Raw genomic sequence first — 57,671 nt, 5'->3', positions numbered from 1 at the left:
GGCTTGAAAGTGACCTGCGTCACCACCGAAAACTGTCGTTGCCGGGCGGGCGTGGTGAGACACACGCCGGTAATCACCTGATGCGTACGGCCGCTCAGCATGCGGAGCATGCGGCGGGCATCGTCGGCGTCGCGGGGCTTACCCAGCACCTCGCTGCCCACCACGACCACGGTATCGGCCGTGAGCAGTATCTCGTTGTCGTCCAGCGTGTAGGGCGCCGCTTTCTTTTGGGCAATGTATTGGGCTATCTCTGTCACGTCCAGCGTGTCGGGATAGCTCTCGTCTATGCCCTTGATGATGCGCACTTCAAAGTCTACGTCCAGTCCTGTCAGCAGTTCCTTGCGGCGCGGCGAGTTGCTGGCCAGAATAATTTTCTTCATGGTTTTTTGAGGGAGTTAAGGAGGTAAGGAGGTAGGGAGTTAAGACAAATGGTAAATGATACGAAGAAATGGAGCTTGGGAAGCAGGGAGAGATGGCGTTGGAAAAAGAGAGAACATGCCGTGGCATACAAGGAATGGGAAGTGTTGAAGTAAGGAGAACATTCGTTTCCTACGGTGCATCCGTCTTAACTCCATCACTCCTTTAACTCCTTTAACTCCTTCTTTCCATGAACTCCATCACTCCTTAACTCCCTAACTCCCTTAAAAAATCACCACCCGAAGGCCTTGGCGTCGCTCAGCCACTTGCCTTGAGCACGGAGCACCTGCTCGAGCACGTCGCGCGCACAGCCGTAGCCGCCACGCCGCTGGGACACATAGGTGGAGACCTCTTTCACGTCGGGGCACGCGTCGGCCGGACAGCAGGCACAGCCCACACGGCGCATAATCTCGTAGTCGGGGATGTCGTCGCCCATGTAGATCACCTCCTCGTCGCGCAGTTCGTACTTGGCCAGGAAGGCCTCATACGACTGTATCTTCACCGCGCACTTCATGTAGATGTCGTCCACACCCAGATAAGCATAGCGGCTACGGATGGCTTCAGAGCTACCCCCCGTCATGATGACGATGCGCAGGCCCATCTTGACCGCCAGCTGAATGGCGTAGCCGTCCTTGATGTTGATGGTGCGCACGGGCATGCCACCGTCGTCCATGCCGATGGTCTCGGCCGAGAGCACGCCGTCCACGTCGAAGATGACGGCCCGTATCCGTGTCAGATCGTAATCAATCATCCGACCGCACGATGACGTTCTCCCACTTCAACCGGTCCTCACTTTGCGGTCTACGCTCGTCGGCGGGATGGCCGACGGCGAGCACGCACAGCACTTCCAGCTGCCCGGGCAGGTTCAGAATACCGCGAATCACCTCGCTGGCCGAGTGCCCGTCGGCCAGTCCGCGGCCGCGCATCTGCACCCAGCAGCTGCCCAGCCCCAGCTCTTCGGCCTGATACTGCATGGAAATGGCGGCGATGCTGCCGTCTTCCACCCAGCAGTCGTTGGCCTCGGGGTCGCCCATGACCACGATGGCCAGCGGGGCGCCTTTCATGAATTGCCCCCCCGTCTGCTTGGCATCCGAGAGCTTTTCGATGTCGGTGGGATTGTCTACCACGGCAAACTGCCAGTTGCGCTGCCCCTTGGAGGTGGGCGACATGAGCGCTGCACGCAGAATCAATTGCAGGTCGTCGGCGCTCACCGGCTCGGTAGTGAACTGGCGGTGGCTGCGCCGCTGCTGCACCAAAGTCTTGAAATCTGTCATATATTTGCGATTAGTGTATTTGTTGCGAGTCCTTGCAAAGTTACGAAAAAGAAAGCAGACGAAAGGGTTGCAGGTTACGGTTTTTTTGCTAACTTTGCCGTATGGAAACTTATCGGGTGAGACTTTATTCCACGGGAGAGGTTTTGCCGGAGATGACTTGCAGCAACTTCTTCCACAGTTCAGAGCTCTTCCACATGATTGAGAAGACCTCCGGGCAGCGCCCCTACATGGCCGTGGCCACCGATGCAGCCGGGCGCGTGATGGGCCATCTGCTGGCCATCATCCGCCGCCGGTGCACTTGGTTTCCACCTTTTCTCTATACCCAGGGACGCATTTACAGCGAAGGCGAATATGCCGACGACGAGACCAGCGAGGAAGTGTTCGGGCAAATGCTTGCCGTGCTGACCCGCAAGCTGCGCCGCCGGCTGTGCCTTTACATCGAGTTCAGCGACCTCTCGCGCAAGATGTTCGGCTACCGCTACCTGCGGCAGAACGGCTATTTCCCCGTGAGTTGGCAGGAGGTGCACAACTCGCTCCACTCCAAACCGCCCGAAGAACGGCTCACCGACAAGATGCGCGGGCGCATCGCGCGCGTCCGCCAGCAGGGTGTAGAGACGCGCGAGGCCCGTTCGGCCGAGGAGGTGCACGCTTTCCATCGGCTGCTGCGCAACTACTATCGGCTCAAGCTGCGCCGCATCATCCCGCCCGAGAGCCAGGTACAGGCACTCTACGAAAGCCGCCATTCGCGCATCTTTGTCACCACTTTTAAGGGCAAAATCATTGGCGGCTGCGTGTGTGTCTACTCGGCGGGCAACGCCTATCTATGGTATCTGGCCTCGCGCCGAAAGTCTTATCCCCACCTGCACCCCAACCTCATGACGGTGTGGCAGGCCATTGTCTGGGCCTGGAAACACAACTACGCCCACATCTTTTTCCTCGATGTGGGACTGCCATTCCCGCAGAATCCCTTCCGCCAGTTCATCCTGAGCTTCGGCGGCAAGCCCGTGGCCAAATACCGTTGGTTCCGCTTTTCCATCGAGGCTTTCAACCGCATGGCCTCCTGGTTCTACCGGGAGTAGCCGCCGCCACGGCGTGGCGTGCCACCTTGCAGGGGCCCAGGCTCCGTCCACAATAAAGCGGCGCGCACGGCGTTATTCCCAAGATGAAACAAAGATTCCTGGTTCTAGCCACGCTTTTGGCCTGCACAATATCGGTGGCGGCGCAGACATTCACGCTGCGCGGCCGTGTCTCCGACGACAACAATAACCCCATAGAACTGGCCAGCGTCTCCTGCCTGTCGCAGGGCAAGGCCACGGTGACCTCGCTCAAAGGCGAATTCCAGCTGTCACTCCACTCGGCCGACTCGGTGGTGGTGAGGTTCTCCATGCTGGGCTACCGCACGAAGACGCGTGTGCTGCACCGTCCCAAGGGTACGCAGACCCTACAAATCGTGCTCTACGAGGAGTCCAACGCATTGGGCGAAGTGAATGTGACAGGACAGAAAATACAGTCGGGACAGACGCAGGAACTCTCTACCGACGCCCTGAAAGCCATACCCTCGACCACGGGCAACGCCGTGGAGGAACTCATCCAGAGCCAGGCCGGCGTGTCCACCCACTCGGAACTGTCGTCGCAGTACAACGTGCGCGGTGGCTCATTCGACGAGAACTCCGTCTATATAAATAATGTGGAGGTGTTCCGTCCTTTCCTCGTGCGCAGCGGGCAACAGGAAGGTCTCTCGGTCATCAACCCCGACATGGTGGATCGCATTGGGTTCTCCACCGGCGGATTCGAGGCCAAATATGGCGACAAGATGTCGTCGGCACTCGACATTACCTATCGCCGCCCGCGCCGATTCGAGGCCAATGCCACTGCCTCGCTGCTGGGCGCAAGCGCCTATGTGGGCTTTGCAAACAAGAAGCTGGCCTGGGCTAACGGCGTGAGATACAAGACCACGCGGTATCTGCTTGGCTCGCTGGAAACCAATGGAGAGTACAGACCCAACTTCCTTGACTATCAGACCTATCTGAACTTCCGCCCCAACAAACGCTGGAGCGTGGACTTCATCGGCAATATCTCGGACAATCACTACAACTTCTACCCCAAGGACCGGGAGACAAAATTCGGCACACTGGACAATGTGCGCGCTTTCCGCGTCTACTTCGACGGGCAGGAGAAAGACCGTTTCCGCACGTTTTTCGGCAGTCTGGGCCTGACCCGCCACTACGGCGACTCCACGTCAGTGTCGCTCATCGGCTCGGCCTACTCCACCAGCGAGCAAGAACGCTACGACATTCAGGGCCAGTACTGGCTCACGCAAACCGAGACCTCGGAGAATCTGGGCGTGGGCACCTACTTTGAACACGCGCGCAACTATCTCAAGGCACACGTGGAAAGCATCAAATTGCTGGCAAAGCACACGGCCCGCCAGCACAACATAGAGGGTGGGCTGACCTACAAGATGGAACACATCGAAGAGCAGTCGGGCGAGTACGAGATGCGCGACTCGGCAGGATACAGTGTGCCCCACACGGGCAAGGACCTGTATATGATCTATTCTTTGCGCGCCCGCAACGAGCTCAATGCCAACCGCTTGGAAGTGTATCTACAGGACACTTGGCGCTTTCGGTCGGCTGGCGAGCACACGCTCTTCACGCTGAACTACGGCGTGCGCTTCTCGCACTGGAACTTCAATAAGGAGTCTCTGCTCTCGCCGCGCGTCTCGTTGGGCATCATTCCGGCCTTCAGTCACAACATGACACTGCGTCTGGCCACGGGCTTGTACTATCAGGCTCCGTTCTTCAAAGAGCTGCGCGACACGTCGACCGTCCGCGGCATCACCTACGCCACGCTGAACCGCAAGATCAAAAGCCAGCGATCCATTCACTTCATTGGCGGTATGGATTATAGGTTCTCCATGAACAACCGGCCGTACAGGTTCACTGCGGAGGTGTATTACAAGCTGCTGGACAACCTTGTACCCTACTCGGTGAACAACGTCAAGGTGGTGTACTATGGCAACAACGAGGCCAGCGGACATGCCGCCGGCCTCGATCTGAAGCTCTTTGGCGAGTTCGTGCCGGGCAGTGACTCGTGGGTTTCGCTCTCGCTGATGAACACACGGATGAAACTCAACGGCCGTGCCATCCCCCTGCCCACCGACCAACGCTATGCACTCAACCTGTTTTTCACGGACTTTTTTCCCGGTACCACACGCTGGAAGATGAGTCTCAAGCTGGCCATTGCCGACGGGTTGCCCTTCTCTGCTCCGCACAAAGAACTGGAAAACAACAGCTTTAGGGCACCGGCTTATCGGCGTGCCGACATCGGCATGAGCTACCGTCTGCTCGACAATCAGAGCCGTTCGCGCAAGAGTATCTTCCGCAACATCTGGCTGGGGGTGGACTGCCTGAACCTGCTTGGCATCAACAACGTGAACTCATACTACTGGATTACAGACGTGACGAGCCAGCAATATGCCGTGCCCAACTATCTCACCAGCCGGCAATTCAACGCCCGCGTGCAGTTTGAATTCTAACTGGCGGAGCGTCAGAAACTGTAGGAAAAGCCCAGGGAAATATACTCCTTGAACTGCCAATAGCCATGATGGTCGTCGCGATTGGTATCGTCGTCGAATCGGGGATAAACAAAAAGTTTGGTCGAAATATACCTGTTGAACTGGAAAGTAAACGTATTCTCCCACTCCAACTCCGAACGCTCATAGGTGGTGTAGCTGTAGAGGCGGGTCTGCCACAGCATGTTGTCTGCAAATTTCCACTTCATATCCAAGGTAAGCTGCGAGCCGAGGTCGTGCATGGTGTGCCTGCCCTCGTCAAGGCCGTAGCGTTTGGACAGCGACAGGCGCCCCACATACTTGAGGTTGTAGGCCAGCGGAGCCAAGTGGATGGTACCCGTAAGCCGATTCTTCAACCAGCTTGCCGAATAGTCCATACCGAGCGAGACATTCACGTTGGCCGGCGAGGCGAAGTCTGAAAGGACGGAACGCTGGTTGGCCTTATAGTTTCGCATGAACTGCGTGTAGGCAAGTAGCTGGAACGTATAGTACCAACGTTTCGTGGCTTGAAGACCAAGTTTGCCGGTGTAGCGCAACAGGTCGGACGAAGTCTTGAGCTTGTGCAGGGAGTCGCTGCGGGATGTCTGGAAGCCCAGTTTCATTTCCAGCTTGTTGTCCCACCGCAGTTTCTGCTTGTTGTTGTAGTTGGCTTCCAAGGTCAGCGCACCCACCATCGAGTAGTTGCTCTCGCCTCCTTTATACCAGTTTCCCGAGATATAATTCTGAAGAAACTGGAGAAAGTAGTCGCCATTGATTGTCCAGAAATTTGGCTTTAATACCACCACGTCTACCGGCTGGCTCTCGGGCTCTATGGGAGTGGCCTGTTTCACGATAACCGTGGGCCGCTCGGTCACCGTTGCAGGAGCCAGTGTGGGCCCCGCTTTCTCCAGTTGGTTCTGGGTGTTTCGCACCAAGTCGGGACGTCGGAGATACATGTTCAACAGCAGACTGTCTGTGGGCGACAGTCTGCTGTCAAGCGAGAAAGCCTTCCGGCTAATATCCTTATAGAATGTGAGTGGCAGGAAAACGGGTGCCACATCCAGATTGGTGAGTTGCCCGGTGACCTTGATTTCCTTGTGGAAAAGCGAGTCGGCAAAAGTGCGCAACGAGTCGGAATAGCTGCGAACAAACACGTCTTCACCTGTCCAAGCATGGCGCATGGGGCGGTGGGACAGCCGCAAACGGCCTTGCGCCTGCGCCTCTATGGGCAGCAACGCCAATGCCAGAATGCCGAGTGAAACGGTCAGGACACGGTGGGAGAAAAGGTATTTCATGGATTCTTGTTTCGATATTTGGTCTGTCAAAGCAGGGCAAACACGCCCTCTTTTGTCCGCAAAGTTACGCATTATTGTCCAAAATATCAGCATTGCAGGGTATTTTCTTCATGTTCGTCAGTCCGTGCCCAAAGTTTCAAAATGATTTGTTGCCCGTCTCATAAAATTGTGCTAACTTTGCAACAAAATATCAATAACTCTTTAACAACAAAAGATTGTGGCAGAAACAAAGTATATCTTCGTCACAGGTGGCGTGGTTTCTTCACTTGGAAAAGGAATCATTTCTTCGTCGATAGGCAAACTCTTACAGGCGAGGGGCTACAACATCACCATTCAAAAGTTCGACCCGTACATCAACATTGACCCGGGCACACTCAACCCTTACGAGCACGGCGAGTGCTATGTCACTGTAGACGGCATGGAGACCGACCTTGACCTGGGACACTACGAACGGTTCACGGGCATCAAGACCACCAAGGCCAATTCCATGACCACGGGGCGCATCTACAAGGCAGTCATTGACAAGGAGCGACGTGGAGACTATCTGGGCAAGACCATTCAGGTGGTGCCCCACATCACGGACGAAATCAAACGCAACATCAAACAGCTTGGGCGGAAATACCATTACGACTTTGTAATTACAGAGATAGGCGGAACCATTGGAGACATTGAGAGCGCACCGTTCCTCGAGGCCATCCGCCAGATGAAATGGGAACTGGGGCGCAATGCCGTGAACGTACACCTGACCTACATTCCCTACCTGAAAGCGGCCGGCGAGCTGAAGACCAAACCCACCCAGCACTCGGTGAAAGAGTTGCAGAGTGTGGGCATTCAGCCCGACGTGCTCATCATGCGGACGGAGAAACATCTTGATGATGCCATCCGCCGGAAAGTCGCTAATTTCTGCAACGTCGACTTCGACTGCGTGGTGCAGAGCGAGGATTTGCCCTCCATCTACGAGGTTCCGGTAAACATGCAGAACCAAGGACTTGACACTGCCATCCTGCGCAAGGTGGGCGAGCCCATCGGCGAGACTCCCGAGCTGGGGCCGTGGAAGGCTTTCCTGGAGCGCCGCAAGCGAGCTGCGGAAATCGTGAACATCGGTCTTGTTGGCAAGTACGACCTGCAGGACGCCTACAAGAGTATTCGTGAAAGCCTCTCGCATGCAGCCATCTACAACGACCATAAAATCAAGATCAACTTCATCAACTCGGAGTATATCACCGAAGAGAATGTGGGCGAAAAACTCTCCGGCCAGGACGGCATCGTGATATGTCCGGGCTTCGGCCAGCGTGGCATCGAGGGCAAAATTATTGCCGCCCACTACACCCGCACCCATGACATCCCGACATTCGGCATCTGTCTGGGCATGCAGATGATGGTTATCGAGTTTGCCCGCAACGTGCTGGGCTATGCCGATGCCAACTCGCGCGAAATCGATGAGAAGACACCACACAACGTCATCGACATCATGGAGGAGCAGAAGAATATCACCAACATGGGTGGTACCATGCGTCTGGGTGCCTACGAATGCGTGCTCAAACAGGATTCCCGCGTACTCGACATTTACAAGCAGGAGCATATTCAGGAGCGCCATCGCCACCGTTATGAATTCAACAACGACTATCAGCAAGAGTTTGAGCGCAACGGCATGATGTGCGTGGGACGCAATCCGGAGAGCGATCTTGTGGAGATTGTTGAGATACCCGGACTAAAATGGTATATCGGCACCCAGTTCCATCCGGAGTATCAGAGTACGGTGCTCAAGCCGCACCCGCTTTTTGTAGACTTTATCAAGACCGCCATCGCAAACCAAAAGAAAGACCAAGACATTAAGGCATAACCCTATTATGGACAAAAACTCAATTATCGGCTTCGTGCTCATCGGCGTGGTCCTGATCGGATTCAGCTGGTATTCCCAGCCCTCGCAAGAAGAGCAACGGGCCCAATTCGTCAAGGATTCCACGGCACAGGCCAACCGCGCAAAGGCTGAGAAAGCCGCCAAGGCTGCCGCATTCAAAAAGAAGCAGGAAACCCAACAGAAGATTCAGGAAGACACTACAGCCCTTTTCTACACGGCTCTGACCGGCCAAGCCCGGGAAATCACCCTGCACAACGACAAGGTGGAACTCACATTTTCTACCAAGGGAGCGCAGGTGAAGAAAGCCGTTGTCAAGAACTATAGGGACAACATAACCGGTGGCAAGGGAGTTGTACTCTTTCAAGGCAACGACCAAAGCCTCAGCTACACGCTTGCCGGCAAGGATTTCAACATCTCTACGGCCGACCTTTATTTCCAGCCGTCGGCCGTGAGCGACACCACGATCACCTTTACCGCACAGGCTGCAACAGGAAAAACCATCAGCCTCGTCTATCGTTTGGGACATGACTACATGCTCCATCTGGCACTCCAGGCAGACGGAATGGAGGGGCTCTTTGCACCCAACACCAATACAATGGCCATCAATTGGCAGGATAAAGTGCGGCAACAGGAAAAGGGGTTCAATTTTGAAAACCGATATGCCACGCTTACCTATCATGAGAGCGAGGGTGGCACCGACTATCTGAGCGAGACTTCTGAGAAGATAGACAAGGACATTGAGGAAAACATTGACTGGGTGGCTTTCAAGAATCAGTTCTTCTCTGCTGTGATGATTGCCAAGAAAGACCTTGGCGATCATGCCCTGCTCACCTCTATCCCCCTGCAGAAAGAGACGGGCTATCTCAAACAATATGAAGCCAAGATGAAGTCGTTCTTCGACCCGAGCGGTAAAGTTCCGTCCGAGTTCGATTTTTACTACGGTCCCAATGACTTCCGGTTGCTCCAGAAAGTAGAGAAAGAAAATGCTTTCGGCAAAGACCTGCAGATGCAGCGACTGGTCTATCTGGGCTGGCCCTTGTTCCGCTACATCAACCGCTGGTTCACCATCTACGTGTTCGACTGGCTAAGCAAATGGTTCCCCATGGGTGTGGTGCTCATCCTCATTACCTTGTTGCTCAAGGCCATCACCTACCCCATGGTGAAGAAAAGCTACATGAGTTCGGCAAAGATGCGCGTGCTCAAACCGAAACTCGATGCCGCCACCAGGCAGTACGACAAACCGGAAGACCAGATGCAGAAACAACAGGCCATGATGGCTGAATACGCCAAATATGGCGTGTCGCCCCTCTCTGGCTGCCTGCCCATGCTCATCCAAATGCCTATCTGGATCGCCATGTTCAACTTCGTGCCCAATGCCATTCAGCTGCGTGGACAAAGTTTTCTCTGGATGCACGACCTCTCCACCTATGACCCCATCTTCCAGTGGAATGCCAACATTTGGCTCATTGGGGATCACCTCTCGCTCACTTGCGTACTCTTCTGTGCCGCCCAGATTATCTACAGTTGGTTTACCATGCAGATGCAGAAAGACCAGATGGTAGGCCAGCAGGCGGAGCAGATGAAAATGATGCAGTGGATGATGTATCTCATGCCGCTGATGTTCTTCTTCATTTTCAACGACTATTCATCAGGACTTAACTTCTACTACTTCATCTCCCTTATCATGTCGGCCGGCATTATGTATGCTTTGCGCAAGACTACAAACGAGGAAAAACTGCTCGCCATTCTGGAATCGCGCTATAAGGAGAACCAGAACAACCCGAAAAAGATGAAAGGCATGATGGCCCGTATGCAGGCTTTGCAACAGATGCAGCAACAGCAGATGGAAGAGCAGAGACGCAAGCAGGACGAAATGAACCGAAAGAAGAAAGGACTCTAAAATCAAATCATAGGGATAGGAACTTATTGGCAACAGCGGCATTGTAGCTCATGGTTTGCCCATAAGTTCTTGTCATTTCCTGTCTACCCTCAACATTCAATCACAATGAAGAACCAAACAATAGCTCTGGCACTGGGGGCGCTCCTCATGGGCAGCCCACAAATCAATGCACAACCCATGATTCAAAAAAACAACATAACGCTCGCCAGTGACCTGATGACCCCGGAAGCTCTCTGGGCTATGGGCCGCATCGGTGGACAACAGGCTTCGCCCGACGGCAAGCAGGTGGTCTATCAGGTGAGTTATTATAGCGTGAAAGAGAACAAGAGCCACACCATGCTCTTCGTTCAGCCGGTTCAAACAGGCAAGAACATTGCACGCCCAATACAGCTCACCCATGATGACAAGAACGAAAGCGACCCCTCTTGGATTGAGGCCGGTCACAAAATTGCTTTCTTGCGCGAAGGGCAGCTGTGGAAGATGAACCCCGACGGAACAGGCCGCGAACAGCTCACCCACTCCAAAGTCGACATCGAGGGGTTCCGCTTTTCGCCAGACGGACAACACGTGGTACTCATCAAGAGTCTTGACTGTCATGAGTCGATACAGAAAAATCCAGACGACCTGCCCAATGCTACTGGCCGCCTTGTCACCGACCTGAACTATCGTCACTGGGATCACTATGTGGAATCGATCCCCCATCCCTTTGTGGCCAAGGTTCATGGCAACAGTGTTTCCGACGGCTTGGACATCATGTCCGATGAACCCTACGAATGTCCCATGGCACCGTTTGGCGGTATCGAGCAGATTGCATGGAGCAGCGACTCCAAGCAGATAGCCTATACCTGCCGCAAGAAAACGGGCGTGGACTATGCCATCTCGACCGATGCCGACATCTTTCTTTATGACATGGCTACCCGTCAGACACGTAACCTCTGCAAGCCGGATGGGTATGTGGAGCCTAAAATTGACCCCACCAAGAGTATGCGCAACCAAGCCGTGAATCATCAGGCAGGGGATATGAACGTGGGTTACGACACCAACCCTAAGTTCTCCCCCGACGGTCAGTATGTGGCTTGGCAGAGCATGGCCCGCAACGGATATGAGAGCGATCGCAACCGGCTCTGCGTTTACAACCTGAAGACAGGCGAAAAGAAATACGTCACCGAACAATTTGACTCCAACGTAGACGACTACTGCTGGGGCACTGACTCGAAGACTCTCTACTTTGTTGGTGTATGGCATGCCGTAGAAATGGTGTACCAAACCAACCTTGACAGCCAGGTGATGCAGCTTACCGACGGTTGGTTCGACTACGGCTCGGTGCAACTATTGGGCAATACTCGCCAGTTGCTCGTCAGTCGTCACTCTTATTTGCAGCCCGATGACCTCTATGTAATAACCCCAAATAAAAAGGAAAAAAAATCGGCCGTGGCTCAGATTACAGCGGAGAACAAGCATATTCTCGATCAATTGGCCCAACCCAAGGTGGAGCAACGCTGGATGAAGACCACCGATGGCAAGCAGGAACTGGTGTGGATTATCCTGCCGCCGCACTTCGATGCCAATAAGAAATACCCCACCCTGCTCTTCTGTGAAGGAGGCCCACAAAGCCCCGTGAGCCAATTTTGGAGCTTCCGCTGGAACATGTTTATCATGGCTGCCCACGGCTATATCGTCGTGGCCCCCAACCGTCGCGGGCTCCCTGGTTTTGGCAGTACATGGAACGAGGCCATCAGTCAGGACTGGACCGGACAGTGCATGGCCGACTATCTCTCGGCCATTGATGATGCAGCCAACAACCTACCCTATGTGGACAAGGACCGACTTGGTGCCGTAGGCGCCTCGTTCGGAGGTTTCTCCGTCTACTATCTGGCCGGGCACCACAACAAACGCTTCAAGTGTTTCATCGCCCACGACGGCGCATTCAACCTTGAATCCATGTACACCGACACAGAGGAGGCTTGGTTCTCCAACTGGGAATACGACGATGCCTATTGGAATCATGACCAGACTGCAGCAGCCAAACGCACCTATGACAACAGCCCCCATCGCTTTGTAGACCAGTGGGACACGCCCATTCTCTGCATCCATGGCGAGAAAGACTATCGCATCAACGCCAATCAGGGCTTCGGAGCTTTCAATGCCGCCCGCTTGCGTGGCATCCCGGCAGAGCTCCTCATCTATCCCGACGAGAATCATTGGGTGCTCAAACCACAGAATGGCATTCTCTGGCAACGCACATATTTCAATTGGCTTGACCGCTGGCTAAAGCAATAACTACAAAACATTAAACGATGACTCAACAAATTCAGAAAACACTTAGAGACTCGGCCGCATTCCGATGGACGGCCCTGTTGCTTCTGGCACTGGCCATGTTCTGTGCCTACATCTTCGTCGACATCCTCTCGCCCATCAAGGATTTGATGCTCACCGAACGCGGCTGGGACTCCACGGCTTTCGGTACCATGCAGGGCTCCGAGACGTTTCTCAACGTGTTTGTCTTCTTTCTCATCTTTGCAGGAATTATCCTCGACAAGATGGGAGTGCGCTTCACTGCCGTACTCTCCGGCATGGTCATGCTCCTTGGTGCCTGTATCAAGTACTACGCCGTCAGCGAAAGCTTCATTGGCAGTCCGCTCGAAGCATGGTTTACCAACCACCTCAACCATATCCCCATCTTCGAGCAGCTGGGCGTATCGCCTTTCTATGAGGGTATGCCGGCTTCGGCCAAACTGGCAGCCTGCGGCTTTATGATTTTTGGCTGTGGCACAGAGATGGGCGGCATCACCGTATCACGCGGTATCGTGAAGTGGTTTAAAGGCCGTGAGATGGCTCTGGCCATGGGATCCGAGATGGCCTTGGCTCGTCTGGGTGTAGCCACCTGCATGATTTTTTCTCCGTTCTTTGCCAAGTTCGGCGGCCACGTAGATGTTTCACGCTCTGTGGCTTTTGGCGTGGTGCTGCTCTGCATTGCCCTTATGATGCTGGTGATTTATTTCTTCATGGACAAGAAACTCGATGCGCAGACCGGTGAAGCGGAAGAGAAAGACGACCCTTTCAAAATCAGCGACTTGGGACAAATTCTCACCAGCAGTGGCTTCTGGCTTGTATCATTGCTCTGCGTGCTCTACTATTCGGCTATCTTCCCTTTCCAGAAATATGCCGTGAACATGCTTCAGTGCAACCTGACTTTTACCGAGGTTCCGGCAGATTCTTTCTGGGCCTCAACTTCGGTAACCATCATCCAGTATGGCATTATGCTGCTTGTGGCCGTGACTGCGTTCATGTTTAACTTCATGAAAAACAAGTCCGTGAAGTATGGTGTGCTCTGCCTCTCCATTGTATCGCTCGTTGCCTATTGTTATATGGGCTACATGCGCCAGTCGGCCGAGTCGGTCTTTGCCGTGTTCCCCTTGCTCGCCGTGGGCATCACTCCCATCTTGGGCAACTATGTTGACCATAAGGGAAAGGCTGCTTCCATGCTCGTGTTGGGTTCGCTCCTGCTCATTGCATGTCATCTCACCTTTGCTTTCATCCTGCCGCTGTTCAAGGAGAGCCAGGCCGGCGGAGTGGTCGTGGCCTACCTCACCATCCTTGTCCTCGGCTCTTCGTTCTCTCTTGTGCCTGCCTCCCTGTGGCCCAGCGTGCCCAAACTTGTCGATGCCAAGATTATAGGCTCGGCCTATGCCCTGATTTTCTGGATTCAGAATATCGGCCTATGGCTCTTCCCGCTGCTCATTGGCAAGGTGCTCGACCAGACCAATCCCGGCATCACTGATGCTACACAGCTCGACTACACAGCACCGCTCATCATGCTTGCAGGTCTTGGCGTGGCTGCATTGGTCATCGGCCTTATCCTCAAGGTGGTCGACAAGAAGAAAGGACTCGGACTTGAAGAGCCCAACATCAAGGCTTAACCATCACCATCGGACGTATGCCATGACGGCATGCGTCCGTTCGTTATTCCCCCTTTCCCATACCATGAACACCACAGCAGACTGCCGTCCCGCCCTGCCATCAGCATCACGAAAGACGCGATGGACGGTACTTTTCCTTGTTGCCACGGTCATGATGGCCGGTTACGTCTTCTGGGATATTGTTTCCCCTATCTCCACTTCACTCAGAATGCCCGTCAATGAGGGTGGCATGGGTTGGACCCAAGCTGAATATGGATTCTATGCCGGCAGCTATTCGTTTTTCAATGTCTTCCTTTTGATGCTCTTCCTCGGAGGAATTCTTATTGACAAATGTGGCATCTGCTTTGCCGGACTGTTGGCCACAGGGGCCATGCTGACCGGTGCTGCCATCAATTTTTATGCCATCCGATACATGGATCCACACCATATCATTCTCACCCACGTCAGTTTCTTCGGGCTTGTTCCTGCCCAAATCAAGGCGCAGGTGCTGGCCGCCTCCTTGGGCTTTGGACTCTTCGGAGTAGGGTGCGACATCACGGGCATCACCGTATCCAAGGTGATCACCAAGTGGTTCACGGGGTACGAGTTGGCCTCTGCCATGGGCATTCAAGTGGCTATGGCCCGACTGGGCACGGCATCGGCACTGAGTTTCAGTCCGCTCATTGCAGAGAAGTGGGGCATTTCGTCGCCGATATTGGTAGGCGTGGGCGTACTGCTCATCGGATTTCTGCTCTTTGCAAGTTACACCTTGATGGACCGGAACTACAACCAAAGAGCCCAAGCCACCCACACCGAAACATCCGTCGCCACTCGCCTCGCCAAAGACAGCTTCCGGTTTCGCGACCTCTTGCAAGTATTGCGCAATCCCGGTTTCTGGCTCATCGCCCTACTCTGTGTTTTCTTCTACAGTTCCATCCGTCCATTCATGAAGTTTGCCACCGACCTCATGATTAGCAAATATGGTGTGCCCGAAACGACAGCAGGCTGGATAGTGGCCGTCATCCCTTATGGCACCATTGTGCTTACACCGCTTTTTGGAACCCTCTACGATCGTCTGGGCAGGGGTGTTCAACTCATGTTCGCGGGCTGCATCGTCCTTACCCTATGCCACATCGGCCTGGCTATCCCCGCCATACACAACACTGGATTCGCACTATTCATCATGGTGCTCATCGGCATTTCATTCTCTCTGGTACCCTCAGCCCTATGGCCAAGCGTGCCCAAAATTGTTCCCATCAAGATGCTGGGCTCTGCCTACTCCATTATCTATTACATCCAAAACATTGGCCTTGCACTTGTACCTATGCTCATTGGCCGGCTGAACGACATTGACGCCAGCTACACCACCAGCCTGTCGGTTTTCGCTTGCTTTGCCGGGGGCGGAGTATTACTGTCGCTCGCCCTCTTCGCCATCGACCGAAAGAAAGGCTACGGCTTGCAGAAAGCCAACTTCAAAAATAGTTTCTCATAGGCCATTTACATAAAAAACGAACTGGGAAAGACTAAAAAGTCGTCGTTTAGAGAAAAACGGACTGGGAAAGGTTAAAAAGTTGCTGTTTTGAAAAAAACGAACTGGGAAAGGTTAAAAAGTTGCTGTTTTGAGAAAAAACGGACTGGGAAAGGCCAAAAAAGTCGTCGTTTTGAGAAAAAACGGACTGGGAAAGGCCAAAAAGTCGCTGGTTCGAGAAAAAATGAACTGGGAACGGCCGTCAATTCGTCATTTCCTGCCGCTCCATGGCCCGCAACACCGCAACCGCCTCTGAAACAGAGGAAACTGAAGTGATGTGGATGAGCCGACGCCCATGGGCATCCTTGAAGTTACAGCGTCGAGGATTGGCCATAACATAGCGGATGATGCGGCCAAAAGTCTTGCTCTGATAGAAAGGACTGTCTTGATTGGAGACAAACTGCAAGTTCATCATGCCCTGACGCAAAATCACTTTCTCGCAGCCCAGCCGCTTGCCCACCCGACGCAGACTCACCACCTGCATCAGCTCCTCACCCTCGGGCGGCACGGGGCCAAAGCGATCTACCAGCCGCTGACGGTAGGCTGCGAGGTCGTCGTCGGTCTCTATGTTGTCAAGTTCGCGATAAAGCAACATGCGCTCGCTGCTGCCCGGTACATAGGTGTCTGGATAGTACATTTCAAGATCGCTCTCCAAGGCACAGTCCTCCACAAACTCATTGCCCGACACCTCACGTCCCTGCCGGATGTCCTCGGCATAAAGCTCTCCAAACTCCTCATTCTTCAGTTCGGTCACGGCCTGGTTCAGGATTTTCTGATAGGTCTCGTAGCCCAGATCCTCCATGAATCCACTTTGTTCGGAACCCAACAGATTGCCTGCCCCGCGGATGTCGAGGTCCTGCATGGCCAGGTTGAAGCCACTGCCCAGCTCCGAAAATGTCTCCAGTGCCTCAAGCCGACGGCGTGCCTCGGGAGTAAGCACACTCTTGGGTGGAGCCAGCAGATAGCAGAAAGCCTTGCGGTTGCTCCGGCCCACACGTCCCCGCATCTGGTGCAGGTCAGACAGTCCGAAGTGGTTGGCTTGGTTAATAATAATGGTATTGGCGTTGGGAATGTCGATGCCATTCTCTACTATCGTGGTGGAAAGCAGCACGTCATAGTCGTAGTTGATGAAGCCCATGATGATCTTTTCCAGCTCTTCGGGCGGCATCTGCCCGTGCCCGATGGCCACGCGACAGTCGGGCACATACTTATGAATGAGTTCGGCTATCTCTCCAAGACCCGAGATACGGTTGCTCACAAAGAACACTTGCCCGTTGCGGCTCATCTCGAAATTGATGGCATCGGCTATCACCTCATGCCCATAGGTGGCCAGTTCGGTGTGTATGGGGTAGCGGTTGGGCGGCGGCGTGCGCATGATGCTCATGTCCCGGGCTCCCATGAGCGAGAACTGCAATGTGCGAGGAATGGGCGTGGCCGACATGGTGATGGTGTCCACATTGGTCTTGAGCTTGCGCAGCTTCTCCTTGGTAGACACGCCGAACTTGTGCTCCTCGTCGATGATGAGCAGCCCCAAGTCGTGCCACTTCACAGCCTTTCCCAACAACTTGTGGGTACCCACAATGATGTCTATCTTGCCGGCTTCCAGATCTTCCGTCACCTGCTTGGTCTGTTTGGTGCTTCGGGCCCGAGTCAGATAGTCCACGCGCACAGGAAAATCTTTCAGTCGGTCGCGGAAAGTCTGATAGTGCTGGAACGCCAGCACCGTGGTAGGTACGAGCACTGCCACCTGCTTGGAATCGTAGGCAGCCTTGAAAGCTGCGCGCACGGCTATCTCGGTTTTTCCGAATCCCACGTCGCCGCAAATGAGCCGATCCATCGGCTGCGCCCGTTCCATGTCGGCTTTCACGTCCTGTGTGGCTTTCAGCTGGTCGGGCGTATCCTCATAGAGGAAGCTCGCCTCCAGTTCATGCTGCATGAACGAGTCTGCACTGAAAGCGTATCCCCGCTCATGCCGGCGTTTGGCATAGAGCCGGATAAGGTCCCGCGCTATGTCCTTGATGCGCTTCTTGGTCTTCTCTTTCAGCCGTTCCCAAGCTCCTGTGCCCAATGTGCTGAGGCGCGGGGCCTCGCCGGCATCACTGCTCCGATACTTGGAAATCTTATAGAGCGAGTGAATGGAGACATCCACCTTGTCATTGTTCTGATAGATAATGCGGATAACCTCTTGATAAGAGTCTCCCCCGGAAGTCCCTCCCCGGCCATCCCCAACAGCTATGGGCACGCGTACCAAGCCACCAAATTTGCCGATACCGAAGTCTACATGCACAATGAAGTCACCAGGCTCCATCTCTTGCAGTTCTTTCATGGTGAGGGCCATCTTGCCGGCCCGTGCCTTGTCCGACTTGAGGTTGTACTTGTGGAACCGGTCGAAAATCTGATGATCGGTGAAGAAACATGTCCGCAGATCGTGGTCAGTAAACCCCTCGTGCACCGTCTTGTCCACGGGTGTGAAATCAATGCCCGACCGCTGCGCGTTGGCCAGCGACCGCTCCGGGTCGGCTCCCATCTCGTCGAAGATGTCCTTGAGCCGCTGTTGTTGTTTCCGGCTGTCGGCCAGAATATAGAGCTTGTAGCCTTGCAGGATAAAGTCTTCGAGCGATTGTCTCAGCAGGTTAAAGTTTTTATGGAATAACGGTTGCGGCGAAATATGGAAAGTAACGGCGGCCTCGGCCTCTCCTTTGCCAGCCATATCTGCTGCCGCAGACAGCAAAACCTGCTTGAATTTTTCTGATTCATCCACAAACAGCGATGCCGGACACAGCACGCTTTCGCGTGTCATTTCCTTGCGGATGCGTGCCTGTTCCATCTCGGTTGCCCCCTCCATACGCTCGGTAACAACCTGGCCGGAGAATCCTTCGTGGTAGATGCGGTCGATCACGTCACGCACATAGCCGAAATCCTTGGCCACCAACACAGCGTTCAGAGGCAGAAATTGCAGAAAGGGCACCCGCTCTGTGGCCAGCGCAGCCAGCTCGGGCACAATCTCAACTTCGGTCTTGCGGTCTTTGGACAGTTGGTCTTCCACGGAGAATGTGCGGATGGAATCAATCTCGTCACCGAAAAAATCTATGCGGAAAGGCAGCTCGCTAGAAAAAGAATACACGTCGATGATGCTGCCACGCACGGCAAACTGCCCGGGTTCATACACATAGTCTTTCTCCGTGAAGCCCGAATCGCGCAGCCGATGTTCCAAAGTGGTAATGTCGATTTGCTGTGCCGTCTTGAGAGAGATGCGCCGCTCGTCCAGATGGGTCTGCGAAACAACGAGTTCGGCAATGGCCTCGGGATGGCTCACGACGAACAGCCCGTGCCCAGCCAAACCTGCCGTCTGGGCAGCGGCCAGGGCTGCCAGCACCTCGGTGCGCAGTATCTCGTTGGCAGCATCGCGCTGGCCATACTTCACGGCACGCCGGTAGCCCGATGGAAAAAAGAGAACGGCATCCGCCTGACCCGAACATTCCCGCAAGTCATTGTAGAAGTAGCCGGCCTCGTCGGCATCCTGAAGTATAAACAGGAACACATTCTTCGACTTATCTGCCAAGGCAGAAAAAAATACGGGAGCCGAGGAAGCCACCAGTCCCTGCAGGGAAATGGTCTTCACCGTGTCGTCTCCCAACAACTTGACGAGGGCCCCGCTCTGCGGCAGCCCCCTGTATAATGTCTGTAAGTCTGTGATGTTCATATCATCGGGCGTCTGTCTTCACGGCTATGCCCTGGGGAGCTGTGGATATTTGCGGAACCATCCGTCCAGCCGCAAGCGCATCACGCCGAAGAACGCTTCGCTGAAGATTCCACCGCTCATCTTGCTGGTGCCCTCCCTGCGGTTGACAAAAACCACGGACACCTCTTTGATTTTAAAACCTATCTTGTAGGCCGTATATTTCATTTCTATCTGGAAGGCATAGCCTTTGAAACGGATTTTATCCAGCTCAATAGTCTCCAGCACCCGACGACGATAGCACACGAAACCAGCCGTCGTGTCGTGCACGTCGAAACCCGTCACCGTCTGTACGTATTGCGAAGCGAAGTAACTCATCAAGACACGGCCGATAGGCCAGTTCACCACATTGACCCCCGTCACGTAGCGAGAGCCCACGGCCACGTCTGCCCCCTCGTCATGACAGGTGGCATAAAGCCGCGGCAGGTCAGCCGGGCTGTGGCTGAAGTCGGCGTCCATCTCGAAAACATACTCGTAGGCATGGGCCAACGCCCACTTGAACCCCGTGATATAGGCAGTGCCCAACCCTTGTTTGCCCGTCCGCTCAATGATGAAAAGGCGGTCGGCAAACTCTTGCTCCATCAGGCGGTGCACTATCTGTGCCGTGCCGTCTGGACTGCCATCGTCGATGACCAGAACGTGGAAGCACTTATCCAGCGAGAAGACGGCGCGGACGATTTTCTCCACGTTCTCTTTCTCGTTATAGGTGGGTATAATGATGATAGAGTCGCTTTCGTACATAATGATATGAGTTTTCTGTGTGATGCAAAAGTATAAAATAAATGGGAAAGAGCACTCGCGATGTCCATGTAATTTCGGAGAGGAAATGCTTTTTTATTGGTCTGGATTCTCCACGTAGCCCTGATACTCGGGCACCAGTCCACCCATCACGGCCTCATAGCTGCGGTCTTTCAGATGGTCGATGTTCTCACGCCCCTTACCGATGGGTTCCACCGGTTCGTGAATGGTGAGTCGAAGCCGGTGCCAAGTGCACCACTTGCCGTCCCGCATGCGGGGCATGACATTGAACGACCCATTGATGGTGAGCGGGCAGACGGGCAACTGCAACTCGTCGGCCAGCATGAACGCCCCCCGGCGGAAGAGTCCCATGTGGCCGGTAAAGGTGCGGGCACCCTCGGGAAACACCACAAGCGACATACCCTCGCGCAGGATTTCACTGGCCTGGTCGTAGGTCTCGCGCACCTTGGAAGGACCGCTGCGATCCACAAAGATGTGGTGGGCATACTGACTGGCAATACCGATGAAAGGCATTTTGCGCAGGGCTTTCTTCATCATCCACTTGAAGTTGCGGTTCAGGAAACCATAAATCAGGAAGATGTCGAACATGCCTTGATGGTTGGCCACGAAGACATACGACTGCCCGGGCCGCAGATGCTCGCGGCCCTCCACCTTGACCGGCAACAGCAGCAGCGTCACCGTGAGGCGCGACCACAGACGACCGGGATAATATCCCCAGACATGACCGTTGCCCAGAAAGCAACCCACCACCGTGGTACAGGCCGTGAGAATCGTGGCCACCAGGAATATGGGCAGCACGATGAACAACTGATAAATACGATAGAGATATTTCATGGTTTTGTTGTGTAAGTGTTTGCGGAGCGTGATTGGGGAGAACGGAGATGCCCGGCAGGTGCCGCCACGCGGTGCAGGGTGATGACAGCTATCTCGGGCGAGGCCCCAAAGCGGAAAGGAATGAGTCCGCCTATGCCGGCCGAAACATAGAGAGCACTGCCCCCGGACTGGTAGAGACCGAAGTCCTGATGGTAGTGCAGCTGGGTGGGACGCAGGCCGAACAGGGCAATCTGGCCGCCATGCACATGGCCGCTCAGGGTGAGCTGTACACGCTGGCTGGGCCTGATTTCGGCATCCCAAGCCTTGGGATTGTGTTGCAGCATCACCACAAAGGCTCCTTTGCCCACGCCCTGCATGGTGCGCACGAAGTCAGAACTGTCGGGTTTCTCCCAATTTTGCTCGCCCGCCACCACGAGCGAGTCGCGCCCCCGACGAATGACGACATGCTCGTTGAGTAGCAATCGCCACCCACACTGCCGTTGCAAGGCAATGGTTTCAGCGCGGTTAGCAGCCTCAACAGCCGGTTCCTCGTCGGTATATTCGCTATAATCATGATTGCCCAACACCGAGACAACGCCGTCGCGGGCACGCAGCCCGGCCAGCATGGAAGCCACCGGGTGAATCTCGCACGGCCGCATATTCTGCAAGTCGCCCGTAAAGGCAATGAGGTCGGGCTGCTGGGCATTGATGCTGTCCAGGTCGCGCTGCAGCAGTGGAAGCCGGCTCCCGGTGAACGTACCCACGTGGGCATCGGTGAACTGCACGATGCGGTAGCCGTCGAAAGCGGCAGGAAGGTCGTTGAAATACACGTCCACATGATTCACTTCCAGCTTGCGCAACCCTATCGTGGTTCCATAGCCAAGCATGTACCAGACACCAATCGTCAATCCAACAGCCACCAGATTGCCCCAGTTGCGGTAAGTGTGGCGCCATCGGCACCAGGCCAGGCCCAGTCCGGAGCACAGGGCAAAGAGTGCCTTGGGCACCACGACAAGCCCCAGGAGAAACAGATAAACGTTGATCCACATGAGGTCGTCTGGCGCAAAATTGCGGATGGAGGCCAGTCCAACAGTGTAAGCCAGCATCAGCACACCGGGCAGCCACCAGGCCAACCGCCACCACCACCGACGGGCAAAGCGGCGTTTCCAATAGTGCTGATCGAAATAAAGGTCGGGCAGCACAATGGTCAGAATGATGGGAATGAGGATGCGGGCTATCAAGACAACTTGGGGAATGAAAGGATGAAACGGGGAAAAGACACGAACCTAAACAGAGGCCGGGGCGGCGAGACGGGTACTGAGGAAGCGGCGCACATACGCCACGGGCAACCCGCGGCGGCGGGCATAGTCGTGCAACTGATCGTCGCCAATCTGTCCCAGGTCAAAATACCGGGCTTGGGGGTGGGCAAACATCAGGCCCGACACCGAGGCGTGGGGCTGCATCATGCCGGTCTCGGTGAGCTGTATGCCGATCTGCTTCATCCCGACCAAGTCGGAAAGAATGAAGTTGAGGCTCGTATCGGGCAACGAGGGATAACCCACAGCCGGGCGGATGCCCTGATAGCGTTCGGCCAGCAAATCGCTCATGGAGAGATTTTCGTCGGGTGCATAGCCCCAATACGTGCGGCGCACCTGCAGGTGCATCAGCTCGGCCGTGGCCTCAGCCAGCCGGTCGCAGAGCACCTGCGAGAGCAAGTGCAGGTACACATCATCGCGATGAACTTTCTCCATACTAGGGTCTACGGTGGTGGCAAAGGCCCCTACCCGATCCTTGACACCCGAGGCAAGCGGCCGAACAAAATCGGCAAGGCACAAGTTGGACTGTCCCGCCACTGCTGGCCGCTGCTGTCGCAGCATGGGAATCCGCACGCTGCCAATCAGCAGGTCGTCGCCGTCGCTGTTGGCTTCCAGCACCTCGAACACGGCGTAGGTGTGGCAGAGTCCCTGCCAGCTGTCGAGCATCTGCCCGGCATCAGCCAGCAGAGCATCTTTCTCGGCCCCACCCAAGCCATTCATGCTCCAGGCATGGAAAAAGTAAATCCAGTTGATATAGGGTCTCACCTCACTAATATCGTAGGTCAGTTTCATGCTTGCACCTATTTTTGTTTGCGTCCGGGCACTTCGTCTGCCTCCATTCTGAACCGCAGGGCCTCGCCCCGACTATCGGGTAAGAACCGGCCGCGGTCGTAAATCACACGCCCGTTGCAGAGCGTCTGTCTTACCTGCCAGTGATACCGCTGGCCCATGACGGGACTCCAGCCACACTTGCTCTGCACCATGTCGGGCGTTACCGTCCACGGCTCCCCGCGCTTCACGATGGCCACGTCGGCCTTGTAGCCCGGACGCAGGAACCCGCGGCCGCTCACACTGAACAGCCGTGCCGGGTGATGGCACATGAGTTCCACCAACCGCTCTATCGGGAGCACGCCGGCATCGACCAGCTCGAGCATTGTAACAAGGGAGAACTGAATCATTGGCATGCCCGAGGCAGCCTGGGCGCAGCCTCCCTGCTTGTCGGCCGGCTCGTGTGGGGCATGGTCGGTGCCCACGGCAGTGATGCGCCCGTCGGCGAGTGCACGGCGCAATGCCTCGCGGTCGGCAGCGGTCTTCACCGAGGGGTTGCACTTGATGAGGGCGCCCAGCCGGCGATAGTCGTCGTCGGCAAACCAGAGGTGGGCTATGACGGCCTCGCCCGTGATGGAGGGCAGCCGGCCGTCGGAATCAATGGGGGTGAACAGGTCGAGCTCGCGTGCTGTGGTGACATGGGCAATGTGCAGCCGCGTGCCCAGTTCGCGGGCCAGCTGCACAGCCAGCGACGAACTGGCCATACAGGCTTCGGCCGACCGGATGAGGGGATGATGGCAGATATCGGGGTCGTCGCCATACCGGCGCTTGGCTTCGGCCATGTTCCGATTGATGAGGGCCGTGTCCTCGCAATGGGTCATCAAGGGAAGACCGAGCTCGGCGCAGGTGGCAAAGACGGTGCGCAGGGTGTCCAGCCGATCGACAAGCATGTTGCCCGTGGAGGCTCCCATGAAGAGTTTGATGCCGGGAATGCGAGTGGCGTCCAGCCGTGCAAAGAGCGGGACGTTGTCGCTGGTGGCTCCGAAGAAGAAGCCATAGTTCACATGGCTCTTCGTGGCGGCCAGTCGGTATTTCTCGTCGAGGGCTTCCAGCGTGACGGTCTGCGGCACGGTGTTGGGCATCTCCAGATAAGAGGTGACGCCGCCAAAGGCTGCGGCACGGCTCTCGCTCTCGATGTCGGCCTTGCGGGTGAGCCCGGGCTCGCGGAAATGCACGTGCTCGTCGATGATGCCGGGCAGGACGAAGCACCCCGTGGCATCTACGCACTTGTCGTAGCTTCCACGGGGAGATGCTGTGCCTTCCAGGATGTCGAGGATGAGGTCGTCTTCTATGATGACGGTTCCCTCGAATGAGCGTCCCTCATTGACAATTCGTCCACCCTCAATGATTGTCTTCATATGTCAGCCTTTGGTGAGTCGTTCGGTCATTCGGCTTGTGCGGGCATCGGCCCTGCGGTCTGCGGAGCCGGCTGTGGGGCTGCCATCTGGTTGGGCGTGGGGCCGTCCATAGGCGGCGCCACCGGCTGGCCGGCGGCATGGGGCGGCTCCTGCATGCCGTTCATGATGTTCTGGTTTTGCTGGGCGGTCTCGTAATATTCTTTCACCTGCGGGTCGTTCTTGAACTTGTCGGTGGCCTTGCTCATGATGTCTTCTATCCAGGCATCGAGCATGGGAACCCGGTAGCGGCTCATGCAAGTATTGATGAACACGTAGGGCCCCAGCACGTTGTCGAAGTTCTCGGTAACGAATCCTGTCACCAGCTTGTCCATCTTCTGGTTGATGCTTGCGTCCTCTGCGGCCAGCCGTGCATTCACAGCATTCATGTCGCGGCCGTTCATAATGGCCTGGTCATGCTTGTGTACAAGATCCATGCTCTGGTTCATGAGCTGGGTGAATTTCTCGCGGAAGGCCGAGAGTTTGTCGTTGAGCGGCGTGCCCGTCACGCTCTCCTGCGTGTTGTCTATCTTCACCACGATATCGCCGCTTTCCAGCACTACGGGCAGTCCTGTGTTGTCGTCCATGAATATGTTGGCCACGCGCACCGAGTCGATGGAGCCCTGAAAGTGGAACTGGCCGTGCACCACGTCGCAGGAATCCAGACTCTTGAGCGCCGTATCTTTGTACACCTTTAGGTAGAGCTTCTGGCCGTCGAGTGTCGAGACATTGGACGAACCTGTGATGCTGAACGTATTGGCGCACGAAGTGAGGCTCAGAATACCGATGACTGCGTATAAAACTTTATTCATAAACGTTGCTTGTTCGAGTAGCACAAAGATAATGTGTATTTGCGAAGCGGAAAAGAAAATTCATTCAATTTAAAGTTCTCGCCTACTCTTTTAGTTTTTTTTTGGATAGTTCGTGGTCGAGCCGGTGCACGGTGTAGACCTCCAACGCAGCAGCAATGAGCAGCAGGACAACCCACTTGTTGTACACCAGGTTCACATAATCTACCATGCTCGAAAACAGCGGACGGAAGAATCCCCACGCACTGTCGGCCATCAGGATGCCGGAAAATATAAAAAGGAGGTCGGCCAGTCCCTGGATGCGCTTCAGCCGCCGAATGGTGACGTCGCGCCCTTCATAGCTCTGTGCAATCTGCATCAGCGCAAACAGCAGGGCGCCCAGCAGGAACACCCAGCACATCACCGGCTGCTGCCACATCAGCGCAAAGCCGCCGGCACCCACCACCATCAACGTGCCCCCCGTCAGGAAGAGCACGCTCTGGAACTTACTTAATTGCTTCATTACTTTCGATAGGTTGGTTCTGGTCTTCGCCCGCCGGCTGCACATCGGTGCTCAGCACGTAAATATCCTCGTCGTCGGCCTTCATGAAATAGCGTTCACGGGCTATCCTTTCTATGGCCTTGGGCGTGCGCCGGAGCTCGCGCAAAGCGTTGGTGGCCTGCTCGTTCTGTGCATTGTACTTCTTGATTTCATCTTTCAACTGGCTGATTTGAAGGTCATATTGTATGCGGCGGAGAAAGCTGTTGTCGTCTATAAAACCCACAACGGCCACTCCGACAACCACTGTAATCAGATACTTGTAGCGTGCCAAAATGTTCCAGACGAAGCCCAGTTTGCTGCTCATAATTCTTTCTCTATAAACGTTTGCAAAGATAATGCAAATCAAGGAAAAAGCAAAAGAAAACACATTTTTTGTTTTGCCTTTCTCCCAATTTGCACTAACTTTGCAACGCCAAACAACAGCACAGCATTATGGACAACTATATCGTATCGGCCAGAAAATACCGCCCGATGACGTTCAGCTCGGTGGTGGGGCAGGAAGCCCTCACCACCACGCTCAAGAATGCCGTCAGGAGTGGCAAGCTGGCCCATGCCTACCTCTTCTGCGGACCGCGCGGAGTGGGCAAGACGACGTGTGCACGCATCTTTGCCAAGACCATCAACTGCGAACACCCCACGACCGACGGCGAGGCCTGCGACACGTGCGAGAGCTGCCGGTCGTTCAACGAGGGCCGTTCTATGAACATCTTTGAGCTCGATGCGGCCAGCAACAACTCCGTGGAAAACATCAAGACCCTCATGGACCAGACGCTCATCCCACCACAGACGGGCCGTTACAAGGTGTTCATCATCGACGAGGTGCACATGCTCTCCACGGCCGCCTTCAACGCCTTTCTCAAGACGCTGGAGGAGCCGCCGCACCATGTCATCTTCGTGTTGGCCACCACCGAGAAGCACAAGATTCTGCCCACCATCCTCTCACGGTGCCAGATTTACGACTTCGAGCGCATGGCCGTACCCGAGATTATCGGGCATCTGAAGATGGTGGCCGACAAGGAAGGCATCGGCTATGAGGAGGAGGCGCTGAGCGTCATCGCCGAGAAAGCCGACGGGGGCATGCGCGACGCCCTCTCCATCTTCGACCAGGTGGCGAGCTTCTGCCAAGGGAACATCACCTATCAAAAGGTGCTCGAAGACCTCAACGTGCTCGATGCCGACAACTACTTCCGCATCATCGACCTGGCCCTGGCCAATCAAGTGAGCGACATCATGCTGTTACTCGACGGGCTTGTGGCTAAAGGCTTCGATGCCGGACACCTTATAAACGGGCTGGCCTCGCACGTGCGCAACGTGCTCATGGCCCGCGACGCGCAGACGCTACCCCTGCTCGAGGCGAGCCAGCAGCAACGGCTGCGCTATCAGGAGCAGGCAAAAAAGTGCCCCATACCCTTTCTCTACAAGGCGCTAAGGATTCTCAACGAGTGCGACGTCAACTACAGGCAGAGCAGCAACAAGCGTCTGCTGGCCGAACTGACACTCATCCGCGTGGCCCAGATCACACAGCCCGAAGACGATGATACCGCCGGAGCGGGGCGTTGCCCCAAGAGATTGAAAACCCTGTTCAAGAACATCAAGACCTCCCAACCCATAACGGCATCGCAGGTGGCCGGGGATGGGACGACCACGCAACCGGCGGCTCAGGTGCAGAGCCGCCCGGAAACTTCTTCCCCCACCCTCTCATCGCCCGGCCATACGACCGCTACCGAGCCGGCTGTCGGCCCCATCACGCCGCCCGCCGCACCGGGCACACCGACCGACAAGCCCGCGCCGATAGGCCCACGCATCAAACTGCGCAACATCGGCATGACTTTCAACGACCTCCGCCGCGGCCCGGAGCAGCCCGATTATGCGGTTGCCAAGACCGAAGAGGCCTCTCCCGCCCCCACGCCGGACGAAGCCCGCAGGTTCACCGAGGCCGAGTTGGGCATGCAATGGACCCTGATGTGCAACCGCATGCCACAGCAACTGGTGGGACTGGCGGCCCGGCTGAAGAACCTCACACCCCACATTGCCGACTATCCCAACATAGAAGTGGTGCTCGACAATGAGATTCTGCTGGGACAAATCAACGAGATAAAAGGCAGCATCCGCGCCACCATGCGCAAGACGCTGGGCAATGCCGACATCGACCTCACGCTGAGACTGGCCGATCCCGGCGACATGCGCCGCGTGTTTACCAAGCGCGAACTCTTCGACGAACTGCGCCAGCGCAACCCCGCCATCGAGAAATTGCGCGAGCATTTGGGGCTGGAACTGGCCTGAACACCGCCCCTCCACGCTACACCCTCCCTTGGCCCATTGTTGCCAAGGCTTCTTTCATTCAGCCGCAACCGCCTGGCAAAACCCTCATTACATCTTGAACCAACATCCACAACGGCCTGAACGTTCAATCTTTACGCCGCAAACGTCTGGCGAAAACGCCACAAACGCTGGCCGATTACGGCGTGTTCGCTCCGCCCTTACGCCACTTTCGCAGGGCCATGAAACGGCGAAGCCTCCCCGGCCAGACCGGGGAGGCTTCGTCATTCAATTTGTCCCGTGGCGCGGGAGCCCGTTCAGATGAGCGGCATGCCCCATGCCTCGCACTCCTTGTACATCTCGTCGGGCCAGATACTGGCCTGAATCTCGCCGATGTGGGCCTTGTGCAACATGAGCATGCACAGGCGGCTCTGCCCGATACCGCCGCCGATGCTCTGCGGCAGCTTGCCCTCGAGCAGGCGGCGATGGAAGTAGAGCTGCCCACGCTCCTCCTTTCCCTCGGCCTGCAGCTGGCGCAGCAATGCCTCCCGATCCACGCGGATGCCCATGGAGCTCAGCTCAACTGAGCGGCCCAGCACGGGATACCAAATGAGTATGTCGCCGTTGAGCCCTTGCCGTCCGTTCTCGGCCACAGTCGACCAATCGTCGTAGTCGGGGGCGCGGCCGTCGTGTTTCTTTCCGTCAGACAGCTTGCTGCCGATGCCTTCAACGAACACTGCGCCGTATTTCTTGCAGATGGCATCCTCACGTTCCTTGGGGCTCAGGCCGGGATACATGTCCAGCAGCTCCTGACTATGGATGAAATGGATGTCCGCGGGCAGGAAAGGCTTGAGCTGAGGATAGATTTCACAGGTCATGAACTCCGTGCGCAGGATGGCGGCATAGATGCGCCGCACCACGTCTTGCAAGTGTCCGAGGGTGCGCTGTTCGCCCGTGATAACGGCCTCCCAGTCCCACTGATCCACATAGAGTGAGTGCAGATTGTCGAGCTCTTCATCGGCTCGTATGGCATTCATGTCAGTGTAAATGCCATATCCCGGCTCTATCTCGTATTCGGCAAGAGTCAGCCGTTTCCACTTGGCCAGCGAGTGCACCACTTCGGCTCTGGCATCGCCCAAATCCTTGATGGGGAAAGTCACCGGACGCTCCACGCCGTTCAAATCGTCGTTGATGCCCAGTCCCTGCAGCACAAAGAGCGGGGCCGTGACACGACGGAGCCGAAGCTCGGTGGAGAGGTTCTGCTGGAAGAATTCCTTTATTTGCTTGATGCCCTGCTCCGTCTGGCGCATGTCGAGCAATGCTTTATAGTCTTTCGGTTTAATCAGTTGACTCATATTCTGCGTGGTTTGCGTGTAATTTATCTTGTGAGTGCAAAGTTAACGATTAATTATTAAACTGCAAGCGTTTCCTCTTAAACATTTCACAAAATGACAGAAAAATGTTGTTTTTTTGTGCTTAATGCTTTCTTCAGAGATTAAATTGTGTGCTGCCGCCATCATATATCATATAGAAAGCGATTTCTTTTTTTCGGTTTTCATTTTGCTGTTTCCTAAAAAATACTTACTTTTGCACCCGAATGATACCATGGCCCCGTAGCTCAGTTGAATAGAGCATCAGATTCCGGTTCTGAGTGTCGTGGGTTTGAGTCCCGCCGGGGTCACTCATTAAACCAAGCGGAAAGCCTTTTTACAAAGGATTTCCGCCTTTTTTATGCTCACGGGAAAGCCGAAAAAGAAATGCAAATTATATTCCAAACATTACATTCCGCTCAGAAATCCAGAAAAGACAACCATACAAAAAGCGGGAACTGAGGCCTGTCTTTGATGACCTCAGCTCCCGCCAAATTTATGACAGAGAGTTTTTCCCTATTCTTCCACCGCTGCCTGCGCCGCAGCCAAACGGGCAATGGGTACGCGGAAAGGTGAGCAGCTCACGTAGTTGAGGCCGGCATGATGGCAGAACTTCACGGAAGAGGGTTCGCCGCCATGCTCGCCACAGATACCGCATTTGAGGTCAGGACGCACAGAACGCCCTTTCTTGACGGCCATCTGTACCAACTGTCCAACACCGTTCTGGTCGAGAACCTGGAAAGGATCCACGTCGAGAATCTTCTTTTCCAGATAAGAAGGCAGGAAGCTGGCAATGTCGTCACGGCTGTAACCAAAGGTCATCTGCGTCAAATCATTGGTACCAAAGCTGAAATATTCGGCTTTCACGGCAATCTTATCGGCAGTGAGGGCAGCACGCGGAATCTCTATCATGGTGCCCACCTTAAAGTCAATGGATACTCCCTCTTCGGCAAAGAGCTTGCGTGCTGTGTCGCGAATCACGCGCTCCTGAGCGTCGAGCTCATTGACGATACCCACGAGAGGCACCATGATTTCGGGATGCGGGTCGTAGCCTTCTTTCTTCAACTGTACGGCAGCACCGAGGATAGCACGCGTCTGCATGGCCGTAATTTCAGGAAAAGTGTTGCCCAAACGGCAGCCACGAAGACCGAGCATGGGATTGTGCTCACTGAGTGACTGGACGCGATCCTGAATCTTCTTGACGCTTACGCCCATCTCTTGAGCCATGATTTCCTGGCCAGCGAGGTCGTGCGGTACGAATTCGTGCAAGGGCGGGTCGAGCAGACGAATGTTGACGGGCATGCCGTCCATGCACTTGAGAATGCCGTAGAAGTCTTGCTTCTGATAGGGAAGCAGCTTCTCCAGCGCGCGTTCGCGGCCCTCGGTCGTGTCGGCCAGAATCATTTCGCGCATGGCTTTAATCTTCTCATTCTCAAAAAACATGTGCTCTGTACGACACAAGCCGATGCCCACGGCACCAAAATTGCGGGCCACCTCTGCGTCATGCGGGGTGTCGGCATTGGTACGCACGACAAGTTTCGAGTATTTACTACAGAGTTTCATCAGTTCGGCAAAGTCACCGGTCACCTCGGCGGGACGTGTCTTTACCTCGCCGGCATACACTTCACCCGTCGAACCGTTCAGCGAGATGTAGTCTCCCTCCTTGAGTACAGTTCCGTCTATCTCCACCGTGCGGCTTTTATAGTCCACATTGATGGCGCCAGCACCGCTCACACAGCATTTGCCCATGCCGCGGGCTACCACGGCTGCGTGCGACGTCATGCCGCCGCGTGCCGTCAGAATACCCTCTGCTGCACTCATGCCGGCCAAGTCTTCGGGCGAAGTCTCAATACGAACCATCACCACCTGACGGCCCTCGGCATGCCAGGCAGCCGCGTCATCGGCGAAGAACACAACCTGACCGCAAGCCGCACCCGGCGAAGCAGGCAAGCCGCGTGTCAGCACATGGGCCTGGGCCAGTGCCTCTTTGTCAAATACCGGATGCAACAGCTCATCCAATTTATTGGGTTCACAGCGGAGCAGGGCCGTCTTCTCGTCAATCTGTCCCTCGTGAAGCAAGTTCATGGCTATCCTCACCATAGCTGTCCCTGTGCGCTTTCCGTTGCGGGTCTGGAGGAACCACAACTTACCTTCCTGAACTGTAAACTCCATATCCTGCATGTCGTGGTAGTGATTCTCGAGCTTCTCCTGCAAGTCGTTCAACTGCTGGAATATTTCTGGCATGGCTTCCTCCATCGAAGGATACTTCGAGACACGTACCTCTTCCTCTATTCCTTGCTGGGCGGCCCAACGCAACGAGCCTTCACGTGTAATCTGCTGGGGCGTGCGAATGCCGGCCACTACGTCTTCGCCCTGGGCGTTGACCAGATACTCACCATTGAAGCGGTTCTCACCCGTGGCGGCATCACGACTGAAGCATACGCCAGTAGCCGAAGTGTTGCCCATATTGCCAAACACCATGGCCATCACGGTGACAGCCGTACCCCACTCCTGCGGAATCCCCTCCATCTTCCGATAGAGGATGGCTCGGTCGTTCATCCAGCTGTCAAATACGGCGCAGATGGCTCCCCAAAGCTGCTCCATCGGGTCGTTGGGGAACTCCTTTCCAGTCTGTTCCTTGATGGCTTCTTTGAAGAGCACCACCAAGCTCTTGAGTTCGTCCACGCTCATCTCGTTGTCGAGATGAATTCCGCGCTGTGCCTTGACTTTCTGGATGATGGCCTCAAACGGGTCAATGTCTTCCTTGTTCAACGGCTTCATGCCCAGCACCACGTCGCCATACATCTGCACGAAACGGCGATAGCTGTCATAAGCAAAACGCTCGTTGCCGGTCTTCTTGGCCAGGCCTGTCACCACTTCGTCGTTCAGACCCAGGTTCAGAATGGTGTCCATCATACCGGGCATGGAAGCACGGGCACCCGAACGCACGCTCATGAGAAGCGGATTGGTGGCATCACCAAACTTCAGCCCCATGAGCTGTTCCACATGCTTCACACCATTCACAACACTTTCCCTAAGGAGTGCTACAACTTCTTCCTTGCCTTTTTCAAAGTATTCGTTACATACATCGGTTGTAATCGTAAAGCCAGGAGGCACGGGTACACCTATCAAATTCATTTCTGCCAGGTTGGCACCTTTTCCGCCGAGCAGATTTTTCATGTCGGCCTTGCCTTCCGCCTTGCCGTTTCCGAAGAGGTAAACTCTTTTTTCACTCATAGTCTTGAACAGGTAATCTTATTTGTTTTAAGTTAATATATTCCTTTATGCAAAGATAACACTTTAAAAACTATTCCCCAAACTTTTTTCCAAGAAATGCCATGTCGAGTTGACAAAATTATTTGTTACCGCAAACAAATCGATTTCCATCTGTTCTCACAAGGGGAACTACCAAGTCTAATTATCCACATTTCTTAGTATGTCCATAGTCTATCTCGCATTTAATCGCTAACTTTGCGGTCAAAACAGAACAAGATGAGCAGAAAGAACAAGAAATTACCACTACTTGAGAATGTCACCATCGAGGCCATTGCTGCAGAGGGCAAGTGCCTCTTCCACCATGAAGACCTGGTGGTATTCGTGCCTTTCTGTGTGCCCGGCGACGTGGTCGACGTACAGCTTACCAAGAAAAAGCACCGATATGGTGAGGGCCGCGTGGAGCGGATGGTCACGCCGAGCAGCATACGTGCCACTCCCGCGTGCGAGCACTTTGGCATTTGTGGCGGATGCAAGTGGCAGAATCTTCCTTATGAGACCCAACTCCAAGCCAAACAGCAACAGGTATTCGACCAGCTCTCGCGTATCGGAAAGGTGGACTTACCCCCTTTCCGCAACATCATGGGCTCCGTGAAGACGCTGGAATATCGCAATAAACTGGAGTTTGGCTGCTGCAACAAGCGGTGGTTCACACATGAAGAATTGCAGAACCCCAGCCTCGATTTGGCCACGAACGACAATTCCGCCATTGGGTTTCACATCACCGGAGCCTTTGACAAGATTTATCCCATTCGCAAATGTTGGCTCATGGACGACCTGCATAATGAAATACGCAACGAGACAGAGCGTTATGCCAAGGAAACGGGCATGACCTTTTACGACGTGCGGGCTCAGCGGGGATTGCTACGTAGCCTGATGTTCCGCACTTCAAACACGGGAGAGTGGATGCTACTGGTGCAGTTCCACTACGACGAGGCGGGCGACGAGCACCGGGCCCACCAACTGCTGCAGCATCTTGCCGACCGGTTTCCCCAAATCAGTTCGCTTATCTATGTGGATAATCAGAAAGGCAACGACACCATCGGCGATCTGGAACTCACCACTTTCAAAGGCAACGACTTCATCTACGAAACCATGGAAGACCTGAAATTCAAAGTGGGGCCCAAGAGTTTCTACCAGACCAACACCGAGCAGGCCTATCACCTCTATTGCGTGGCCCGCGACTTTTGCTTTATGCCCAAATCAACACCAGGCGCCACAGCAGATTCGCAACACCCATCGCTCATCTATGATCTCTATACTGGCACGGGTACCATTGCCAACTTTGTGGCCCACCGGGCACGCAAGGTCATCGGTATTGAATATGTACCCGAGGCCATCGACGACGCACGCATCAACAGCCAAATCAACCATATCGACAACACCGAGTTCTATGCCGGCGACATGAAAAATATCCTCACGCCCGACTTCGTCCGGGAGCATGGCCGTCCCGACATTATCATCACCGACCCGCCACGGGCCGGCATGCACCCCGATGTGGTCAATGTCATTCTTGGAGCAGCTCCACGACGAATTGTCTACGTCAGCTGCAATCCGGCCACCCAAGCCCGTGACCTGTCTTTGCTCGATGCCGATTATCGAGTGACAGCCGTGCAGCCGGTCGACATGTTCCCCCATACTCCCCATGTAGAGAATGTAGTATTGCTCCAGCGGCGCGATGTATAGTTGTTGAGGATAAGGCATTCTTTCAAATTAAAATTCGTTAAAAAACGCCGTTCAAGCATTTCTTTTCGTACCTTTGCACGACTTTTCCCTGTCGGGCAAGTTATTCAGGTAATATAAGGTATTAGTGCACATTATTGCTATAAGGAAACAAAGACATGCGTCAACTTAAAATTCAGAAGAGCATTACGAACCGTTCCAGCGAAGCACTGGACAAATACTTGGTAGAAATTGGCCGTGTGCCCATGATTACGGTAGATGAGGAGATCGAGTTAGCCCAGGCCATCCGCAAGGGAGGACGCGAGGGCGAACGGGCCAAAGAGAAGCTTGTCAAGGCCAATCTCCGTTTTGTGGTTTCTGTGGCCAAGCAATATCAGCATCAAGGACTTGGTCTGACCGACCTGATTGACGAGGGCAACATCGGACTTGTCAAGGCTGCCGAGAAATTCGACGAGACGCGTGGCTTCAAATTCATCTCTTATGCCGTATGGTGGATACGCCAGAGCATCCTGCAGGCCATCGCCGAGCAGAGCCGCATTGTGCGTCTGCCGCTCAACCAAGTAGGCGCCCTGTCCAAAATCAATTCCGAGATTTCAAAGTTTGAACAGAAGAACCAGCGCCGCCCTTCGGTGCAGGAACTCTCCAACCTGACCAATATCGACGAGGCCAAGATAGACCAGACCATCAAGGCCGACAACCATCATATGAGCATCGACGCCCCTTTTCAGGAGGACGACGACAACAGCATGGCCGATGTGCTCTCCTCTGGCGACGACAGCCGTACTGACAAACAGGTGGACTATGAGAGCATGGCCAAGGAACTTGACACCGTTCTTCGCAATGTGCTGAAAGACCGGGAGATTACCATTGTCCGCGAATGTTTCGGCATAGGCTGCCACGAAAAAGGGCTCGAAGAGATAGGCGACCAGCTTGGACTCACGCGCGAACGCGTCCGTCAAATTCGCGAAAAGAGCATCGTGAAGCTGCGCGAGAGCGGCTATGCCAAGCTCCTGATCAAGTATTTGGGGTAAGCAACCGTTGCCAGAAAAACCTGGGGCGCCTTGCTTTCGTTCCTATTGAGGGTGTGTCACTGCATATCAACTCCAGTTGTTTGCAGTGACACACCTTTTATTTTCTTACCACGCATTTAATGGATGCACCCCATATCTTGGAGACTCCATAGGGCGGAGTCATTTGTTCGTTGCAAAATATTTCCAGAGCGGAGCCAGCATCAGGGCCTGGCAGAACTTGCCCGCCACAAGCATTTCAAGCACTTTGGCCTTGCTGCAAAGAAACACATCCATATCTTCCGTGGCATCAAGGTGCGTGCCCGACACTCGCTCCACACCCTCTGCCAGATAAGTATAGCATCGGTTGTTCATCGCACCCGGATTGGGCGATGAGACCATGAACTCCGTCCATTGGCCCCCGCCGAAGCCTGTCTCCTCCCGAAGTTCGCGCTTGGCCGCCTCCATGGGCTCCTCGCCCTCCTCCACGACTCCGGCAGGAATCTCTGTCGAAACCACCTTCAGCCCATGCCTCCACTGGCGTTCCAAAATCATCTCGCCGTCTTTTGTTATGGCAATCACATTGGTCCACGCGGGATACTCCAGCGTGTAATACTCGTCATGGACACGACCATCGGGAAGTTCCACTTTCTCGACCTTGGCTGTCAGCCACTTACGCTTGATGAGATATTTCGTCTCCAGCGTTTTCCATTCCAGTTCCTGATTTGTTCGCATCCCTACTTGCCGCTTTTAGCCCTTACCAACTCAATGGCTTCCTTGCCGGTGAGGTGCTCTATGTCGAAACAAATCATGCACATGTGCTTGAAGTCTTTCTGCACTTCATGCTGGAATCCCTCTTCGTCGCCGGGGTTGTAGCGTTCCGAGAGCAGCCGGATGGTGCGCATCTTCTCCCCGTCGTCCTCGATGACATGCACCTGTCCAAAGCAGATGACACTGCGAAAATAGGTGGTGAACTCTTCCGGATGAACCTCATCTGCCGCAATGACCGTAAAAGATGCCCGCGAATTGTTCCTGACGGCATCTATCTTGTGCCCTCTCAGGGCCGAGTGGAAATAGAGTTTGCCCTCATGATAGACATGGCTGATGGGCACTCCATACGGATAGCCCTCATCCCCCATGAGCGACAACACGCCCGAAGTTGCATTGTTCAATATTCTAATGCTCTCTTCTTCTGAAAGCAACTGGCGCTTGCGGCGCATGGTTCTAAACTCTTTCATGGCTTATCACTTCATGTTTTTATTTCTTTCATCTCGTCAAATGCACTTGCCACAGCGCATCACACCAGCATGCCACTGTATTGCGGATGACGCTCGTACCAAGCCTCCGCATACGAGCACAAGGGCCTGACTTTCAGATTGTGGTCCACCGCGTAGTCGGTAGCAGCCTGTACCAAGTCACCGGCCACGCCCTTGCCTTCATGTCCCTTGAATGTTCTGGTGTGTTCGATGGACAAGCCGCCTTGCATGAACACGAAGTCGAGTTGCCCTACTTGGGTCCCTTCCTCGTAGGCCGTCACCGTGCCCCCGTCGTTGTTGACCGTTACTTTTACTTCCATTTTATATATTTATTTCTATTTCCTCCCCATCATAGGCGAATGCTACGCCGTGTGGCAACTGGAGGGAGGCCTCGCTGTGCAGCCCAATGAGGTGGGTGAGGTGGGTAAAATAAGTATGCTCCGCCCCGACGCGCTGGGCAAAGGCGATGGCTTCGGGGATGAGCATGTGGCTGTGGTGAGGTTTCTCCCAGCGCAGGGCATTAACAACCAGCGTCTTCACTCCCCGCAGCCATTCCATTTCCTCGTCGGCCAGGGTCTTCATATCCGTGATATAGGCCAGCGGCCCAAAGCGATAGCCCAGGATGGGCAGCCGGCCGTGCATCACCTCGATGGGCGTCACCTCTATGCCGCCCACCCTGAAAGGCACATGCTTCTCCACGGCATGCAGGTTGAAACGGGGCACACCGGGATACAGATGGTCGGCAAAACAATAGGGGAAGTTGTGGCGCACGGCTTTCACGGTTTGCGCATTGGCATAGACGTTGATGTCGCCAAACCGACAATACGGGCGCAAATCGTCCAGTCCCCCGGTGTGGTCGTAGTGCTCATGGGTGAGCAGCACACCGTTTATCGGCCGAAATTCCTGGGGCAACAGCTGCATGCGGATGTCGGGCCCACAGTCGATGAGAATGCGCGTGTCGGCGGTCTCGAGCAAGGCCGCCGCGCGCATGCGCTTGTCACGAGGGGCCGTGCTCCGGCACACCTCGCAGTTGCAGCCCAACACTGGGACGCCATTCGATGTTCCTGTACCGATAAATCTGATTTTCAATGCTTTGCCTTTCTCTATTTGATATTTACTTCGGGCTGGATGTGCAGACCGAACTTGCGCTCCACATCCTGCTGGATGGCCTCCATCAGAGCCACCACCTCGGCCCCCGTGGCCCCGCCACGGTTCACCAATACCAAGGCCTGTTTGTCATAAACACCGGCCCGTCCCAGCGACTTGCCTTTCCAGCCGCACTGCTCGATCATCCAGCCGGCCGGTATCTTGTAGCCCAGACGTCCCTCGGGCCCCGGCACCTCGAAATAGTGCAACCCGGGGAACTCGGCCTGAAGCCGCCGGAAAGTGGGCTCGTCGACCATGGGATTCATGAAGAAACTGCCCGCATTGCCCAGTTCCTCGGGGTCGGGCAGCTTGGCACGGCGAATGCCGATGATGGTCTCGCGCAGCTGTCCCACCGTCAGGTTTCCGGCATCCACGCGGGCCGACTCGAGCATGGCGCGGATGTTGCCATAGTCGAGGTGCGGCACGAACGTGCGCGAAAGCTCGTAGGTGACATGGGTTATCAGGAACTTGTCGCGCCACTCCCGCTTGAACCGGCTCATGCGGTAGCCATAGTCGCAGTCGGCCGGGGCAAGGGTCACCACCCGTCCCGTCTCCAGCTCCACGGCCTCCACCTCAATAATAATGTCCTTGGCCTCGACTCCATAGGCACCGATGTTCTGCACGGCCGACGCGCCACACTCGCCGGGTATGAGGCTCAGGTTCTCCATGCCGCAGAGCCCACGGGCCACAGCATAGGCCACCACCTCGTCGAAACAGGTGCCGGCCCAGCAGCGCAGACGGGTCTTGCCGCCATCGTTGGGCACCGTTTGCTGCTCCACGTCGAAGCGTTTCTCAGGTGTTGCCACCAGTCCGCGAAAGTCCTGCGTGAGTAGCAGGTTGCTGCCTCCGCCCAGAATGAGCAGGGGGCCACGCGTGGCCGCCCACGACCGGGCCACGGCCACGGCATCGTCCACGGACGCATAGACGGCCAGCATGTCGCAATGCTGGTCTATGCCAAACGTGTTGTGGCGGAGCAGGGAATAGTTCTTATAAGTCTTCATGGTGTGTAGCCGTGCGGGTGTCAACTGTTAAACTTGGTCAGCTTCCAGTGTCCGCCCATCCGCTTGAAGGTCATTTCGATTTCCAGACCGTTGGCAATGCCGCGGATGAGGAATATCTTCTTGCCCGATTCCGTGTACTTCTGTCCGTACAGAATGTTGTAGATGATGCCACTGGGGATGAGGCTCGGCTTGAAGTCGGGCCACTGCTGGGGCATCATCACCCCGCTGATGGTCGAGAAATCGTCCTCGGGGTCGGGAGCCGTAAACTGCACCTCGTCGGCCATGCTCCTCACTTGGAAAGCCGAATCGGTGGCAAACCGCTGGTAAAACTTCAGGAAGCTGGCGTTCTGGTTCTGGTACATCGGCTTGTAATTCATTGATGTCAGCATCCACTCGCCGTTCACCCGGTTGAAGAGGAACTGCTGCACCGTCTTGAGCCGGAAGAAAATTTTCTCGATGACCACATGGTCGATGGTGGTATCCTTCACCAGATTTTTCTGTCGCTCGTTGTCGAAAATGAGCGTGTAGTATTCCTGCCGCATGAAGAAACGCTCCATCTTCCAGGCATCGCGCCCTATCTTTTTCTCCAGCTTGCCGTCGCGGTAGACCGGCAAGGGGAAGACAATGCGCCGCCATTGCAGCTTGCGGTTGGCGGCGAAATTGAACACAAAGTCGTCGAACAGTTCGTCAGCCGCCTTGGGCATGGGGGTCTCCGAGATGATGCTCTCGGCAGAATCCGCGGCCGAGGTGTCGGCCGCCAGCGAATCGGCCTGCAGCGAGTCCTGTGCCTCCGCTTTCTTATGGATACACCCCGTGGGCACCAACACGGTCAGCAGAGCGGCCGACAGAACGGCGAATAGTAAAACTTTTCTCATAAAATCGTTCATAAAACAAGGCAAAATTACACATTATTTTTTAGATAGGTTCACTTTTTCCGATAAAATTAGTAACTTTGCACACCGTGAAAAAGCCATGCAAAAGGCAACTGCAAACGGCTATCACAGCAAGCAACAAACGATTATGATATTAGAAAAGATAGAAGCACTTCTCAAGGAAGTGGCGGCCCTCTCGGCCAAGAATGCAGAGGACATCGAGCAGCTCAGGCTGAAATACCTGAGCAAAAAAGGTGAAATCAACGCCGTCATGGCCGACTTCCGCAACGTGGCCGCCGACCAGAAGCGAGCTGTGGGCATTAAAATCAACGAACTCAAGCAGGCAGCCACCGACAAAATCAACGAGTTGCGCGAGCAAATAGAGACCACCGAGACCGGTACGGAGAGCATCGACCTCACCCGCACGGCCTACCCCATCGGCCTCGGCACGCGCCACCCGCTCACCATTGTCAAGAACGAGATCATCAGCATCTTCCAGCGCATGGGCTTCACGCTCTACAACGGACCAGAGATAGACGACGACAAGCACGTGTTCACCATGCTCAACTTCGCTGCCGACCACCCTGCCCGCGACATGCAGGACACGTTTTTCATTTCGCAGAACAAGGACGACGTGACCAAGAACGTGTTGCTCCGCTCGCATACCTCGGGCGACGAGGCCCACTACATGGAGACCCACGAGCCGCCCATCCGCGTGCTCTGCCCCGGCCGAGTGTATCGCAACGAAGCCATCTCGGCCCGCGCCCACTGCTTCTTCCACCAGGTGGAGGGCCTCTATGTGGACAAGAACGTGAGCTTCACCGACTTGAAGCAGGTGCTCCTCACCTTTGCCCGCGAGATGTTCGGCCCCGACACCAAGATTCGGCTCCGCCCGAGCTACTTCCCCTTCACCGAACCCAGTGCTGAAATGGACATTTCCTGCAACATCTGCGGCGGCAAGGGCTGCGGCTTCTGCAAGCACACGGGCTGGGTGGAGATACTGGGCTGCGGCATGGTAGACCCGCACGACCTGGAAGCCTGCGGCATCGACCCCGAGGTCTACACGGGCTATGCTTTCGGCATGGGCGTGGAGCGCATCACCAATCTGAAGTACCGCGTGAACGACCTGCGCCTCTTTTCGGAGAACGACACCCGTTTCCTGGAGCAGTTCCAGAGCGCCTACTAAGCGTCAACCGCATACGGAACATATACGGCAACACAGCCGACTCTCCCTGCATGCACGCAGGAGGGTCGGCTGTGTTGCTTTTTATCATCAGCCATTCCGGCCGGCCGGGGCATCCATGGCGGATGTCACGGCCGGCCGGAACGCAGGGTTCAGTCTTCCATGAGCTTGCGGTAGCGGCCTTTTTTGATTTCCTCGTTGCCCAGACGACGGGCCTTGTTGATCTCGTAGTCGGAATAGTCGCCCTCGAAGAACACCACCTCGCCGTTGCCCTCGAAAGCCAGGATGTGGGTGCAGATGCGGTCGAGGAACCAGCGGTCGTGGCTGATGACCACGGCACAACCGGCAAAAGCCTCCAGACCCTCCTCCAGGGCGCGTAGCGTGTTCACGTCGATGTCGTTGGTGGGCTCGTCAAGCAGCAGCACATTGCCCTCCTGTTTCAGGGCCAGGGCCAGCTGCAGGCGGTTGCGCTCGCCTCCCGAGAGCACGCCACAGAGCTTACCCTGGTCGTTGCCCGAGAAGTTGAAACGCGAAAGATAGGCCCGCGCATTGACGTCGCGGCCGCCCATGCAGAAACTCTCGGTGCCGCCCGACACCACGTCGTACACGCTTTTCGTGGGGTCGATGTCCTTATGCTGCTGGTCTACGTAGGCCAGTTTCACGGTCTCGCCCACCTCGAACGTGCCGCCGTCGGCCCGGTCGAGGCCCATGATGAGGCGGAAAAGCGTGGTCTTGCCCGCACCGTTGGGGCCTATCACGCCCACGATGCCGTTGGGCGGCAGCGTGAAGTTGAGGTCGGAGAAGAGTACTTTCTCGCCGAAAGCCTTCTGCACATGCACGGCCTCGATGACCTTGTTGCCCAGGCGCGGGCCGTTGGGGATGAAGATTTCCAGCTTTTCCTCGCGATCTTTCTGCTCCTCGCCCAGCATCTGCTCGTAGGAGTTCAGACGGGCCTTGCCCTTGGCCTGGCGCGCCTTCGGAGCCATGCGCACCCACTCGAGCTCGCGCTCCAGCGTCTTGCGGCGCTTAGAAGCCGACTTCTCCTCCTGGGCCATGCGCGTGGTCTTCTGCTCGAGCCACGACGAGTAGTTGCCTTTCCAGGGAATGCCCTCGCCACGGTCGAGCTCGAGAATCCATTCGCTCACGTCGTCGAGGAAGTAGCGGTCGTGGGTTACGGCTATCACCGTGCCCTCGTACTGCTGCAAATGCTGCTCCAACCAGTCAATGCTCTCGGCGTCGAGATGGTTGGTTGGCTCGTCGAGCAGCAGCACGTCGGGCTTCTGCAACAGCAACCGGCACAGGGCCACGCGGCGGCGCTCGCCCCCCGAGAGGTGCTCCACCGAAGCGTCGCCGGCCGGACAGCGCATGGCGGCCATGGCCCGGTCGAGCTTGGAATCGATGTTCCAGGCGTCGGTGGCGTCGATTATATCCTGCACCTCGGTCTGCCGCTTCATCAGCTGTTCCATCTTGTCGGCGTCGCTGTAATACTCTTCCATGCCGAACTTGACGTTGATGTCGTCGTACTCTTTCAGCGCATCGTAGATGTGTTGCACGCCCTCCTGCACGTTCTCCTTCACGGTCTTGGCCTCGTTGAGAGGCGGATCCTGGGGCAGGTAGCCCACGGTATAGCCGGGACTCCACACTACATCGCCCTGCGTGGGCTGCTCCAGCCCGGCAATGATTTTCATCAGCGTGGACTTGCCCGCGCCGTTGAGACCGATGATGCCAATCTTTGCACCATAGAAGAACGAGAGGTAAATGTTCTTCAATATCTGTTTCTGGTTCTGCGGGATAATCTTTGACACCCCGACCATGGAGAAGATAATCTTCTTGTCGTCTACTGTTGCCATGAAATGTTGGTTGTTTAACGTGTAATAGCTTTACCTGTGCAAATATAAGCATTTTAGGGCAATTGGCATCGAAAAAAGCCGACTTTTTATGCCCATCCGGGCAACATGCAGCCTCCGCGGCGGCGGCATGGCGGGAAGCGGACGGCACAGGGACAGAACGAACGCGCCGCAACCGCATGGCCTTTGCGCCGTAATGGCCCGGCGATTACGGCACAACGGCCCCGCGATTGCGGCGCAGCCACACAACGAAAACGGCAGAATGGAAAGACCATTCTGCCGTCGGTGTATGGGAATGGGCCGCAGCCCGGAGGATCACTGCATGTCGTAGACCACCTGCATGAGCAGTTTGCCCAGCCTGTCGGCCTCGTCCATCGTGGGCGCTTCGCTGTAGACACGGATGATGGGCTCGGTGTTGCTCTTGCGCAGGTGCACCCACTTGTCGGGGAAGTCGAGCTTCACACCGTCGATGTCGGTCACCTGCACGCCGACCTCGCGGCCGTATTTCTCCTTGACTTGACGCAGTATAGCGTCCACGTCGGTAGAGGGCGTGAGGTCGATGCGGTTCTTGGCGATGGCGTAAGCAGGGAACGAGGCGCGCATCTCGCTGGCCTTGAGGCCCTTCTGTGCCATGCTGCTCAAGAAGAGGGCAATGCCCACCAGCGCGTCGCGGCCATAGTGGCTCTCGGGATAAATGACGCCGCCGTTGCCCTCGCCGCCAATGACTGCACCCACCTCTTTCATCTTGGTGGTGACGTTCACCTCGCCCACGGCCGACGCATAGTAGGTGCAACCGTGCTTCTCGGTGACGTCGCGCAGGGCGCGCGTGGAGCTCAGGTTGCTCACGGTGGGGCCTTTCACATGGTCGAGAATATAGTCGGCCACGGTGACAAGCGTGTATTCTTCGCCATACATGCGGCCGTCTTCCTGAATGAAAGCCAGCCGGTCCACGTCGGGATCGACCACCACACCGAGGTCGTAGCCGCCCCCGGCACAGGTCTGCATGATGCCGCCTAAGTTCTTTTCGATGGGTTCAGGGTTGTGCGCAAAGTCGCCATTGGGCTCGCCGTTGAGGAAAGTGGCCTCCACGCCAAGGGCCTGGAACAGCTGGGGCAGGATGATGCCGCCCACAGAGTTCACGGTGTCGACCACCACACGGAAGTGGGCCTTGCGGATGGCTTCGAGGTCCACGAGATCGAGTGCCAGCACGGCGTTGATGTGACGCTGGTTGTAAGTGTCGTCCTCGGTGTAGCTGCCCATGTGGTCCACGTCGGCAAAATCAAAATCTTCATGCGCGGCAATGTCGAGCACTTCGTTGCCGTCGGCCTTGGTCAAGAACTCGCCCTCGTGGTTGAGCAGCTTCAAAGCGTTCCAGTGGCGTGGGTTATGGCTGGCCGTGATGATGATGCCGCCCTCGGCTCCGCTCATGCGAACGGCAAGCTCGGTGGTGGGCGTGGTGGCCAGTCCAATGTTGACCACGTCGTAACCCATGCCCATCAGTGTGCCGCAGACCACGTGGCTGACCATGGAACCCGAGATACGGGCGTCGCGGCCCACGACGATTCTGTTGCTCAACGACTGGCCGCTGCGGCGGATGAACGTGGCATAGGCCGAGGTAAACTTCACGATGTCCAGCGGGTTCAGGGTGTCGCCGGCGCGACCGCCGATGGTTCCGCGGATGCCCGAAATGGATTTGATTAATGTCATAGCATGCTGTTTAAAAAGAGCAAGGCGAACGATACCCGCGGCAAAAAGGCCGCAACACTTATCGTCCGCGCTCGTAGGTGATGTCGTAGAGATAGGGAATGACGTTGTAGGTGGCCGTGGAGTGGCCCACGTCGTGGGGCACGATGATGCGTACCCGGGCTATCTCGTCGTCGGGCTTGGCCACACGGCCCACGTTGATAAACGTCAGAGGAACCAGCCAGCCCTGGGGAACGGACGTGGACGACAGCCGATGGGCCAGCATGAGCGAGCTCTCACCGGAAATGAATATGCCGGAGAATGTGCCAGAGTTGTCGGTAACCGACATCTTGTCAACCAGCGAGGCAAAGCTACTTGTCAGCATATTGGAGGCCTCGATGGAGTCGCCGAGCATGTTGCGCTCGGTGTATCTGCAGAGCACAGTGGCCGTCTCACCGTTCTTGAGCCGCTCGCCGCAGCCCCGACGGACAATCTGCATATACACGCCCGACGACTCGAAAAGCACCCACTCGTTCTTTTTCACGTCGGTTGTGGTGTCGCGCAGGAACTCGGCCTCGGAAATAACGGTGACAGCAGAGTCGGCTATGTATTTGCTGATGGCGGCGTTGGCGCGTTTCTTCTGGTCGGCATAGGTCTCCTCGTTCCTGCATCCCATAAAAGCCATGAGGGCCAGCAGGAGCAGAGAGAGGGTAGTTAGTTTCTTCATGTGAACACGTTTTGGCTGCAAAGATAGCAAAAAACTAAGGAGTTAATGCGTAAAAAAACAAAAAACTAAAATAAATATCATTAAGCCCCCGAGCGGCCACCCAGCGCATCGGCATAGTAGCGAAAAGCCTCGCGCGTGATTTTTTCGGCCTCGTCCATGGAGCAGTCGAGATAGCCGCCACTGGCGTTGAAGTGGCCGCCGCCATTGAAGAAGCGGCGCGCCATGTCCTCTACCGAGAAGTCGTCGACCGAGCGCAGGCTCACCCATATCTTGTTGTCCACGCGGTCGTCCTCGCGCAGGGAGACCGAGACTTTCATGCCGCGGATGCGCAGGGGTTCGTTGACCAGGGCCTCGGCATCGCCGCGCACGTAGTGGAAGTCGCGCATGTTCTGTCGCGTAATCGTGTAGTAGGAGGCATGGATGTCGTCGAATACATTGAGTTTCTGCGACATGAGGTAGCCGCGCAGACGGATGGCCCACTGGCTGTAATTGTTGTACACGTTGCGGTAAATCTTGTCTTTGTCGATGCCCTTGGTGAGCAGTTGACAGATGATGAAGTAGATTTCGGGACGGGTGGAGTTGAAAGTGAAGCCGCCCGTATCGGTCATCATGCCACAATAGACGGGGATGGCAAACTTGCGCGAGAGGGTATCGAAGCCGCCAAGCTGCCACATCACACGGAACACCACCTCGGAGGCCGAGCTGAGTTCGGGGTGGGAGACAGTGAGGCGGGTGGGGATGGTGGGGTCGAGATGGTGGTCGAGCATCACGCGCGGGGCCTTGCAGTCGGTCAGAGCCTGCTCCATAGCCTCCACGCGGTTGAGCCCGTTATAGTCAATACAGAACACGAGCTGGGCCTCGTCGAACGCCCGCTGCACCTCGTCGGGGTGTTTGTCGTATCTGACGATACGCTCGCTCATAGGCAGCCACATCAGAAAATCAGGGTAGGCATTGGGGACGGCGAGAAAGGGTTCTTTGCCATAATGTTCGCAAAGATAGGCATACCATCCGAGGCAGGCACCAAGGGCGTCGCCATCGGGACGGGAATGGCCGGTAATAACAATATGTTCTGACGCGCGAATGAGCGCGTCGAGCTCGTGGGCCTCTTCGGCCGTCAGCAAGTTCAAATCCATCATGGCTGCAAAGTTACGAAAAAGATTGCAGACCGTGGGCCGGCCATTCGGGCTTTTTCGCGGTGGCCATGGTGGATAGTTCGGCAAGTGCAGGAAAGGATACGGAGCACATGAAAGCCCGTATGGTGCCCACGTCCATCCATAAAACTGGGGCTAAATGCCTGTACAGCAGAAAGGGCTGCATCCGCTTCGCTCCCATTTGGGTAAGCGCAACGGATGCAGCCCTTGCATCAATGGTTGGCGGCAGTGCCGCCCACGTAGCTCTGATTAGAACAGCTTGGACGGATAAACGCCCTCGTCAATGAGCGCTTGTATCTTAGCCACCACGCTGGGACGGTCGGCCGAATAGGTCACGCCGAACCACTTACTCGTGGTATCGAGCACCTCGCAAGTGGCTGTTCCGTTGTTGACCAAATTGTTTACCACCCAAGGAATCAAGTATTCAGCCTTGGGGTTGGCCTTGGTCTCGGGAGACGACAGGAACTCCTCGAAGAAGCGATCGCTGTGCTCGAAGTAGTCGGGAGTGAAGCCCCACACGTTCATGCTCACCGGACAGGTGTCGGGAATCTGCACCCATTCGCCTTTCTCGTCCTTGTAGGCCACCACACCGTCGGCCTTGCGCTCAATCTCTGTACGCTCCACACAGGTGGTCAGATGGCCGGCCTCGTTCTTGGAGCATACCCCGCGCGACACGGTTCCGTTGTCGGAAAGGGTGTTGCCTACGCGGAAACCCACCATGGCATACGTGTTCTTGCTGCCCTCGGGAAGCTCGGAGAGGAACTTGCCCATCACCTTGAAGCAGTCACGATTGTAGAAATCGTCGCAGTTGATAACGCAGAAAGGCTCCTTGATTAGGTTCTTGGCCATCATCACAGCATGGTTGGTGCCCCAGGGTTTGGTGCGGCCTTCGGGCACGTTGTGGCCCTCGGGAATCTTGTCCAGAGCCTGGAAGCAGACTTCTGCAGGGATGTGCCCCTCGTACTTGGCAAGCACCTGCTGGCGGAACTGCTCCTCGAAATCCTTGCGAATCACGAACACAATCTTGCCGAAGCCCGCCTGAATGGCGTCATAGATGGAGTAATCCATGATGGTCTCGCCGTTGGGGCCCAAGCCGTCCAACTGCTTTAAACCACCGTAACGACTGCCCATGCCGGCAGCAAGAAGTAACAATGTAGGTTTCATGTGTGCTGTATTTAATGAATAGAATGAATTTGTTCTGCGTGCAAAGATAGCAAATATTTTTAATAAGCCTACGCCATGGTGGGAAAAACTATGATTTAAGCCCCTCGAGTTCCACGAGATAACGCTTCAGCTCAAAGACCCACACCTTGTAGCCGAGAGCGGAGAGCTGAATGCCGTCCAAGGTCAGCTCTCGACGCAACTCGTTGGTGCCGTGACGCACAAAACTCTTAAAGAGGTTCACATAGCTGATGGCATGCTGCTCGCAAAAGTGACGCAGCTTCACGTTGAGGGCGGCAATCGTTTTGGATTTGCCCTGAAGGGGATTGGATTGACCCTGCTGCGCGTTGGTTTTATCTTGGAGGTTTGTCGGCGCAGACTTGTCCATGCTGAATGTTTCATGAACCGGAAGGTTGCTTTCTACAAAGAGACGCGTACCGAGCGACTCCCGGCGAATGTACGTAATGATTTTTATACAGGACTGATAAGTCTCTTCAACACTCCGATGATTCAAAATATCATCCCTGCCTACCATCAGGAATATGGCCTTGGGACGGCCGGCAAGAATCTGCTGCAACCTGCGGAACAGACCCGAGGTATCATCGCCCGCAATGCCACGATTGCGCACACGCTTCCAGTGCAGTAGCACATTCCAGTCACCCGCGTACTCTGTGAGTCCCGCTCCCAACATCACAACATCCGTGCTGTCTATGGCCCGCATCTTTGAAAACTCTCCCATCTTCACGGCATAATGGTTCTGCTGGCCATAACCGGCCATGCCGACACACAGCGAAAAGCAAATTAACAACATCCTTTTCATAGGAACAGACATTCTTTTCTTCATACGGACAAAGATATAAAAATAAGGCAACAATTCCTCCGTTTTTAAATATTATTATGTCCTGACTCTCAAAAGAAAAGACCATCCTCGGCTTCTGCCGAGAATGGTCCCTTATTTTCGCATCTGATTTTCCTTATTTCATTGCAGACAATACTTTCTCGAAATAGCGCTGCGTGCGCTGCACGCTGAAGTGAACTCCACCATTCCATGAACGGATGGCTCGCTCCACGCTGTTCATCGGATTATACTTCGATTGGATGAGCAGAAACATTTCTTTCGACTTTGCAATACTGAATCGATCGGAAAGTTTATATCGTCTCTTACTCTTTCTGCTCCTTAAAATGTTGTTACATTCTGTCACAAGCACTGGAGTAATCTGCATAACACCCACCGAATTGCCACTCTTGGCTTTGGGGTCTCCCTCACTCTCTACCTGAATAATGGCTTCCATGACCGAACTCCAGTCAAATTCCGAGCCATTGTCCGCCGTATTCGAATTACTTTCTGCACAGGCCGGACTCATGACAAAAAGCATTATCAGCAATAAAACATTCTTCAAAAATTTCTCCATAACATACTTTTTATGGAACCTGAACGACAAACCTGCCATTCACAACTATGCCTATGAGAAAGAGTTACGCAATAGTCTTAGCTCCGTTAGATACCTTAGCGAATAGCATCACCACAACAACAAGCAACTGCTATCCTTATTCTTATCGGGTGCAAAGATACGGAAAATACGTGAGACCACCAAATCCATTATCCTATTTTAAAACAACTAATAAATAATCTAAATAATTAGACACCAATCTCATGCCTCTTTCACCCTGTAAATATTCTTTTATTCCCTCTCCCTATAAGGTCTCCTATCACACCCCCTATAAGTCCCTATCCTCCGCCTATAAATTCCTATCACCTCCTATAATTACCTATCATCTCCTATCATAGCCTATAATTGCCTATCACCTCCTATTATCACCTCCTATTATCACCTCCCTCCCCCAACAAAAAAGTTCCCCGCCCACACTTCCTGTGGACGGGGAACCAAAAAGCAGGCAGCTCCCTACTCTCCCGCATTGCATTGCAGTACCATCGGCGCAGACGGGCTTAACTTCTCTGTTCGGAATGGGAAGAGGTGGGACACCGCCGCAACAGCCACCAAAAATAACGAATGACCATCGGCACAAGGCAGGACTGAAAAAGAAAAACAAAGACATGCGCCCGGACACCGCATCAAAGCGGGACAGGGAACGCCACGGCTGAAAAAATGGGGCCCGAAGAAAGCGCTCGGGCAATTAGTAGCGCTCGGCTTTGACGTCGCCGTCTTTACACCTGCGCCCTATCTACGTCGTCGTCTGCAACGACCCTCTACGGAGTTCTCATCTTGCGGAGGGCTTCGCACTTAGATGCTTTCAGCGCTTATCCCGACCAGACGCGGATACCCGGCGGTGCACCTGGCGGCACAACCGGCAAACCGGAGGTCTGTCCGTCACGGTCCTCTCGTACTAGTGACGGCACCACGCAAAACTCCTGCGCCCACGATAGATAGAGACCGAACTGTCTCACGACGTTCTGAACCCAGCTCGCGTGCCACTTTAATGGGCGAACAGCCCAACCCTTGGGACCTTCTCCAGCCCCAGGATGTGACGAGCCGACATCGAGGTGCCAAACCACCCCGTCGATATGAGCTCTTGGGGGGGATCAGCCTGTTATCCCCGGAGTACCTTTTATCCTTTGAGCGACGGAGTTTCCATACACGTCCGCCGGATCACTATGCCCCAGTTTCCTGCCTGCTCGGCATGTCTGCCTCCCAGTCAAGCGCCCTTATGCCATTGCACTCCATAAGGCCGGTTACCAATCGGCCGGAGGGCACCTTTGGAAGCCTCCGTTACGCTTTTGGAGGCGACCACCCCAGTCAAACTACCCGCCAAGCGGTGTCCGCGCATACGCGCGTTAGACCTCAGACAGCCGAAGGGCCGTATTTCAAGGAGGGCTCCACATGCACTGGCGTGCACGCCTCAAAGCCTCCGGCCTATCCTACACATCGGATGACCAAGGTCAGCGCTAAGCTGTAGTAAAGGTTCACGGGGTCTTTTCGTCCCATCGCGGGTAATCGGCATCTTCACCGATACTACAATTTCACTGAGCTCATGGTTGAGACAGCGTCCGGATCATTACACCATTCGTGCAGGTCGGAACTTACCCGACAAGGAATTTCGCTACCTTAGGACCGTTATAGTTACGGCCGCCGTTTACCGGGGCTTCAATTCAACGCGGCACCTTGCGGATGACGTCTCCTCTTAACCTTCCGGCACCGGGCAGGTGTCAGGCTGTATACGTCCACTTGCGTGTTGGCACAGCCCTGTGTTTTTGTTAAACAGTTGCCTGGACCTATTCTCTGCGCCTCCCAAAAAAGGGAGGACCCTTTATCCCGAAGTTACAGGGTCAGTTTGCCTAGTTCCTTAACCATGAATCTCTCAACGCCTGAGTATGTTCTACCCGTCTACCTGTGTCGGTTTGCGGTACGGGTACCACAAGGGTTGAGCTTAGCGGATTTTCTCGGGAGTATGATTACCAGCGCTGTTACCCCTCCCCGAAAGGAGGGGCATACTGTCAGGGTCGGCTCGGAGGGTGGATTTGCCTGCCCTCCTCGGCGCCTACGCCCTTCAACGGGGATTTCCGTCACCCCGCGGCTGTGTCACTGCTCCGTCCCCGCGTCGCCCCATGTGGTAGTAACGGAATGTTGACCGTTTCTGCCATCGCCATCGCCTGTCGGCTGAGGCTTAGGACCCGACTTACCCCGGGATGACTGGCATTGCCCGGGAAACCTTGGACTTGCGGCGGGGGGGGATCTCACCCCCCTTGTCGTTACTTATACCTACATTTGCTTTGCCGTACGCTCCAGGATCAGTCATCTTCACCATTCTGCGCATACGGCATGCTCCCCTACCGATACTTTATTCAATGCTATCCTGCGTCTTCGGCGTCCGCCTTATACCCGATTATTATCCACGCCCGGACCCTCGACCAGTGAGCTGTTACGCACTCTTTGAATGAATGGCTGCTTCCAAGCCAACATCCTGGCTGTCACAGGGACAGGACTTCGTTAGACTAACTCAGGCGGAACTTCGGGGCCTTAGACGGCAGTCTGGATTCTTCTCCTCTCGGGGACGGACCTTAGCACCCGCCCCCTTACTGCACGGCTGCGGCGCATGAGCATTCGGAGTTCGTCAGGTCTCGATAGGCGGTGAAGCCCTCTCGACCTATCGGTCGCTCTACCTCTCATGCGGAACACCGCACGCGGCACCTAAATGCCTTTCGGGGAGTACGAGCTATCTCCAAGTTTGATTGGCCTTTCACTCCTACACACACCTCATCCAGAAGCTTTTCAACGCTTATTGGTGCGGACCTCCATCCGGTGTTACCCGGACTTCATCCTGGACATGTGTAGATCACTTGGTTTCGCGTCTGCCACCACCGACTGAAACGCCCTATTCAGGCTCGCTTTCACTGCGGCTCACGCGTCTCATGACGCTTAACCTCGCCGGTGACGGCAACTCGTAGGTTCATTATGCAAAAGGCACGCCGTCACTGCTATAAGCAGCTCCGACCGCTTGTAGGCGCATGGTTTCAGGAACTATTTCACTCTTCTCATGGAAGTGCTTTTCACCTTTCCCTCACGGTACTCGTTCGCTATCGGTCTCATCCGAGTATTTAGCCTTGCCGGATGGTCCCGGCGGATTCACGCAGGATTACTCGTGGCCCGCGCTACTCAGGATACCACTATGCCGACAAATGCTTCGGGTACGGGGCTATCACCCCCTGCGGCACCGCTTTCCAGCGGATTCCCCTCGCAACTGCCGTGCAACGACGTGGTCCTACAACCCCCAAGCCGCGTTGCCACGGCGTGGGTTTGGGCTCTTCCCCGGTCGCTCGCCACTACTGGGGGAATCATTATCTTATTTTCTTTTCCTGGAGGTACTAAGATGTTTCAGTTCCCTCCGTTAGCCCCCGGAAAAAACACCGGGTGACAGTCCTTCAGACTGACGGGTTGTCCCATTCGGATATCCGCGGGTCAGGGGTCATTTGCACCTCACCGCAGCTTTTCGCAGCTTATCACGTCCTTCCTCGCCTGGATGAGCCAAGGCATCCGCCATGCGCCCTTTCCTACTTTCTTCGACTTTCCCCCATGACAGCTTATCTGCCAGGGGGACGCCCATACTTTCAGCTGTATCGTCCCGCACATGAACACGCACCTCTAAAAAGGCGCGCCACGCGCGGCAAGTCTTCACTTTTTCTTCTTATACAGTCTTGCTTGTGTCAATATGTCAAAGATCTTACGGCGCAAAGCGCACGTGGTGGAGAATATCGGATTCGAACCGATGGCCTCTTGCATGCCATGCAAGCGCTCTAGCCAGCTGAGCTAATCCCCCTTGTCCAATTCATAATTCAAAATGCAAAATGCAAAATTACAGGCCTGCACCGACGGATGTCGGCATTGCGCCGGCGGCATTCCGAACCGGGAACTACAGGGAGCGTACAATACAAAAAACATCGTCCTCGCCCAACCGCACGCCCTCGCCGGACGGCAATCTTGAATTTTGAATCCTGAATTCTGAATTGCAAAAGTAGTCCCAGGCAGACTTGAACTGCCGACCTCCACATTATCAGTGTGGCGCTCTGACCAACTGAGCTATAGGACTCTCTAGCGCCCCACCGGCCCTTGTCAAAAAACGGGGACCGGAGGCAGCCCGGCTTCCTTCTTCCCTTGCTTGTCAAAAACAGGGCAGCAGCAGCAAGAAGATTGGGAACGGCTGGACGAACCGTCACCGCCATACGGCCACACAGGCCAAACGGCGTCATCCCTTCAGAAACACAAGGCATACACGCCCCACAGGGACACACATGCCTTAAGGCTGAACTTTTCATCACAACGTACACCTCACAGGCGACAGCTCCAGAAAGGAGGTGTTCCAGCCGCACCTTCCGGTACGGCTACCTTGTTACGACTTAGCCCCAATCACCAGTTTTGCCCTAGGCCGATCCTTCCGGTCACGGACTTCAGGCACCCCCGGCTTTCATGGCTTGACGGGCGGTGTGTACAAGGCCCGGGAACGTATTCACCGCGCCATGGCTGATGCGCGATTACTAGCGAATCCAGCTTCGTGGGGTCGGGTTGCAGACCCCAGTCCGAACTGAGGGGGGATTTCAGGATTGGACCGCGTTTGCACGCGGCCGGCTTGCTGTGCCCCCCATTGTAACACGTGTGTAGCCCCGGACGTAAGGGCCGTGCTGATTTGACGTCATCCCCACCTTCCTCACACCTTGCGGCGGCAGTGTCCACAGAGTGCCCGGCATGACCCGATGGCAACTGCGGAGAGGGGTTGCGCTCGTTATGGCACTTGAGCCGACACCTCACGGCACGAGCTGACGACAACCATGCAGCACCTTCGCAGAAGCCCCGAAGGGCCTCACCATCTCTGGATCGTTCCTCTGCAATTCAAGCCCGGGTAAGGTTCCTCGCGTATCATCGAATTAAACCACATGTTCCTCCGCTTGTGCGGGCCCCCGTCAATTCCTTTGAGTTTCACCGTTGCCGGCGTACTCCCCAGGTGGGATGCTTAATGCTTTCGCTTGGCCACACGCCCAATAAAAGGGCGGACGGCGGGCATCCATCGTTTACCGTGCGGACTACCAGGGTATCTAATCCTGTTCGATACCCGCACCTTCGAGCTTCAGCGTCAGTTATGCTCCCGTCAGCTGCCTTCGCAATCGGGGTTCCTCGTCATATCTAAGCATTTCACCGCTACACGACGAATTCCGCCAACGTTGCGCACACTCAAGCACGACAGTTCGCGCTGCAATCCAGGTGTTGAGCACCTGCATTTCACAACACGCTTGACATGCGGCCTACGCTCCCTTTAAACCCAATAAATCCGGATAACGCCCGGACCTTCCGTATTACCGCGGCTGCTGGCACGGAATTAGCCGGTCCTTATTCATACGGTACCTGCAAAACACCACACGTGGCGCACTTTATCCCCGTATAAAAGCAGTTTACAACCCATAGGGCCGTCATCCTGCACGCTACTTGGCTGGTTCAGGCTTACGCCCATTGACCAATATTCCTCACTGCTGCCTCCCGTAGGAGTCTGGACCGTGTCTCAGTTCCAGTGTGGGGGACCTTCCTCTCAGAACCCCTACCGATCGTTGCCTTGGTGGGCCGTTGCCCCGCCAACAAGCTAATCGGACGCATCCCCATCAACAAGCGGATAAACCTTTCTTCCAACACGGAGGACCTCGTTGGAATACATAGGGTATCAGACCGCATTTCTACGGATTGTCCCCTGCTTGAAGGTAGGTTGGATACGCGTTACTCACCCGTGCGCCGGTCGCCATCGGCAGATGCAAGCATCCGCCATGCTGCCCCTCGACTTGCATGTGTTAAGCCTGTAGCCAGCGTTCATCCTGAGCCAGGATCAAACTCTCCATGGTAAAATATAACATTGTACGTGCCTACAATCACCACAAGGCCAATGCCCCACGGCAAATGAAAGCACGACGTCTTGCCTGTCACAGAACGCCTGAAAATGTATCGAAGTTCAAGTAAAACCTGTGAATCTCATCCAAAATGAATCGGACGGTTCTCATTCATACCCAATTCCCCGAAACCCAATAAAAACAGGAACGGGGACTTGCTTCTTGTACTACTACTCTGTCTATGTAAATACTTTCAAAGAACTCTTCCTGCATATTCGCCATGAGCCACAATCTTCCGACTGCCTCAACAGCAGCTTCCTGAATCCACGAATCAATTTCTATTATTGCTTGTTTATCCTCGAAAGCAATTGCAAAGTTAATGCAAAATCCGATTCCCTCCAAATAATCAAAGCAGAAAAACGCGAAAACCGCTATATTTTTCTGCTTTAATTACAAAAAGCCTTATATACCTCCTAAGCGAAGAAAGAACCGTCTTTATTCAAAATTCAGCTCTGGAGCCTTTTCTGCTCCTGAATCTGCCTCAAATTTAGTCATTCGCTCAAATCCAAAGACTCCTGCAAACAACACATTCGGGAAAGAGCGCACATTCTGGTTGTATTCCTGAACAGCCATGTTGTATTTCTGCCGGGCCTCGTTAATACGATTCTCCGTCCCCTCCAGCTGAATCTGCAGACTCTTGAAATTCTCGCTGGCTTTCAATTCCGGATACCTTTCGGCCACAACCATCAGCCGACCCAAAGCCTGGGAGAGCTCTCCTTGAGCCGCCTGAAACTGCCTCAATTTCTCGGGAGTCAGGTTGTCGACATCCAGTTTGATTTGGGTTGCGGCTGCTCGGGCCTTGGTCACAGCCTCATAGGTCTCCCTCTCATGCTTGGCATAGGCCTGAACCGTCTTGGCCAAATTGGGTATCAAGTCGGCTCTGCGCTGATATGTGGCCTGTACATCTGCCAAAGCTGTCGTTGCCGCTTCCTGTCCGTTTACCATTCCGTTATAGGAGTTACAAGCTCCCACACAGAGCATACAAAACAAAACAATCACGACGATTGTCACTGTCTTTCCTTTTTTCATTTCTCTTTTAATTAATGTATATACCTTTTAATATAAACCTTTTTATATATAGGCCGGTCATTACCAACCTCCACCGGCACCGCCACCTCCAAAGCTGCCGCCACCGAAGCTACCGCCCGAGACACCTCCTCCGGATGCTGTTCCTCCGCCAAAGATAAAAGGCGGAAACCAATCATCGTCCTTTCGATTTTTACCACGCTTCGTCACCTTGCGGGGAGTCATCAACCCCAGTGACTCCAAAATGTTTCTGACGAACAACCATACGGGCATTCCAAAGAAAATCGCAAAGAGGAAAATTCCCAACCACACGTCCGATTCCGTAGACTCTCCCCCATTGTCGACTTGCGGAATGCCCGTCTTGCCTGTCTTCAACTTCTGATAGATTGCCTTTGAGGTTTCCAGCACAGCATCGCCCACCCGGTTGACCCGCATGTTGGAGACAATGCAAGCACGGCCAATATCATCACACTCAACGTCTGTCAGGTCTGCTTCCAGTCCCTTGCCCGGAGCAATGAAATACCGACGGTCGTCGACAGCCAGGACGATGACCAGTCCCTTCCGTTCCTTTCGGGTACCAACGCCATGCCGGTTGCCCACATCTTGAGCCATCCGAAAGCAGTCGCCGTCTTTCACGTTGCCCACAACCACAAACACAGTCTGCACGCCACATTCCCTGTGCAGCCTCGCCAAATACGCATCCGACGAGTCGCGCTCTTCCTGCGTCAGCCGTTGTTCCGGGTCACAGACATAGCGGTTGCGATCCTGCAAATGAACCATCGGCACCTCATCCGCCGACCACACGTGGGCCCCGACCTGCAAAGGTGCCCATGCCATTGCCCAGCAGAGCGCCAGCAACACGAAGAACGGACCAGTCCTTTTCAAACTTTCCAACATGGAAGCCTACCTTTTATTGAAGAACCGTAGCCTTCAAGATTCTCACATCGTTCACCGGACGACTATAATCGTCGGTGTCCACATAGTCGATGTCTCTCACAACGTCCAGCCCATCTGTCACCTCTCCAAACACGGTGTACTGTCCATCAAGGTGCGGACTTCCACCATATTTCTTATAATGCTCGCGTATCTCGGGTGTGAGCACCACCTTTCCCTGTGTGCGTTCGTCCAGACGCCCCTGCACCCGGTCGAGTCCTAATGTGCTGAACGTGCTGCCATAGACGATGTAAAACTGGGAAGCCGACGAAGACCGCTCCGGGTTCCCTTGGTCGCCCTCGCGTGCAGCCGCCAGTGCCCCACGCTTGTGAAAGAACTGCGGATAGACAATCTCGGCCGGAATGGTGTAGCCCAAGTCGTGGGTGCCCACCGTGTCACCAGGCTTGGCGTGCCTCGTAGTGGAGTCGCCGGCCTGTATCATGAAATCTGCTATCACCCTGTGCCACAGCACGCCGTCATAATAACCCTCGCGTACCAAACGCAGGAAATTGTCGCGGTGACGCGGCGTCTCATTGTAAAGTTCTACGATTATCTTGCCTTTGGAAGTCTCCAAGAGCACCCGCTGACGCGCGGCTACCTCCTGCACTTGTGCCAGCACGGGCACCTGCATCAGGAGCAAGAAGAACAGTACCAAGCGTTTTTTCATATCGTTTGCTTTCATTCCAGCTTTTGTTTTACGCACGTAAAAGTAAGCAATTATCTTGAATTTTGTTCTAAATTTCCCGAAAAATATTAATTTTTAATAGAAACCCAGGACGCTTCCAG

Annotated in this window: 42 protein-coding genes, 3 tRNA genes and 3 rRNA genes (1 of these 48 running past the window's edge); 12 read left to right on the top strand and 36 right to left on the bottom strand. The window is 55.1% G+C overall.

The genetic code is table 11. The features are described 5' to 3' along the window. From PREDE_RS02550 to PREDE_RS02540, 3 genes are all read right to left on the bottom strand, one after another. Positions 1 to 380: the 5' portion of a Maf-like protein gene (locus tag PREDE_RS02550; RefSeq protein ID WP_005843643.1), read on the bottom strand. 181 nt of this gene lie to the left of the window's left edge; 380 of the gene's 561 nt are visible here — the first part of the coding sequence; its start codon is at positions 378 to 380; the stop codon falls past the left edge of the window. Between the two features lie 269 nt (positions 381 to 649). Beyond that, on the bottom strand, positions 650 to 1,168 hold the full coding sequence (locus PREDE_RS02545; protein ID WP_005843645.1) for a KdsC family phosphatase: 519 nt from the start codon (positions 1,166 to 1,168) through the stop codon (positions 650 to 652). Further along, positions 1,161 to 1,691 carry a nitroreductase family protein gene (locus PREDE_RS02540; RefSeq protein ID WP_005843647.1) on the bottom strand — a complete coding sequence of 177 codons (531 nt, stop codon included), beginning with the start codon at positions 1,689 to 1,691 and terminating at the stop codon, positions 1,161 to 1,163. The genes PREDE_RS02545 and PREDE_RS02540 overlap by 8 nt, the downstream gene beginning before the upstream one ends. A 101-nt stretch (positions 1,692 to 1,792) precedes the next feature. Here PREDE_RS02540 and PREDE_RS02535 point away from each other — a divergent pair, with 101 nt between their 5' ends. After that, positions 1,793 to 2,770 (top strand): GNAT family N-acetyltransferase, encoded by a 978-nt coding sequence (locus PREDE_RS02535; RefSeq protein ID WP_005843650.1) that lies wholly within the window; start codon positions 1,793 to 1,795, stop codon positions 2,768 to 2,770. A gap of 83 nt (positions 2,771 to 2,853) precedes the next feature. Beyond that, on the top strand, positions 2,854 to 5,229 hold the full coding sequence (locus PREDE_RS02530; protein ID WP_005843651.1) for a TonB-dependent receptor: 2,376 nt from the start codon (positions 2,854 to 2,856) through the stop codon (positions 5,227 to 5,229). 11 nt (positions 5,230 to 5,240) lie between these two features. Here the strand turns inward: PREDE_RS02530 and PREDE_RS02525 are convergent, their stop codons facing one another. Further along, positions 5,241 to 6,539: a DUF3078 domain-containing protein gene (locus tag PREDE_RS02525; RefSeq protein ID WP_015298402.1), complete on the bottom strand. Its 1,299-nt coding sequence runs from the start codon at positions 6,537 to 6,539 to the stop codon at positions 5,241 to 5,243. Between the two features lie 217 nt (positions 6,540 to 6,756). Here PREDE_RS02525 and PREDE_RS02520 point away from each other — a divergent pair, with 217 nt between their 5' ends. The 5 genes from PREDE_RS02520 (at position 6,757) to PREDE_RS02500 (ending at position 15,691) form a co-directional block, all read left to right on the top strand. After that, on the top strand, positions 6,757 to 8,382 hold the full coding sequence (locus PREDE_RS02520; RefSeq protein WP_005843655.1) for a CTP synthase: 1,626 nt from the start codon (positions 6,757 to 6,759) through the stop codon (positions 8,380 to 8,382). A gap of 7 nt (positions 8,383 to 8,389) precedes the next feature. Then, positions 8,390 to 10,300 carry a membrane protein insertase YidC gene (yidC, locus tag PREDE_RS02515; protein ID WP_005843656.1) on the top strand — a complete coding sequence of 637 codons (1,911 nt, stop codon included), beginning with the start codon at positions 8,390 to 8,392 and terminating at the stop codon, positions 10,298 to 10,300. A gap of 105 nt (positions 10,301 to 10,405) precedes the next feature. After that, the gene (locus tag PREDE_RS02510) at positions 10,406 to 12,580 is read left to right on the top strand and encodes a S9 family peptidase (RefSeq protein ID WP_005843658.1); all 2,175 of its coding nucleotides are present in this window, start codon (positions 10,406 to 10,408) and stop codon (positions 12,578 to 12,580) included. Positions 12,581 to 12,597: 17 nt separating this feature from the next. Beyond that, positions 12,598 to 14,220 (top strand): MFS transporter, encoded by a 1,623-nt coding sequence (locus PREDE_RS02505; RefSeq protein WP_005843660.1) that lies wholly within the window; start codon positions 12,598 to 12,600, stop codon positions 14,218 to 14,220. A 64-nt stretch (positions 14,221 to 14,284) separates the two neighbouring features. Further along, complete coding sequence (locus PREDE_RS02500; protein ID WP_015298401.1) at positions 14,285 to 15,691, top strand: MFS transporter; 1,407 nt, start codon at positions 14,285 to 14,287, stop codon at positions 15,689 to 15,691. Positions 15,692 to 15,929: 238 nt separating this feature from the next. Here the strand turns inward: PREDE_RS02500 and mfd are convergent, their stop codons facing one another. The 9 genes from mfd to PREDE_RS02455 all read right to left on the bottom strand — a co-directional run bounded on the left by mfd (position 15,930) and on the right by PREDE_RS02455 (position 26,230). Then, positions 15,930 to 19,430 (bottom strand): transcription-repair coupling factor, encoded by a 3,501-nt coding sequence (gene mfd / locus PREDE_RS02495; RefSeq protein WP_005843664.1) that lies wholly within the window; start codon positions 19,428 to 19,430, stop codon positions 15,930 to 15,932. 24 nt (positions 19,431 to 19,454) lie between these two features. Continuing rightward, on the bottom strand, positions 19,455 to 20,207 hold the full coding sequence (locus PREDE_RS02490) for a polyprenol monophosphomannose synthase (protein ID WP_005843666.1): 753 nt from the start codon (positions 20,205 to 20,207) through the stop codon (positions 19,455 to 19,457). Positions 20,208 to 20,300: 93 nt separating this feature from the next. Next, complete coding sequence (locus PREDE_RS02485) at positions 20,301 to 21,059, bottom strand: lysophospholipid acyltransferase family protein (protein WP_005843668.1); 759 nt, start codon at positions 21,057 to 21,059, stop codon at positions 20,301 to 20,303. Then, complete coding sequence (locus tag PREDE_RS02480) at positions 21,056 to 22,279, bottom strand: metallophosphoesterase (protein ID WP_005843669.1); 1,224 nt, start codon at positions 22,277 to 22,279, stop codon at positions 21,056 to 21,058. The genes PREDE_RS02485 and PREDE_RS02480 overlap by 4 nt, the downstream gene beginning before the upstream one ends. A gap of 45 nt (positions 22,280 to 22,324) precedes the next feature. Further along, a complete protein-coding gene (locus PREDE_RS02475) occupies positions 22,325 to 23,146 on the bottom strand; it encodes a vitamin B12 dependent-methionine synthase activation domain-containing protein (RefSeq protein WP_005843670.1) in 822 nt (273 codons plus the stop codon). Positions 23,147 to 23,154: 8 nt separating this feature from the next. Further along, on the bottom strand, positions 23,155 to 24,540 hold the full coding sequence (locus tag PREDE_RS02470) for a dihydroorotase (RefSeq protein WP_005843671.1): 1,386 nt from the start codon (positions 24,538 to 24,540) through the stop codon (positions 23,155 to 23,157). A gap of 26 nt (positions 24,541 to 24,566) precedes the next feature. Beyond that, positions 24,567 to 25,388 carry a DUF4369 domain-containing protein gene (locus tag PREDE_RS02465; protein WP_005843672.1) on the bottom strand — a complete coding sequence of 274 codons (822 nt, stop codon included), beginning with the start codon at positions 25,386 to 25,388 and terminating at the stop codon, positions 24,567 to 24,569. Between the two features lie 82 nt (positions 25,389 to 25,470). Then, on the bottom strand, positions 25,471 to 25,887 hold the full coding sequence (locus PREDE_RS02460) for a hypothetical protein (protein WP_005843673.1): 417 nt from the start codon (positions 25,885 to 25,887) through the stop codon (positions 25,471 to 25,473). Next, positions 25,871 to 26,230, bottom strand: a complete 360-nt coding sequence (locus PREDE_RS02455; protein WP_005843674.1) for an FtsB family cell division protein — start codon at positions 26,228 to 26,230, stop codon at positions 25,871 to 25,873. Before PREDE_RS02455 ends, PREDE_RS02460 begins: the two co-directional genes overlap by 17 nt. 128 nt (positions 26,231 to 26,358) lie before the next feature. On the opposite strand from PREDE_RS02455, the gene PREDE_RS02450 reads away from it, so the two are divergent. Further along, positions 26,359 to 28,209: a DNA polymerase III subunit gamma/tau gene (locus PREDE_RS02450; RefSeq protein ID WP_005843675.1), complete on the top strand. Its 1,851-nt coding sequence runs from the start codon at positions 26,359 to 26,361 to the stop codon at positions 28,207 to 28,209. 293 nt (positions 28,210 to 28,502) lie between these two features. Here PREDE_RS02450 and asnA read toward each other — a convergent pair whose 3' ends face one another. After that, the gene (asnA, locus tag PREDE_RS02445) at positions 28,503 to 29,540 is read right to left on the bottom strand and encodes an aspartate--ammonia ligase (RefSeq protein ID WP_005843676.1); all 1,038 of its coding nucleotides are present in this window, start codon (positions 29,538 to 29,540) and stop codon (positions 28,503 to 28,505) included. A 252-nt stretch (positions 29,541 to 29,792) separates the two neighbouring features. Here asnA and PREDE_RS02440 point away from each other — a divergent pair. Next, positions 29,793 to 29,866: transfer RNA gene (locus PREDE_RS02440), tRNA-Arg, on the top strand. Positions 29,867 to 30,071: 205 nt separating this feature from the next. Here the strand turns inward: PREDE_RS02440 and ppdK are convergent. Beyond that, the gene (gene ppdK, locus PREDE_RS02435; RefSeq protein ID WP_005843678.1) at positions 30,072 to 32,792 is read right to left on the bottom strand and encodes a pyruvate, phosphate dikinase; all 2,721 of its coding nucleotides are present in this window, start codon (positions 32,790 to 32,792) and stop codon (positions 30,072 to 30,074) included. Between the two features lie 255 nt (positions 32,793 to 33,047). Between ppdK and rlmD the strand changes: the two genes are divergently transcribed. Together rlmD and PREDE_RS02425 are read left to right on the top strand one after the other, a co-directional pair. Further along, positions 33,048 to 34,514, top strand: a complete 1,467-nt coding sequence (gene rlmD, locus PREDE_RS02430) for a 23S rRNA (uracil(1939)-C(5))-methyltransferase RlmD (RefSeq protein ID WP_005843679.1) — start codon at positions 33,048 to 33,050, stop codon at positions 34,512 to 34,514. Positions 34,515 to 34,669: 155 nt separating this feature from the next. Beyond that, positions 34,670 to 35,542, top strand: a complete 873-nt coding sequence (locus PREDE_RS02425; protein WP_005843681.1) for a sigma-70 family RNA polymerase sigma factor — start codon at positions 34,670 to 34,672, stop codon at positions 35,540 to 35,542. Between the two features lie 159 nt (positions 35,543 to 35,701). Here PREDE_RS02425 and PREDE_RS02420 read toward each other — a convergent pair whose 3' ends face one another. From PREDE_RS02420 to PREDE_RS02395, 6 genes are read right to left on the bottom strand one after another with little or no spacing between them, the layout of a single operon-like run. After that, positions 35,702 to 36,253, bottom strand: coding sequence for an NUDIX hydrolase (locus PREDE_RS02420; protein ID WP_005843682.1), 552 nt, complete (start codon positions 36,251 to 36,253; stop codon positions 35,702 to 35,704). 2 nt (positions 36,254 to 36,255) lie between these two features. Beyond that, positions 36,256 to 36,756, bottom strand: a complete 501-nt coding sequence (locus PREDE_RS02415) for a pyridoxamine 5'-phosphate oxidase family protein (protein WP_005843684.1) — start codon at positions 36,754 to 36,756, stop codon at positions 36,256 to 36,258. A 59-nt stretch (positions 36,757 to 36,815) separates the two neighbouring features. After that, complete coding sequence (locus PREDE_RS02410) at positions 36,816 to 37,094, bottom strand: GNAT family N-acetyltransferase (RefSeq protein ID WP_005843686.1); 279 nt, start codon at positions 37,092 to 37,094, stop codon at positions 36,816 to 36,818. 1 nt (position 37,095) lies between these two features. Continuing rightward, positions 37,096 to 37,863: an MBL fold metallo-hydrolase gene (locus tag PREDE_RS02405; RefSeq protein ID WP_015298399.1), complete on the bottom strand. Its 768-nt coding sequence runs from the start codon at positions 37,861 to 37,863 to the stop codon at positions 37,096 to 37,098. Between the two features lie 14 nt (positions 37,864 to 37,877). Next, the gene (murB, locus tag PREDE_RS02400) at positions 37,878 to 38,921 is read right to left on the bottom strand and encodes a UDP-N-acetylmuramate dehydrogenase (RefSeq protein ID WP_005843690.1); all 1,044 of its coding nucleotides are present in this window, start codon (positions 38,919 to 38,921) and stop codon (positions 37,878 to 37,880) included. Positions 38,922 to 38,941: 20 nt separating this feature from the next. Next, positions 38,942 to 39,796, bottom strand: coding sequence for a DUF4348 domain-containing protein (locus PREDE_RS02395; protein ID WP_174264879.1), 855 nt, complete (start codon positions 39,794 to 39,796; stop codon positions 38,942 to 38,944). Between the two features lie 145 nt (positions 39,797 to 39,941). On the opposite strand from PREDE_RS02395, the gene pheS reads away from it, so the two are divergent. Beyond that, positions 39,942 to 40,979: a phenylalanine--tRNA ligase subunit alpha gene (gene pheS / locus PREDE_RS02390; protein ID WP_027952584.1), complete on the top strand. Its 1,038-nt coding sequence runs from the start codon at positions 39,942 to 39,944 to the stop codon at positions 40,977 to 40,979. 149 nt (positions 40,980 to 41,128) lie between these two features. On the opposite strand, the gene ettA is transcribed toward pheS, so the two are convergent. The 15 genes from ettA to PREDE_RS02305 all read right to left on the bottom strand — a co-directional run bounded on the left by ettA (position 41,129) and on the right by PREDE_RS02305 (position 57,567). Next, entirely contained in the window at positions 41,129 to 42,826 is a 1,698-nt protein-coding gene (gene ettA, locus PREDE_RS02385) for an energy-dependent translational throttle protein EttA (protein ID WP_005843696.1), read from the bottom strand. Between the two features lie 312 nt (positions 42,827 to 43,138). Then, the gene (gene glmM, locus PREDE_RS02380) at positions 43,139 to 44,530 is read right to left on the bottom strand and encodes a phosphoglucosamine mutase (RefSeq protein WP_005843697.1); all 1,392 of its coding nucleotides are present in this window, start codon (positions 44,528 to 44,530) and stop codon (positions 43,139 to 43,141) included. 58 nt (positions 44,531 to 44,588) lie between these two features. Next, complete coding sequence (locus PREDE_RS02375; protein WP_005843698.1) at positions 44,589 to 45,233, bottom strand: DUF4827 domain-containing protein; 645 nt, start codon at positions 45,231 to 45,233, stop codon at positions 44,589 to 44,591. Positions 45,234 to 45,313: 80 nt separating this feature from the next. Beyond that, positions 45,314 to 46,366: a DHH family phosphoesterase gene (locus tag PREDE_RS02370; protein WP_027952587.1), complete on the bottom strand. Its 1,053-nt coding sequence runs from the start codon at positions 46,364 to 46,366 to the stop codon at positions 45,314 to 45,316. Between the two features lie 267 nt (positions 46,367 to 46,633). Beyond that, entirely contained in the window at positions 46,634 to 47,548 is a 915-nt protein-coding gene (locus tag PREDE_RS02360) for a glycosyltransferase family protein (protein WP_005843701.1), read from the bottom strand. Positions 47,549 to 47,636: 88 nt separating this feature from the next. Continuing rightward, on the bottom strand, positions 47,637 to 48,365 hold the full coding sequence (locus tag PREDE_RS02355) for a GDSL-type esterase/lipase family protein (RefSeq protein WP_044126880.1): 729 nt from the start codon (positions 48,363 to 48,365) through the stop codon (positions 47,637 to 47,639). A gap of 154 nt (positions 48,366 to 48,519) precedes the next feature. Further along, a complete protein-coding gene (locus tag PREDE_RS02350; protein ID WP_015298397.1) occupies positions 48,520 to 48,957 on the bottom strand; it encodes a lytic transglycosylase domain-containing protein in 438 nt (145 codons plus the stop codon). A 479-nt stretch (positions 48,958 to 49,436) separates the two neighbouring features. After that, a 5S ribosomal RNA gene (gene rrf, locus PREDE_RS02345) occupies positions 49,437 to 49,549 on the bottom strand. Positions 49,550 to 49,660: 111 nt separating this feature from the next. After that, positions 49,661 to 52,564, bottom strand: a 23S ribosomal RNA gene (locus PREDE_RS02340). Between the two features lie 178 nt (positions 52,565 to 52,742). After that, positions 52,743 to 52,819 (bottom strand) — tRNA-Ala (locus tag PREDE_RS02335). Positions 52,820 to 53,015: 196 nt separating this feature from the next. Beyond that, positions 53,016 to 53,089 (bottom strand) — tRNA-Ile (locus PREDE_RS02330). 258 nt (positions 53,090 to 53,347) lie between these two features. Then, positions 53,348 to 54,881 (bottom strand): 16S ribosomal RNA (locus PREDE_RS02325). The 16S, 23S and 5S rRNA genes sit together here with 2 tRNA genes alongside, the layout of an rRNA operon. Before the next feature lie 480 nt (positions 54,882 to 55,361). Beyond that, complete coding sequence (locus PREDE_RS02315) at positions 55,362 to 55,955, bottom strand: LemA family protein (protein ID WP_005843709.1); 594 nt, start codon at positions 55,953 to 55,955, stop codon at positions 55,362 to 55,364. A 60-nt stretch (positions 55,956 to 56,015) separates the two neighbouring features. Further along, a complete protein-coding gene (locus PREDE_RS02310; RefSeq protein ID WP_005843711.1) occupies positions 56,016 to 56,849 on the bottom strand; it encodes a TPM domain-containing protein in 834 nt (277 codons plus the stop codon). A 13-nt stretch (positions 56,850 to 56,862) separates the two neighbouring features. Continuing rightward, a complete protein-coding gene (locus tag PREDE_RS02305) occupies positions 56,863 to 57,567 on the bottom strand; it encodes a peptidylprolyl isomerase (RefSeq protein ID WP_005843712.1) in 705 nt (234 codons plus the stop codon). Positions 57,568 to 57,671 lie beyond the last annotated feature (104 nt).

The sequence above is a fragment of the Prevotella dentalis DSM 3688 genome, assembly GCF_000242335.1.
GTDB lineage: Bacteria > Bacteroidota > Bacteroidia > Bacteroidales > Bacteroidaceae > Prevotella > Prevotella seregens.
This window is presented reverse-complemented; position numbering and strand designations above follow the sequence as displayed.

Bases quoted from the DNA above. Each gene is read 5' to 3' on its own strand.
- PREDE_RS02545 (WP_005843645.1), bottom strand. From the start codon at position 1,168: ATGATTGATTACGATCTGACACGGATACGGGCCGTCATCTTCGACGTG.
- PREDE_RS02540 (WP_005843647.1), bottom strand. From the start codon at position 1,691: ATGACAGATTTCAAGACTTTGGTGCAGCAGCGGCGCAGCCACCGCCAG.
- PREDE_RS02535 (WP_005843650.1), top strand. From the start codon at position 1,793: ATGGAAACTTATCGGGTGAGACTTTATTCCACGGGAGAGGTTTTGCCG.
- PREDE_RS02530 (WP_005843651.1), top strand. From the start codon at position 2,854: ATGAAACAAAGATTCCTGGTTCTAGCCACGCTTTTGGCCTGCACAATA.
- PREDE_RS02525 (WP_015298402.1), bottom strand. From the start codon at position 6,539: ATGAAATACCTTTTCTCCCACCGTGTCCTGACCGTTTCACTCGGCATT.
- yidC (WP_005843656.1), top strand. From the start codon at position 8,390: ATGGACAAAAACTCAATTATCGGCTTCGTGCTCATCGGCGTGGTCCTG.
- PREDE_RS02510 (WP_005843658.1), top strand. From the start codon at position 10,406: ATGAAGAACCAAACAATAGCTCTGGCACTGGGGGCGCTCCTCATGGGC.
- PREDE_RS02505 (WP_005843660.1), top strand. From the start codon at position 12,598: ATGACTCAACAAATTCAGAAAACACTTAGAGACTCGGCCGCATTCCGA.
- PREDE_RS02500 (WP_015298401.1), top strand. From the start codon at position 14,285: ATGAACACCACAGCAGACTGCCGTCCCGCCCTGCCATCAGCATCACGA.
- mfd (WP_005843664.1), bottom strand. From the start codon at position 19,430: ATGAACATCACAGACTTACAGACATTATACAGGGGGCTGCCGCAGAGC.
- PREDE_RS02490 (WP_005843666.1), bottom strand. From the start codon at position 20,207: ATGTACGAAAGCGACTCTATCATCATTATACCCACCTATAACGAGAAA.
- PREDE_RS02485 (WP_005843668.1), bottom strand. From the start codon at position 21,059: ATGAAATATCTCTATCGTATTTATCAGTTGTTCATCGTGCTGCCCATA.
- PREDE_RS02475 (WP_005843670.1), bottom strand. From the start codon at position 23,146: ATGAAACTGACCTACGATATTAGTGAGGTGAGACCCTATATCAACTGG.
- PREDE_RS02470 (WP_005843671.1), bottom strand. From the start codon at position 24,540: ATGAAGACAATCATTGAGGGTGGACGAATTGTCAATGAGGGACGCTCA.
- PREDE_RS02465 (WP_005843672.1), bottom strand. From the start codon at position 25,388: ATGAATAAAGTTTTATACGCAGTCATCGGTATTCTGAGCCTCACTTCG.
- PREDE_RS02460 (WP_005843673.1), bottom strand. From the start codon at position 25,887: ATGAAGCAATTAAGTAAGTTCCAGAGCGTGCTCTTCCTGACGGGGGGC.
- PREDE_RS02455 (WP_005843674.1), bottom strand. From the start codon at position 26,230: ATGAGCAGCAAACTGGGCTTCGTCTGGAACATTTTGGCACGCTACAAG.
- PREDE_RS02450 (WP_005843675.1), top strand. From the start codon at position 26,359: ATGGACAACTATATCGTATCGGCCAGAAAATACCGCCCGATGACGTTC.
- asnA (WP_005843676.1), bottom strand. From the start codon at position 29,540: ATGAGTCAACTGATTAAACCGAAAGACTATAAAGCATTGCTCGACATG.
- ppdK (WP_005843678.1), bottom strand. From the start codon at position 32,792: ATGAGTGAAAAAAGAGTTTACCTCTTCGGAAACGGCAAGGCGGAAGGC.
- rlmD (WP_005843679.1), top strand. From the start codon at position 33,048: ATGAGCAGAAAGAACAAGAAATTACCACTACTTGAGAATGTCACCATC.
- PREDE_RS02425 (WP_005843681.1), top strand. From the start codon at position 34,670: ATGCGTCAACTTAAAATTCAGAAGAGCATTACGAACCGTTCCAGCGAA.
- PREDE_RS02420 (WP_005843682.1), bottom strand. From the start codon at position 36,253: ATGCGAACAAATCAGGAACTGGAATGGAAAACGCTGGAGACGAAATAT.
- PREDE_RS02415 (WP_005843684.1), bottom strand. From the start codon at position 36,756: ATGAAAGAGTTTAGAACCATGCGCCGCAAGCGCCAGTTGCTTTCAGAA.
- PREDE_RS02410 (WP_005843686.1), bottom strand. From the start codon at position 37,094: ATGGAAGTAAAAGTAACGGTCAACAACGACGGGGGCACGGTGACGGCC.
- murB (WP_005843690.1), bottom strand. From the start codon at position 38,921: ATGAAGACTTATAAGAACTATTCCCTGCTCCGCCACAACACGTTTGGC.
- PREDE_RS02395 (WP_174264879.1), bottom strand. From the start codon at position 39,796: ATGAGAAAAGTTTTACTATTCGCCGTTCTGTCGGCCGCTCTGCTGACC.
- pheS (WP_027952584.1), top strand. From the start codon at position 39,942: ATGATATTAGAAAAGATAGAAGCACTTCTCAAGGAAGTGGCGGCCCTC.
- ettA (WP_005843696.1), bottom strand. From the start codon at position 42,826: ATGGCAACAGTAGACGACAAGAAGATTATCTTCTCCATGGTCGGGGTG.
- glmM (WP_005843697.1), bottom strand. From the start codon at position 44,530: ATGACATTAATCAAATCCATTTCGGGCATCCGCGGAACCATCGGCGGT.
- PREDE_RS02375 (WP_005843698.1), bottom strand. From the start codon at position 45,233: ATGAAGAAACTAACTACCCTCTCTCTGCTCCTGCTGGCCCTCATGGCT.
- PREDE_RS02370 (WP_027952587.1), bottom strand. From the start codon at position 46,366: ATGGATTTGAACTTGCTGACGGCCGAAGAGGCCCACGAGCTCGACGCG.
- PREDE_RS02360 (WP_005843701.1), bottom strand. From the start codon at position 47,548: ATGAAACCTACATTGTTACTTCTTGCTGCCGGCATGGGCAGTCGTTAC.
- PREDE_RS02355 (WP_044126880.1), bottom strand. From the start codon at position 48,365: ATGAAAAGGATGTTGTTAATTTGCTTTTCGCTGTGTGTCGGCATGGCC.
- PREDE_RS02350 (WP_015298397.1), bottom strand. From the start codon at position 48,957: ATGGAGAAATTTTTGAAGAATGTTTTATTGCTGATAATGCTTTTTGTC.
- PREDE_RS02315 (WP_005843709.1), bottom strand. From the start codon at position 55,955: ATGAAAAAAGGAAAGACAGTGACAATCGTCGTGATTGTTTTGTTTTGT.
- PREDE_RS02310 (WP_005843711.1), bottom strand. From the start codon at position 56,849: ATGTTGGAAAGTTTGAAAAGGACTGGTCCGTTCTTCGTGTTGCTGGCG.
- PREDE_RS02305 (WP_005843712.1), bottom strand. From the start codon at position 57,567: ATGAAAGCAAACGATATGAAAAAACGCTTGGTACTGTTCTTCTTGCTC.